Source organism: Sandaracinaceae bacterium (assembly GCA_016706685.1).
Taxonomy (GTDB): Bacteria; Myxococcota_A; Polyangia; order Polyangiales; family Houyiibacteriaceae; genus JADJJE01.
In genome coordinates this window covers 57082-113120 of sequence record JADJJE010000027.1, presented here as the reverse complement: position 1 = coordinate 113120, position 56039 = coordinate 57082, and the positions used below count along the sequence as shown (strand labels likewise).

The window sequence follows — 56039 nt, the reverse complement described above, 5'->3', positions numbered from 1 at the left end:
AGCTTGTTCCAGATGGCCACGCTCAGCGTGGGGTAGCTGCCGATGTGCGAGCCCACCAGCTTCGCGTTGTGCGCGTGGTGGTAGTTGTGCGTGTCGCGCCACACCTTGGGCGGCGTCAGCACCAGCAGCCCGAAGGCGTCGTACACCGGCTTGGCCCAGGCCTGCCCGCGCAAGATCGCGCCGTGCTCGTAGTCGTGGAACAGCACGAAGCCGCGCACCAGCGTCAGCCCCAGCACCAAGCCGCTCAGCGGCTTCACCCAGATGGGCACCAGCGCGTGCACCACCCACAGCGCCGCGATGATGGCCAGCGTGGTGATCGTGACCCGCGTGCTCTCGCGCACATCCTCTTCAGCAAACGCACGACTCGCGCGAACCAGCGCGTTCCCACTGCGCTCGCCGGGGGCATCGGTGGCTTCCATGTCCATGCGCCGAGTCTGGGGTCGAGCACGCCCAAAGGCGATGATCTCGATCAACCCATCTGCGCGAAGCAACCTCCACGTCAACGTGGGCGTGGGCGTTGTCGGCGACGGCGACGGCGACGGCGACGGTCCTCCTCCCCGGCAGCGCCCGGCCCCCTCGCCTGCGCAGCCCCTGCGCCACCCCCCCACCGCAACGTCGCAACTTGCGCGGCCTCTCCCAGCACCACGCCCACATCAAGCGCAAATGCCCATGGCACGCCGCGTGCAAACGCCACCTCAAACTGAAACACGTTCTAGTTTCAGAGGAGACCGCCCCGATGAGTGCATCACGCTTCCCGTTCACGTCCAGTCCCAAAGGTTGGTTCGCCGTGGCCCTCAGCCGAGAGCTGGGCCCCGGGCAAGTGCTGCCGGTGAAGGCGTTCGAGAAGGACCTGGTCCTGTTCCGCGGTGAGGACGGGCAGCCCAAGCTGCTGGGCGCGTTCTGCCCGCACATGGGCGCGCACCTCGGCCATGGCGGCAAGGTGGTGGAGAACACCATCAAGTGCCCCTTCCACGCCTGGCAGTTCGATGGCGCCGGCCAGTGCACCAAGATCCCGTACGCCGAGCGCATCCCGCCCAAGGCCAAGGTGCGCCCGTGGACCGTCATGGAGCGCAACGGCATGGTCCTGGCCTGGAACGACATCGAGGGCGGCGCGCCCGAGTGGGAGGTGCCGGTCATCCCCGAGATCGGCTCCGACGAGTGGACCGACTTCGAGGTGCGCGAGTGGGACATCAAGACGCACAGCCTGGACATGGCCGAGAACCAGGTGGACGTGGCGCACTTCCAGTACCTGCACGGCACGCTCGACTACCCGGCGAGTGAGGCGAGCGTGGACGGACACATCATGCGCGTGGCCAGCAAGGCCGGCATGGGCACCACGCGCGGCGCGGTGGCGGGCAGCATCGAGTCCACGTCCTATGGCTTCGGCTTCAACACCATTCGCTTCAAGGGCGTGGTGGACACGCTGCTGGTCACGTCGGTCACCCCGAAGGACAAGGACTACGTGCACGTGCGCTTCTGCTTCATGGTCAAGAAGACCGGCGGCGCAGCGCTCGACCGCGGCGTGGGCAAGGCCTTCATCGCCGAGGTGTCGCGCCAGCTCGAGCAAGACATCCCCGTCTGGGAGAACAAGGTCTTCGTGCACCCGCCCATGCTGTGCGAGGGCGACGGTCCCATCCCGCTCTTCCGCAAGTGGCTGCGCCAGTTCTTCCCCGCCGGCACGTTCGACGGAATGAACCTGCCCGCCGAGCTCTACAACGCCTGAACGGAGGACGTCGCCATGGACACGATCATTCCCCCGGGCAACAACGCAGAGGCACGCCAGAAGGCGTTCAAGGGCTACCCACGCGGGTGGTTCGTGGTCTCGTTCTCCGACGAGCTGAAGGTGGGCGACGTCCACACGCTGAACTACTTCGGCAAGAAGTACGCGCTCTACCGCGGCGACGACGGCGTGCCCCGCATCATGGACGCGTACTGCCCGCACCTGGGCGGCAGCCTCGCGCGCGGCAAGGTCAACGGCGACTCGCTGGTGTGCCCGTTCCACGCCTGGCGCTTCGGGCCGGACGGCAAGTGCAACCACATCCCCTACAGCGCGCGCATCCCGGGCAAGGCCGTGGTGGACACCACCCCCTGCAAGGAGGTGAACAACATCATCTTCATGTGGCACGACCCGGCCGGCGGCGCGCCGCAGTTCGACGTGCCCGTGCTGCCCGAGTGCGACGACGCCGACTGGATGCCGTGGGTGCACGCCAAGCTGCGCGTGCACACGCACCCGCACGAGCTGGTGGAGAACGTGGTGGACGTGGGCCACTTCAGCCCCGTGCACCGCACGCAGGTGGAGAAGTTCGAGAACGAGTTCACGGGCCACATCGCGAAGCAGATCAATTCGGGCGTGGCCTACCCCATCGGCGGCGGCGTGGACCGCTACCACATCGAGGCCACGTACTACGGGCCCGGCTTCCAGATCTCGCGCTGGGACGGCTTCATGGAGGCGCGCCTGATCAACGCCAACACCATGGTGGACACAACAGCATGGACCTGCGCTTCGCCGTGATGCTGAAGAAGGGCAAGGACGCGCGCCAGACCGAGCACTTCCAGCGCGGCTACGTGGAGAACATGAGCAAGGGCTTCCAGGAGGACATCGACATCTGGATGGAGAAGCGCTTCGTCGAGAACCCCGTGCTGTGCGAGGGCGACGGCCCCTTCCACAAGCTGCGCAAGTGGTACCAGCAGTTCTACGTCTGACCCCGCGACCGACCAGGAGACGAACATGAGCCCCACTCACAGCCACAGCCCAGCCTTGCCCGACGAGGCGCTGCGCAAGGAGCTGGTCGCGCGCGCCGAGGCGTTGGTGCCTGCCTTGCTCGAGCGTGTGCCCCGGGCCCGCGCCGGGCGGCAGGTCCCGGCCGAGACCATCGCGGACATGCAGGCCGCCGGCTTCTTCCGCGCGCTCCAGCCCAAGCGCTGGGGCGGCGCCGAGGCGCACCCGCAGATCTTCTTCGACGTGGCGCGCATCGTGGCCAGCGCGTGCCCGGCTTCGGCGTGGGTGCTGGGCGTGGTGTCGGTGCACAGCTGGCAGCTCGGCTCTTCCCGGACCAGGCGCAGCAAGAGGTGTGGGGCTCGGACTCGAGCACGCTCATCTCCAGCTCCTACATGCCCGTGGGCACGGTGCAGCGCACCGAGGGCGGCTACACGCTGAGCGGCGAGTGGGGCTTCAGCAGCGGCGTGGACCACTGCGACTGGGCCATGCTGGGTGCCTTCGCGCCCAACGACGACGGCAGCCCCAACACGCAGGACCTGCGCACCTTCCTGGTGCCCAAGCGCGACTTCGAGGTGAAGGACGACTGGCACGTGTCGGGCTTGCAGGGCACGGGCAGCAAGAGCGTGGTGGTGCGCGAGCAGTTCGTGCCCGAGCACCGCACGCACAAGTTCGGAGACGGCTTCCGGCAGAAGAGCCCCGGGCACGCGGAGAACACGGCGCCGCTCTTCCGCATCCCCTTCGGGCAGATGTTCGTGCGGGCCGTGGCCTCGGGCGGCATCGGCATGCTGGACGGCGCGCTGCGCGAGTTCGTGGCGCTGCAGAAGAGCCGCGTGGCACGCAGCACGGGCTCGCGCGTGGCGGAGAACCCGGCGGCGCAGCTGGCCGTGGCCGAGGCGGCCGCCACCCTCAAGGAGCTGCGGCTGGTGTTCTACGACCAGCTGCAAGACATGATGGACTACGCCGTGAGCGGCGAGAAGATCCCGCTCGAGAAGCGCGTGCAGTGGCGCTACGAGACGTCGCGCGTGGGCCCCAAGTGCGTCACCGCCATCGACAACCTGTTCAAGGCGGCGGGCGGCAGCGCCATCTACGAGACCAACCCGCTGCTGCGCTACTTCAACGACATGCACGCCGCCGAGGCGCACTACGTGAACAACCCGCACAAGCCCGCGCAGAACTTCGGCGCGGTCATGCTGGGCGCCTCCAACACGGACTTCTTCATCTGATGGGCGGCATCACGCAGCTGGGCTACGTGGGCTTCGCCGTGACCGACCCTGCGCGCTGGGAGCAGTACGCCACCCAGGTGCTGGGCCTGAGCGTGTCCAGGCGCTTCGCCGACGGTGGCTTCTCGCTGCGCCACGACGACCAGGAGCAGCGCCTGTTCATCCGGCCGGGGACCGCCGATGATCTCGACGTACTGGGCTTCGAGGCCGCCGACCTGGACGCGTTCGTGGAGCTCGCCGAGCACCTAGCCGTGGCCGATGCGCGCGTGGAGTTCGGCAGTGAAGCCGAGGCGCAGCAACGTGGGGTGGAGCGCCTGCTGCGCTTCGAGGAGCCCGGCGGCCTGACGTGCGAGCTGTACGTGGGGCCGGTGAAGGCCTCGACGCCCTTCGCCTCCGAGGTCGTGCGCGGCGGCTTCGTGGCCGGCGCTCAGGGCTTTGGCCACCTGGCCCTGCGAGCGCGCGACATGGCCACCTCCACGCGCTTCTTCTGCGACGTGCTGGGCGCGCGGCTGAGCGACCGCATCATCACGCGCATCGGCGACATGGACGTGCGCATCACCTTCCTGCACTGGAACGAGCGGCACCACTCGCTGGCGCTCGGCGAGGGCCTGCCCAAGCACATCCACCACTTCATGCTGCAGCTGCGTGACCTGCGCGACGTGGGCCTGGCGCTCGACCGCATGGTGGACCACGGCGTGCGCGTGGTGCAGACGCTGGGGCAGCACCCCAACGACAAGATGATCTCGTTCTACTCCGAGACGCCCTCGGGCTTCGAGGTGGAGCTGGGCTGGGGCGGCCGCACCATCACCGAGGGCTGGCAGCCCGAGACGCACGGCATCTGGACCGAGTGGGGCCACCGGCCGCCGGCCATGCTGGCCCGCGCAGGGCGGCCTCGGGAAGCGCGCTGACGCAGGGGCGCGCGTGCTCCCTCAGGGCAGCACGCGGGCGTGGCGGCCGTCGGCCTCGGCGCGGATCACCACGTCGCCGTCCCACCCGGTGGCGTACAGCGCGGCGTCCATCTCCACGCTCTCGAAGGCGTGCTGCCCCGTGGCCACCAGCACGCTCCGCCGCTCGGCGCGCCCGCTCAGGCTGGCCGCCAGCAGCGCCACCACTTGTGCGCGCGGGTGCCCGTAGTGCCACGCGCTATACGAAGCCTCGCGCGTGGGCGAGCCCATGGAGATGACCGCCGTGGCAGGGCTCAGCGCCGCCAGCAGCGCCGCCGTGGTGGCGTTGTGCGAGCCGTGGTGGCCCACGTGATAGAGGTCCACGTCCAGCGCCTCGGGGGCCGACTGCGCGAGCAGATCCTGGATGCCCTGCGTCTCGAGGTCGCCCGTGAAGAGCGCGCTGAAGCGCCCCAGCTGCACGCGCAGCACCACGCTGTGCTCGTTCTCGTTGTGCAGGTCCGTCGCGCTCCAGCCCGGGTGGGCCACGCCCGCGTCCACCCGCCCGAACAGCACGCGCAGCTCCGGGTCGAGGTCGCCGCACGCCACGGGGTCGAGCCACTCGTCGGTGAGCCCGAGCGGCGCACCCGGGTTCGGCACGTGCACCACGCGGGTGTCGGGGCTGGCCGCCGCCAGCTGCTCGGCCTCGCGCTGCTCGCACGCCCCCGAGCCGCCGTCCTGCCCGTTGGTCACCAGCACCCCCACGCGAAACGCCCGCATGACCGCCGGCGCTCCGCGCGTGTGGTCCACGTGCGGGTGCGTCAGGTAGAGCGCGTCGAGGCGTCCTCCCAGATCGGGCCGCCGGGCAAAGAACGCGTGCAGGTACGCCAGCAGCTGCGCGCTGCCGTCATACGTTGCCGGCGGAACGTGGTCCGCGCGTGGGCAGCCCGAGCCACGGTGGTCGGACGGCTGGCGCTCGCCGCCCGTGTCGATGAGCACGGCCCCGCACGAGAACTCCAGCAGCGTGGCCGCGCCCTGCCCCACGTCGATGAAGTGCAGCTGCATGAACGGCAGCGCCTCGGCGGTGGGCTCCTCGGCCAGCGGCACCGCAGGGCGCTCGTGCAGCGTGCTCGTCGAGCCCGCGCCCGCAGCTGGGGACGAACACGCCCCAAGGCCTGCGCTGGTCAGCGACGAGGCACACGACGAAGTCCACGGACAGCGGGTACCGCATGCGGGGACAGTCTCACGTTGTGCCCTGTCTGTAGGCGTTTTCACCCAAGGGGCGCGTTCGCGATCCGCGCGCGCTTGGTTCTTGACGAGGGCCGACTGGCTCGCGTAGCTCACTGACAGAGAGCCACGCGATGAAGCACCCGCCGGGTCAGGCGAGGGACGAGAGAAGATGCTGACGAGAGGACGCGACTACAGCTTCGGCCCCTGGCCACAACCCGCGCCCGACTTCTTCGAGGACGGCGCCCCGGCGGTCTTGCACGTGCCCGACGACGTTCAGAAGGACTGGGACCGCCACGTGGGGCGGCGCTACATCAAGCAGGTGCTCTTCGACACACTGCCGAGCTGGCTCTGGGCACGGCAGAACCCGGGGCTGCGCACGGTGTCGGACCAGCGCTTCTGCGACATCCTGTGCGACGGCATCTTCTCCAAGTTCCTCACGCCCGAGGCGCTCTTCGACGCGCCGGACCTGGCACGGTTCGCGGCCTATCTGAACGGCAGCAAGGGCCCGGGCTTGGGCGCAGGCGAGGGCTGGTACAAGAGCGACTTCTCGCCCATGCGGCTGGTGCCCAGCGACGCCGACAGCAGCACCGTGCCCTCGGTGGTGCTCTTCAAGCGGCGCGCCGATCAGACCTACGAGCTGGTGGCCATCGCGCTCGACGACAACGTCTTCGACCCGAGCCACGCGGGCGGCTGGACCACCGCCAAGTACTTCGCGCTGCAGGGCGCGGGCGTCATCACCACGCTCTTGATGCACCCCAAGCTGCACTTCCCCAGCAACTCGGTGGACGCCATCACGCGCACGCGCCTCGAGCCCGGCAGCACGCTCAAGCAGCTGCTCCTGCCGCACTTCAAGCTGGCGCTGGCGGTGAACTACGCGGTGCTCTACGGCGACCAAACGGTGCTGAAGCCGGGTCTGATCTACGCGCCGTATCCGGGCACGCTCGAGCAGCACGCCGAGATCGTGGCCACCCTGTGGCGCGGCTTGGACCACGCGGACGGAACGCCGAACCGGGCCTACCCGCGCTACCGCTTCCCGCTGGACGCGCCGGTCATCCACTCGCCGTACGGCACGTTCCTGGGGCGCTATCACCAGACGCTGCTCGAGTTCGGGCGCAAGGTCACGGCCTCCATCGTGGCCCAGCGCCCGCCCGACGTGGTGGAGTGGGCCGACCACTGCGCGGAGTGGGTGCCGGGCTTCCCCAGCGGGGCCACCATCTTCGACGACGACGTGCTGGCGCGCGTGTTCGCGAGCATCGCGCTCGACGTGGCCATCTCGCACTCGGCCGACCACTTCATCTACGGGCAGGTGGACCCGCGCGAGGTGCCCTTCCGCCTGCACACGCGGGTGCCCACGCTCGAGCAGCGCGACGCGCCGGACCCGCGCACGCTGGTGACGGTGCGCGACAACCTCAACTACAAGATGTGCTCGCTGATGTTCTTCGCGCCCTACGTGGTGGAGCGCCTGGCCGACATCGAGTACGGTTTCAGCGAGCCGGGGCTGCGCCAGGCCAACGCCGAATTCCTGTCGGCGCTCGCTGCCACGGAGACGTCACTCGTGAACTCCGGCATCCCGCTGTACGTACCGCTCCGCGAGATGGCTTCCAGCGTCCAATTCTAGCCGAACGATAGACCCGCATGCCCCCTCCACCGCCCCCGCCTCCTGCCCCCACCGCCAACGGCCGCGCCAAGGGTCTGATCTTCAACCACCTGCGCGAGTGGGTAGTGGACAACCACGGCGAAGAGGCTTGGAAGAAGGCGCTGGCGCGTGCCCTGCCCGGTGAGCGTGAGCTCTACGACGGCATCCTGCTCGCCTCCAGCTGGCAACCGGTGTCGGCCTGGAACGGCCTGTGCTCGGCGTTCTTCAGCCAGCAGTACGCAGACCCCAACGTGGGCATGCGCGCGTTCTGCGGCTTCCTCGGCGAGCGCGAGCTGACCACGCTGGTGAAGATGGTGCTCAAGCTGGGATCGCCCGAGTTCATGCTCAAGCGCACGGGCTTCCTGTGGGGACGCTACTTCGACACGGGCACGTTCACCGCCGAGGAGATGGGCCCCGGCCACTGGCGGCTCTCGCTGCAAGGGCCCAGCGACGAGCAGACCACGGCGGGTGCGCTCACCTGCGCCAACGGCCCCGGGCCATGGCTCGAGCGCGGCCTCGCGCTGTCGGGGAACCCCGGCACCGTGCGCCACGTTCGCTGCCGCTATCAGGGCTTGGACCGCTGCGAGTTCGACGCTCGCTGGACCAAATGACCCCAAAGGGGTGATACGCTCGGGGAGATGACCGCGAACGGGCCTGGAACGACCGTCGACGAGTTAGCGCAGCGGGAGCTATTGCTCGCCGAGGCGGAGCGCATCGTTCACTTGGGCAGCTGGATGTGGAACACGCAGACCAACGACATTCGCTGGTCTGACGAGATGTTCCGCATCCTGGGCTTCGCACCCCGGTCCATCGAGCCCACGGTGGAGCTCTTCTTCGGCGCCATCCACCCCGAAGACCTCGCGCGCGTGCAGGATGTGGCGGCGCGCGGCGTGGCCACAGAGGCCCCGGAGCCGGTGGACTTCCGTATGCTCCGCGCCGACGGCTGCGTGCGTCACGTGCACATGGAGGCCGCCGTGGTGCGGCAGCCCGGGCCCCTCCGCATCGTGGGCTCCGTGCTGGACGTGAGCGAGCGGCTCGAGCTCGAGGCGCAGGTCCGCCACGCGCAGAAGATGGAGGCGGTGGGCACGCTGGCCGGCGGCGTGGCCCACGACTTCAATAACTACTTACAGGTCATCTTCGGGCACATGCGCATCGCCAGCGCCTGCACCGGCATGGACGCACGAGCGCGTGCCTCGCTCGAGCAGATTGGCGCGGCGGCGCAGCGCTGTCAGCGGCTCACCCAAGAGCTGCTCTCGTTCGCCAAGCGCACCACCCTGAAGCGCGAGCGCATGGACCTGGTGCAGCTGGTGGACCACGCCATGCCCATGCTGCAGGCGCTGGTGGGGCACGGCATCGTGGTGGAGTTCAGCACCACACAGGCGCCCCTCGAGGTGGAAGGCGACGCGGCGTCCATCGAGCAAGCGCTCATGAACCTGGCCACCAACGCGCGCGACGCCATGCCGAACGGAGGGACGCTCACGCTGGCCACCAGCCTCGAGAGCCACGCCGACAGCGGCGACGCGCGCGCCCCCGCGCGCTGGGTGCGCATGGACGTGCGGGACCACGGCGTGGGGATGAGCCCCGCCATCTCGCAGCGCGTCTTCGAGCCGTTCTTCTCCACCAAGCCCAGCGGGCACGGCACGGGGCTCGGGCTCGCGTCCGTGTGGAGCATCGTCGAGCAGTCGGGCGGCACCGTGGAGGTGGAGAGCGCGCTGGGCGAGGGCACCACGTTTCGCATCCGTCTGCCGCTCGCGGAGCCACGCCCCGCTGCCGATCAACCCCTCGCACAGAAGCCACGCGGGCGAGTGCTGGTGGTGGAGGACCAGGACCCCATCCGCGGCTTGGTGCGCGACGCGCTCGAAGCCGCGGGGTACTCGGTCATCGAGGCGCGCGACGGGCTCGACGCGCTCGACCAGCTGGCCCATGGCCACGGACGTGGAGCTGGTCCTCTCCGACGTCTCCATGCCGCGCATGACGGGGCTCGAGCTCCTCGCGGCGGTCCACGCGGGGGACTGCGCCCTGCCCTTCCTGCTGATGTCGGGCGTGGCCGACGCCGCGCTCGACGGGCTGGCCACCCCGCTGCTGCGCAAGCCCTTTGCCGAAGAAGAACTGCTGAGCGCGGTGGCCCTCACGCTGGCCGAGCGCGCCACTCCACGGGGCGGGCTGGTCTAGGCGCCACCCGCGTGGCACGAGTCCGTGGTGCAGCTCTACGTCTTCCCCATCAGTCACTTCAGCGAGAAGGCTCGCTGGGCCTGCGACCACCACGGCGTCGCCTACGAGCTCGTGCGGTGCGTCCCCGGGCCGCACGTGGCCACCATGAAGCGCCTGGGCGTGAAGCGCACCACCGTGCCGGTGCTCACCCGTGCCGATGGGCCACCCATCCAGGGGTCGGGGCGCATCATCGCACACCTCGACGCGCTGCAGCCCGCGCGCTCGCTCACCCCTGCGGACAACGGCTGGCAGGCTCTCGAAGAGCGCGCCGACCGAGACCTGGGCGAGGCGCTGCGCCGCATCTTCTACTCGGAGATGATGACGCGCGAGGCCGTGATCCCGCTCTGGTCACAAGACGGCCCGTGGTGGAGTGGTCCACTTCTGCACGCGATGTTCCCCGTGATGAAGGCGCAGGTCACCAAGGGCTACAAGCTGTACCCCGCGGACGTGGCCGCCGCCGAGCAAGCCTTCGAGGCTGCGTGGACCGAGCTCGAGGCGCGCCTCGGGAGCAGCCCCTACCTGCTCGAGGGCCGCCTCACCCGCGCGGACATCAGCGTGGCCAGCTTGCTCGGCCCGCTGGTCATGCCGGCCGAGCACCCGTTCCCCTTCAGCAAGCACACGCTGCCCGCTGCGCTCGAGCCTTTCGTGGCTCGCTATCGCGGGCGTCCGCTGTGGCGCTACGTGGAGCGGCTCTATCGCGAAGACCGGCTTCAGTAGCCCGTCAGGCGCCGGTTGCGGTCGCCGTTCTCGTCGTAGCACTGCCGGCTGCTGCTCTCCTGGCACGTGCTGCCCACCACGCCACTGATGGCGCACTCGGAGCCGGTGGCTTCCTCGCACACGCTCTCGGCGCGACGGCGCGCCGCGTTGTCGGAGCCCGGGACACAGACCACGGCGTTCTTCTCACGAAAGCCGAAGCAGTCCGCAGAGGCCGTGGTCGTGAGGCCGAGCAGGGAGATGACGGTGGCAAGCAGAGCGAAGGAAGTGCGCATGTGTCGGGTGACTCCTGAAACGAAGCGCGGCGCCTTGCAGCGCCGCTGGGTTCGTCTCCATTCTACCGAGCCGGGTGGCCCGACCCTCCCCCGGCGCGTGTAGAGCTTTTGCTACAGCGCCTCCTCGCCCTTGGTCGTCAGCGGGGCTGCACAGCCGCTGGCATCACCCAGCTGGACGCACCCATCGCCGGGTCGTCCCAGTCCACGCCGATCATGCCGTTCTGCACCGACGCGACGCGACCGGGATACCACTGCTGGTTGGAGGGGTGCTGCGCCATGACGGCGGCGCCCACGGCCACGGCACCACCGGGGGCCACGCCCTTGGCAGCGTACGGGTCCACACCGCCCTTGGCGGCGTACGGGTCGTGCTTCGCGGCTTGCTGCGCGTAGGGGTCCACGGCCTTCTGCACGGGGGCGGGCTGCGCGGCGTAGGCTGCCACCGGCGCGGCCGCGTGCTGCTGCGGATGAATCTGCAGCTGCTGCGGATACACAGGGCTGGTCTGACCCAGGTGCGCCTCTTCCCAGTCCACGTAATAGACGCCGTTCTGCGCGAACTGGATGCGCGCAGGGTGGTACTGGCCATCGGTCCAGATGGCCATCACGCGCGTGCCGATGGCCAGCTGCTGCGGTGCCATACCGGGCGCCATGCCCTGACCCATCCCGGGCGCCATGCCCTGCGCCATCCCGGGCGCCATGCCCTGAGCCATGCCCGCCATGCCCGCGACTCCCGCGACCATGCCAGCCACACCCGCCATGCCCGGCATCATCTGCCCAGGCATGCCCTGACCGGGCATCTGGCCCGGCATCATCTGCCCCGGCATGCCCTGTCCAGGCATCATCTGCCCCGGCATCATCTGCCCCGGCATGCCCTGTCCGGGCATCATCTGCCCCGGCATCATCTGCCCCGGCATCCCCTGTCCAGGCATCATCTGCCCCGGCATCCCCTGCGCCACCGCGGGCCCGGTGCCCATCACCTGAATCTCCTGCGACGCACCCGGATCAGGCTCGTTGTCGATGTCTGCAGAAGCGCGCAAGTGGTACGTGACCACGCCCTGCGTGGTGCTCGGCAACCCACCGGGGATGGTCATCTGAAACGGGAAGGTGGAGGGCTGCCCGGGCGTGCTCGTGAACGTCTGCGTCACCACGATGCGCGGCACGATGTCGCGCGAGTCGGTGCGCTGCTGCGGCCCCTGCGGCGTCATCTGCATGCTGCGCTGGTCCATGCTCATCCGAATCGCGATGTTGGTGACGTTCTGAGCGCGCTTGCCCCCCGTGAACACCAAGTTGCCCGTCAGCGTCCCGCCCGAGGTCGCTTGCCCCATGACCTGGATCTGCAGCGCCCCACCGCCCGCACCAAACATATCGAATAGACCCATGACACCTCCTGAAAGTTGAGAGTGACGCAACGACAGAGGAGCATACGACACCTTGGACGGAAGTTTCCCAGGGAATCGTGTCCGTCGTTGCGCGTAGGATCTCCGCGGTGGTAGCTTCTCACCGCCGCGACACACACGCGTGCAACAACACCCAACAGTGGGGGTGAAAGGGATGTACAGAATGATGTTCACTCGCAAGAGCCGAGTCCGGGACACGTGGATGACCGCCACCGCCATCGCAGCACTGGCTGGCTGCGGCAACGGTTCGCCATCGGCTCCCACCCCCCCCGCTGCCCCCATCGTCCCTGGCATCGCCTATCGCGTGGAGCCGGGCCTGCCCGAGTGGAGCGCCAGCTACCGCGCCACGGGCATGACCGACGCCAACCCCACCACGCAGTGGTACACGCCCATGTCGCCCACCTTCCCGGTGATGGCCACGCTCACGCCGCTGGCGCCCTCCCCCGTGGGCGGCATCGACATCGACACCACGCTCGGCGGGTACAACACCTCGGGTGCGCGTGAGGTGCAGATCGACATCATGACGGCCGACGGCCAGCCGCCGCGCAGCATGGCGTTCACGCTCAACCAGGGCGCGGTCAACTCCATCGCGGTGACGCCGCCGGTGGTCCCCAGCCAGATTCGCCTGACCATGCGCTCCAACCACGGCGGCGCCTACTTGGGCATTGCCGACTTCACGCTGCGTCCGGCTCCGGGCACGGGCCAAGCCCCCGCGCCGGCGGCTGTGGCCGGTGGCCTGGTGATGCCGCCCCCCATGCCGCCCCCCATGCCGCCTCCCGTCGCGGGCGCCGGCCTGCCCTACACCGTGGCTCCCGGGCTGCCGGAGTGGAGCGCGAGCTACCGCGCCGCCAACCTGAACGACGGCAACGCGGCCACGCAGTGGTACACGCCCATGAGCCCCACCTACCCGGTGCAGATGACGCTCATGCTGGCGCAGCCCACGCTCATCGGTGGCCTGAGCTTCGACACACACCTCGGCAGCTACGCCACCAGCGGCGCGCGTGACGTGCTCATCGAGCTGCTGGGGCCCACGGGGGCACCGGCTGGCGGCGGCGTGGGGTCGCTGGCGCAGGAGAGCATCACCAACGTGCCCATCACGTCCAACGGCCCGGTCTCGACCGTGCGCGTGACCATCAGCGCCAACCATGGTGGTGCATACCTCGCCATCTCCGAGCTGCGCCTCCTGCCCATGGGCATGTAGTCCACCGACCGTCAGGCGGGGCGCGAGTCCCGGCAAGAGAGCCCGTCGATTCGCTCGGCGGGCTCTCTGCGTTTATGCTCTCGCGCTCCCATGCCGCGCATCCCCAAGGTCATCGCCACCCGAGGTCGCGCCGCACTCGGCCGCGCCGTCGTGGACGCCCTGCACGCAGTCCCCAAGCTGACGCGCAACATGCCGCACGCGCGCCGCAGGCGTGAGGGGCTCACCATCTGGGAAGACGTGGACTACGTGGGGACCGGACTGCCCGCGCACCGGCTGGACGTCTTTCGCCTCTCGGACGCTCCACCCGAGCAGCGCGCGCTGATCTACGTGCACGGGGGCGGCTTCTCGGCCTGCTCGAAAGACACGCACATCGGGCTGGCGGTCGCGTTCGCGCGGCGTGGCTTCACGGTGTTCAACATCAACTACCGCCTCGCGCCGCGGAACCCCTATCCGGCGGCGTGCGAGGACGTGGCCGCCGCGCTGCTGTACGTGCGACGCCGGGCCAGCGAGTACGGCGCCAGCGGGGAGCAGGTCACGCTGGCAGGCGAGTCGGCCGGCGCCAACCTGATCACGTCCACGGCCCTCGCGCACGGCTACGAGCTGGACCTGCCTTGGGCGCAGGACATCCGCCGCGATGGGCCGGCCATCAACGCGGTGCTGGCGGGCTGCGGCGTCTACCAAGTGAGCGACATGGCGCGCTTCTTTCGGGACGGTGGCCAGCCTCCCGGCCGCTTCGTGCCGGGTATCGCAAAGGCCATGGAGCTGGCGTACCTGGGCACCGTGGGGCTCTCGGCGGGCGAGCGTGTGCTGGCCGACCCGGTGGTGCTGGTGGAGCGGCATGCGCCCACGCGGCCCCTGCCGCCCTTCTTCATCTTCTGTGGCACGGGTGACCTCTTGCTGGACGACAGCGTGCGGCTGAAGGCGGCCCTCGACCAGCGCAGCGTGGCGGCCGAGCTGCGCACCTATGAAGGCGAGCCGCACGCGTTCCATGCGCTCCGCTCGCGCCCCGCGGCGGTCGCGTGTTGGAAGGACCACGACCGCTTCCTCGAGCAGCACCTCGGGCAGGCTGGCGCTGCGCCTCGCTGAGGGAGGGGCCTTGAACCGCGAGGGCACACCGGCCTACGCTCGGCGCATGAAGCGGCCCGACGACACCCTGTTGACCAAGACCGCCGATGGGCTCACGCGCTGCCCCAGCTGCCGGCGACACGTGGTGGCGGGGAACACGCCGCGCGACCGCCGCTGCCCGTTCTGCACCACGGGTGCGGCCCCGCGCTTCGGAATCCGCGGCGGGATGGTGGCCGCTTCGCTCATGGGGCTGGGGGCCTGTGGCCCTTCGGCCGCGGAGGAGCAGGCGCGCGTGCAGGCCGAGCAGCAAGCGGCGGCACAGCAGGAGGAGAGCCGGCGCCTCGCCGCCGAAGCCGAAGCGCGCGCTGCCGAAGAGGCGCTCGTGCGCGCCCGCGCCATCGAAGAGGCCGCCGCCCAAGCCGCTGCCGCAGAAGCCGCAGCGGCCGCCGAAGCGCAGGCCAGAGAGGCTGCCGCGGCCGCCGCAGCCGCCGCCGAAGAGGCGCAGCCACGGGCTCGGCGCCGGCGCGCTCCCGGGGACGCCGAGTACACGCCGATGGGGCCGGATCGTGCTCCTGCGGTCACCTACGGGCTCGACTTCTGAGCCGCCGCCCGCCGAGCACCACGCGCCACCTCCGGGACGACGACCTCGCCGCGCCGCACCCGGTCTATGCGGTGTGGGAGCTCACGCTCGCGTGCGACCTCAGCTGCCGGCACTGCGGGAGCCGCGCTGGCGCCGCGCGCAGCGGCGAGCTCAGCGCCGAGCAGGCCCTCGACGTGGTGCAGCAGCTGGCGGATGCGCAGGTGCGCGAGGTCACGCTCATCGGCGGCGAGGCCTACCTGCGGCCCGACTGGCTGGTGATCGCGCGCGCCCTCGTTGCGCACGGCATGGTGGTGGGCGTCACCACGGGGGGCTTCGGTCTCGACGACCAGGTGGTGAGCGCCGCGGAGGACGCCGGCATCCGCGCCATGAGCATCTCCATCGATGGCCTCGGCCAGACCCACGACGCGCAGCGCGGACGCCGTGGGGCCTTCGACGCCGCGGTGGCCGCCGCGCGCCGCGTCGCGGCCTCTCGCATCCACCTCTCGGTCAACACGCAGGTCAACCGGCTCTCCCTGCCCGAGCTACCCGCGCTCGCGCGCTTGGTGGCGGAGCTGGGCGCCACCGACTGGCGCGTGCAGCTCACCGTGCCGCTGGGCAACGCCGCCGACCGCGCGGACCTCATGTTGCAGCCGCTGGACCTGCTGGACCTCTTCCCGCTGCTCGCGTGGATCCAGGAGACCGTGCTCGAGCCGCGTGGTGTGCGCCTGCGGCCGGGCAACAACGTGGGCTACTTCGGCCCGTACGAAGAGTGGATCCGCTCGCGCGGCGCCGAGGGCGCCCACTTCACGCGCTGCGGCGCCGGCGAGTACACGCTGGGCATCGAGGCCGACGGCACGCTCAAGGGCTGCCCGTCACTCCCCACGGACGCCTATGCGGGCGGCGACCTGCGCGTCACGCCGCTGCGCGAGATCCTCACGCGCGAGCCCCTGCGGCGCCTGGCCGACCGAGGCGTCGAGGCCCTCTCGGGCTTCTGCCGCACCTGCTACTACGCCGAGCCCTGCCGCGGCGGCTGCAGCTACACGGCGCACGCGTGGCTGGGCCAGCCCGGCGACAACCCGCTGTGCATCCACCGCGCGCTCACCTTCGAGGCCGAGGGCAAGCACGAGCGCCTGGTGCGCGTGGAAGCCGCCACGGGGAAGCCCTTCGACCACGGCCGCTTCGAGATCCGCGTGGAGGACATCCCTCCGCGCGACGCGCCCACCCTGGCCGGCATTTCGCTCGAGACCGCCGCCATGGCGCGCCCGGAGGACGGTGGCCTGCACGCCACCAGCACGCTCCGGCGCCGCCTGCAGGTGCTGTGACCCCCGAAAAGGAAAACCCTGCGCAGCGTGAGCTGAGCAGGGCTTCGGTGTCCCCAGCGGGGTTTGAACCCGCGTTACAGGCGTGAAAAGCCAGTGTCCTGGGCCACTAGACGATGGGGACTGAGGTTTTCTGCCCCAGAGGAGGGAAAACCGGTGGGTCGTGCGGGGGTTGAACCCGCGACCGTCGGATTAAAAGTCCGCTGCTCTACCGACTGAGCTAACGACCCCTTCTCGAGGCGACGGGTTCCTAACAGCCGTCACCGGGGTCGTCAAGGGTTGGCCCGCGCGCTCGTCGGCACCATCCTCCCGCGAATGCCTATCGTCGAGCTCCCGTGCGTCTTCGCCCTGCTCTTCCTGTGGTGCTGGACGTGCGTGGAAGTGGCCGTCCGCGCGGGGCGCGGTCCGTACTGGGGCGCGCTCGGGCTGTTCTGCAATCCGCTCATCGTGCTGGTCTTCGCGCTGCCTGCGCCGGAGGGAGACCCGGCCCTTCCACCGCAGGCCAACCGGCTGCGCGCGGCATTCGTGCTCAGCCTGATCCAGCTGGTGCTGCTGACCGGGATCGCCGCGTGGGTTTTCGCGCGCTCATGAATCCGCTCCCGCGGGCTGCGTCTGCGAGTATCGTGTCTCCATCCGTGGCTCTCCCCCCGAGGTACTCCTGATGCGCTCTCGTTCCTGGTGCTCCCCCGTTGCTCGCTGGTCGCTGCTGTTCGCGCTGCTCTTTCCCAGCGTGGCCACGATCTCCTCCCCCGCGTCCGCGCTCATGGCCATCGAGGAGACCCCGCCCGCGCCAGACGTGGCCGCGCTGACCCGCACGCTCGGCAACCGGCGCGCCACCAGCGCAGAGCGAGTCGCTGCGGCGCAAGCGCTCGGCCAAGCGAACGACGCCCGCGCGCGCCGCGCCCTCGAGCGCGCGCTGCGCGACCGCGACCCGGAGATCCGCGCGGCGGCTGCAAGGTCCCTCGGCACCGTGGGTGACGCCCGCACCCTGGCCGCGCTGCGGCGCCTGCGCCCCGACGCGGTGGCCTACGTGCGCGCTCAGGTGGGCCACGCCATCGCCCGCCTGTCGGGAGACTCCACCCCGCGCGCGCGCGTCCGTGTGGGAGGCATCAGCGTGGCCGACGGCGTGGTCCAGCCGCGCGAGACCACCGAGTTCGTGCGCGCCGAGTCCGCCCGCATGCTCACGTCGCTCTCCCGCACCGAGGTCCACACGGCGGTGCCTCCGCGCCCCGACGACCACTCGCCCGACGCCGTGCTGCGGGCCCCGGACGGCGTGGTCTTCCTGCGCCTCGAGGTGGCGGTGACAACGCTCACCTACACGGTGGAGAACAACGTCGCCACGGTGCGCGCCGAGGTGCAGCTGGCCATCACCAACGACCCGGGTCTCATGATCCGCGCGGTGGACACCAGCAACGCAAGCGTGCGCGCCAACGTGAACGTCCACAACACCGAGCGGCAGCGCCAACAGATGCTGGAGGCCGCCCTGCGCGCCGCCATCACCGGAGCCGCACGCAACCTGGATGGTGGCATCGAAGACGTGCACGCCGCAGAGGCCGCGCCCGCCCGGCGCTAGCGCTGGCCCGCGGCTACCGCGGAGCTATGCGTTGTCGGCCGCGCCCTCGGCCGGAGGGGGCGCTGCCGGGGCCGCGCGCTCCCACCAACGCTGGTCGGCGTCCGGCGGGGTGAGGATGCCGTGGCGCTTGCTCAGCAAGAGCACCAGGCCACAGGTCAGGAAGATGGGCAGGCTCAGCCACTGCCCCGTGGTGATGTACGCGGACATGGGGTCCGGGGTCTGGTGCTCCTTCCAGAACTCCACGATGAAGCGCAGCACGAAGTAGAGCCCCAGCAGCGTGAAGAACAGCGCGCCTGGCCGGAGGCGGTGCGCGTGCTTCCGGTTGAGCCACACCGCGATGCCGATGAGCACGAACCCGAGCGTGGCCTCGTAGAGCTGGGTGGGGTGGCGCGGCGTCTGGTCGATCTGGTCGAACACCACGGCCCACGGCACGGTGGCGGGCATGCCCAGGATCTCGCTGTTCACGAAGTTGCCGATGCGCACCCACGGGAACACCCACACGGCCGCCAGCATGGTCGCGTCCACCAGCTCGAAGAAGCTCAGCTTCTTGCTGCGTGCGTAGGCCCACACCGCGAAGATGCAGCCGAGGCCCCCGCCGTGGCTGGCCAGACCAGAACGCACGTCGAGGATGGGCCGAAAGTGGTCCCAGTCGGGCGTGCGCCAGAAGCGGGTCAGCACCTCCGTGTCGTAGAAGATGATGTGGACCGCGTGGGCCCCGATGATCATGCAGAGGGGAATCCAGATGGACAGCGAGTTGGCGTGGTCCTCGCTGAAGCCGCGCTGCTGGTAGTAGCGCGGCAGCATCGTGGCACCCCACAGGATCCCAATGGCGAAGCAGACGCCGTACCAGCGGAGCTCGATGCTGCCGAGCTCGGCGATGATGGGATCCGGGTTCCAGTGAAACGGCATGCGCCCTGATAGCGCATGAGTCCCTCATCTCCAAGCGACGGTGTGGCAACTGGAGTAGCCACTACTGGCCACTCCCGCTTTGCGCCCGCAGCGGACGAACTCCGGGTGCGGGATCACACTTGACGCAGCGCGTTGTCCGCTACGCACTGCGTCATGGATGACGCGCCATTCCGTCACCCGGGTTGCCCAAGGTGGACACTTGGACACGGTTCTGAAGGACTGTGTGAAACGTTTGCAATCCAGAAACGTCATCACGGCTAGCAACTCCGGCGAGCATACGCCGAAAACCCAAATCATTCTCAGGACACCGCCCTCAAACACGGACACCACCGGATCATTGGCACAGCGATTGCTTAGCTCTTCGTGTGCCGACGCAGATTAGGAGACGCGTCATGAACTCCACCCTCTACAACCTTGCCATGGTGATCGCCGAGCGCGGAAGCGACTGGGAGAGCTGGGTCGACCAGTTCCGCCAGGACGCTGACGACGTGTGCCTGATCATCCAGCAGCCGGGTGAGACCGTGTCGGAGCTCGCCACTCGCGTGCGTAAGCGTGTGGACGCCATCCAGCCCTACGAGACCCTGGCCCAGGCCGTGGTCGTCAGTGGGGGCCGCGTGGACCAAGAGGCCGTCTCGGCCCGCTCTGTCGCCATCCGCGCCGTGGTGGCCCCCATGGTGCGCGCCGGCCACGGCAACGTGGTGCTGGCCAGCAGCACGAAGGACCGCATCAGCATGATGGGCCTGGCGTCCACGGTCGCCTCCATGATCCGCGGCACCGGCGTCCAGATCGTTCCGGCGGCTCAGACCGCCCTCGCGCGCGTCGCCTGACGAGGGGCGCCCGGGCGCCGCTCAGACGCGGGGCGCGTACGCTTCGCGGACGATCGCGGTGGTGAAGGTGCGGCGCAGGTAGAAGCCCCGCGGGGATGCCCAGGAGAGGGTGCCGTCTTCGCTGGCGAGGACTCGGCGGACGGTGGAGTTGGCTGCCTTGGGGCGAACCTGGAGGGCCTCGCCCAGGCGGGCGTCGAGCGAGTCGATCTCGCCCGCGGCGACCAGCTGTGCGACGGCCTCCCAGTCGGCGCGCAGCTGGGCCAGCTGGGCGGCGGACGGCGACCACAAGAAGGCGCTGCCCACGCGGCGCGCTCCGAAGGCGACGCCGGGCTCGGTCTCGATGGGCACGAAGAGCACCCGGGCCAGGCGCATCGCCAGCACGCTGTCCTCGAAGTCCGTGCGCTCCAGATCGCCGAGGGGCACCGTGCACACGAAGGTGGTCTCGCGTGGCACCCCGTCGCGCCCGAGCGGCAGCGTCTTGATCTCCACGCCCAGCGTGGGCAGGTCGGGGCCGCGCGATGAGCCCGACGCGGCACCGAGCGCTTGCTCCACCAGCTGCCCCACGCGGCCCTTGCGGCGCGTGCCACCGAGCTCGAGGTCGTCCCACGCAGGCCAGCCCAGCTGTGCTGCGAGCTCGGCCAGGGTCAGCCCCGCGATCGCGCTCGCCCGCGCGATCAGTTCCGCTTCGCTGGTGGGTTCGCCCAACGCAGCTCACACGCCTTTCTGCCGAAGAGCCGCTCGAGGCTCGCCAGCAGGCCGTCCGTGGGCTCCACGTGCAGCCCCGTCTCGAGCAGGTCCACGCTCCACACCTGCGGGTTGGACAGCGTGAGGGCCACCGGACACGGCCCCGGGTGCGCCTCGAGCGTGGTGCGCAGCGCCTGGAGCTTCTGCCGCGACACCTCGCCGACCGACAGCTGCACCACCACCGACGTGGTCTTCTGAGCGAGCGCGCTGGCCAGCAGCTGCACGTCGTTGAGCACCAGCTTTGGTTGCTCCGGCGCATCGTCGTCGGCCATGCGGTCGCGCTCGAACTGCACGCGCCCCGTGAGCAGCACGGGCTCGCCGGACTTGAGCCGGTCGCGGTTGTCGCCCTGCTCCAGGATCTTGGGCCGGACGATGACCTCCACGCGGCCCACGGCGTCTTCCAGCTCGAAGAAGGCGATGCTGTCACCGCGCTTGGTGCGCCGCTCGCGGTAGGCCTCCACCGAGCCGCCGAGCACGATGGTGGTGTTCACGTCGATGGACGCCAGCGTCTCGGTGTCGGCGTTGCAGAAGCGCCGCAGCTCGGCGGCGTAGCGGTCGAGCGGGTGTCCGCTCACGTAGAAGCCGAGCGAGGCCTTCTCGCGCTGGAGCTGGTCGCGCGAGTCCCAGTCCTCGGCGGGCGGGAACGTGCCACCGCTGCGTGAGTACGACTTGGCCGTGTCCGACTCGCCCAGCAGCCCGAAGAGGCTGGTCTGCCCGCTGGCTTGTTCGGCGGCGAGACGCTTGCCCCGCTCGATGGCCTGCTCGAGGGCCGCGAACGCACGGGCCCGGGACACGTCCTTCGGGGCGTGCACGCCGTCGAAGGCGCCACACTGGATGAGCGCCTCCACCACGGCCTTGTTCACACGGCGAAGGTCCACGCGGGCGCAGAAGTCGAACAGGTCGATGAACGGGTCCTGCTTGTGGGCGTCGTCCTGGCGCGACTCGAAGACCGTGTCGAGGGCGGCGCTGCCCACGCCCTTGATGGCACCGAGGCCGAAGCGAATGCGCGGCACCTGCGGGTCCTGCACCACGCCCTTCTGGCACACGGGCTTGTCCTTGGGGCGGCGGATGTCGCGGCCCTCCTCCGGCGAGTACACCACCGAGAAGTCGATCTCCGACTCGTTCACGTCGGGCGGCAGCACCGTGATGCCCATGCTGCGGGCCTCGGCCACGGTGCGCACCACCTTGTCGCTCTTCTCCTTGTCGGCGCTGAGCGTGGCGCAGGTGAACTCCACGGGGAAGTGCGCTTTGAGATAGGCCGTTTGATAGGTGATGAGCGCGTACGCCGCCGAGTGCGACTTGTTGAAGCCATAGCCGGCGAAGAACGCCATCAGATCGAAGATGTCTTCGGCGGTCTTCTTGTCCACGCCGTTCTTGTCGGCGCCGTCCACGAAGGTGGCCTTGTGCTTGGCCATCTCCGACTCTTTTTTCTTGCCCATGGCGCGCCGCAAGAGGTCGGCGCCGCCCAGCGAGTAGCCGCCCATCACCTGGGCGATCTGCATGACCTGCTCCTGGTACACGATGACGCCGCGCGTGTCCCGCAGGATGGGCTCCACGCTGGGATGCGGGTACTCCACGCGCTGCCGGCCGTGCTTGCGCTCGACGAAGTCGTTGTGCATGCCGGCGCCCATGGGACCGGGGCGATACAACGCCACGGCGGCCACGATGTCCTCGAAGCAGTCCGGCTTCAGCTTCTTGAACAGGTCCTGCATGCCCGTGGACTCGAGCTGGAAGACGTTGGTGGTCTCTCCCGAGCAGAGCAGCGCATACGTGCCGCGGTCGTCGAGCGGCAGCGCGCTCAGATCGAACTCGCCTTGCCGGTCCGGGCGGCGGTTGATCAAACGAACCGCTTTGTCCAGCACCGTGAGCGTGCGCAGCCCCAGGAAGTCGAACTTCACCAGGCCCGCCGCCTCGACGTCGTCCTTGTGGTACTGCGTGACGTACACGCCTTCGTCGGGGCAGAAGACGGGCACGTGGTCCCAGATGGGCCCCTCGGACATGACCACGCCCGCGGCGTGCATGCCCGCGTGGCGCGTGAGGTTCTCGAGCCCCTGGGCGATGTCCAGCACGTCGCGCGCAGCGGGGTCCGTGTCGTAGAGCGTCTTGAGCGCCTCCACCTCTTCGAGCGCCTTGTAGATGGGCGTGCTCTTGCCCGCGATGGGGTCCGGGATGAGCGCGGCGATGCGCGCGGCGTCGCCTGGCGAGAGCCCCTTCACGCGGCCCACGTCCTTCACCACGCTCTTGCTCTTGAGCTGGTGGAACGTGGCGATCTGCCCGACCGACTGCTTGCCGTAGGTGTCGCGCACGTAGTCGATGACCAGCTCGCGCTTGTCCATGCAGAAGTCGATGTCGAAGTCCGGCATGGACACGCGCTCGGGGTTCAGGAAGCGCTCGAACAGCAGGCCGTAGGGCAGCGGGTCGAGGTCCGTGATGCGCAGGCTGTAGGCCACCAGCGAGCCCGCTCCGGAGCCGCGACCCGGGCCCACCGGCACGTCGTTGTCCTTGGCCCAGTTGATGAAGTCCTGGACGATCAGGAAGTACCCCGGGAACCCCATCTGGTTGATGATCTGGGTCTCCACCTCGAGGCGGTCCTCGTAGACCTTCCGCTCGAAGGGGATGTTGCGGCGGTCCATGTCGGCCAGGCGCACCTCGAGCCCACGGCGCGCTTGGTCGGCGAGGTACGCCTCCTCGGTGTCTCCCCCCGGCACCTTGAAGCGCGGCAGCTTGGGGTCGCTCAGGGGGCTGACCTGCCCCGCGCACATCTCGGCGATCTGCAGTGTGTTGCGAGCCGCGCCGGGCACGTCGCGGAAGAGCTCCACCATCTGCTCCGGCGACTTCACGTACATCTCGGAGCTGTTGTGGTGCATGGCCTCCATCTCACGGAGGCTGCGCCCGGCGCCGATGCACTGCAGCACGAGCTGCCCCGGGGCCTCGCCGCGCTCGTGGTAGTGGCAGTCGTTGGTGGCCACCAGCGGCAGCCCCAGATCGCGCGCCAGCTCACCCAGCACGTTGTTCAGCGGGCGGTTCTCGGGAAGCCGTGGTCCTGCAGCTCCACGTAGAAGCGACCCTCGGGGAAGCAGTCGCGCAGCTTGGCCATGGCGTCGCGGCCCGCAGCCGGCCCGTTCATGAGCACGGCCTGGGCCAGGTAGCCCCCCATGCAGCCCGAGAGCCCCACCAGCCCGGCGCTGTACTTGGCCAGCAGCTCGAAGTCGATGCGGGGCTGCCCGAGCGGGGTGAGCCCCTCCACCCAGCCGAGGCTCACCAGGCGCACGAGGTTCTCGTAGCCCTTCTGGTTCTCCGCCAGCAGCACCAGGTGGTGCAGCCGCGCGTCGTTCGGATCGCCGCGGTGCCCGGGGGTGATGTTCACCTCGCAGCCCACGATGGGCTTCACCTTCTTGCCCTCGCAGAGCTTGTGCATCTGCACGGTGCCGAACATGTTGCCGTGGTCGGTGAGCGCGATGGCGCCCATGCCCAGCTTGGCGGTCTGGTCCACCAGCTGGTTGAGCCGCACGGCGCCGTCCAGCATGGAGAACTCCGAGTGGACGTGAAGGTGGACGAACTCGCCGGGCATGGGCCGGACCATACGCGCTCGGGCGCTCTGGATCCACGTGAGTCCGGCGCGATTTGCACCCCCAGGAGTCCGCGTGCTACATCCCGCGCCCCGCGAGCGCCTCGTGGCTTTACCCGTGCGCGCCTCGACGAGCCACTTCACTCAGCCTGCAGAGTCTGCTCCGCCGGCGCCAAACAGAGACCCGGAATCATCATGAACAAGTCGCCGCTCGCCATCGTCAAGGAGCGCTTCGGAGACAAGCAGAAGCTCGTCGACGCCCTCAAGAAGCTCGCCACGGACGACGTCTTCATCGACCGCGCCAACGCCGAAAAGGGCTTGGATCACGTGTCGAACCGCAAGCTCATCCACCTTCACGACGTGCTCACGCAGGTCAAGAAGGACCACGGCACGCGCGCAGGGCTCATCAGCGCCGTGGCCAAGGCCGAGGGTCGTGGCGAAGACGCCGCCTTCGTGACCAGCCTCGAGCGCTTCCCCTCGCCGCGCCTGCTGGATCGCCTGCGGTCCGCTCAGAAGCGCGCCGGCTGAGTCCCCTCGGGGAGCTCGGAAACTAGAGCGCACCTCGTGGCCCATGGTCATGAGATGCGCTCTCGTCGTTCCCAACGAACTTTTTCGGCGCTACGCTGTCATAGCTCTCGTGACGCACGCTCCCCACATGACTCAGCTGCCCAGCCCCGAGCTGGGTGGCCTCGCCCCCGGGCGGGACGAGACCGACCCCGAGCTGTTGGCGCTGCCCGCGCCGCCTCGGGGTCTGCGCGTTGCCACGCTGACCATGATGGCGGCGGTGGTGGCGGCTGCGTTGTCCCTGGCCATCAGCCTGCGCGCTGATTTGTCTTACTTTTTCGGGCAATCCGACGTGGTGGTGCTGGGCAGCGCCACCAGCCTGGACCCCGCTCGGCTGGTGCCCAACTCGCACGTCCAGATCGAGGGCAGCCCCATGCTGTCCACGGCCGTGCGCTATCGGCGCATGCTGGGCAGCGACCACTACACGCTCTATCCGCTGGCTGGCCAGCGCAACGTGTACGTCCAGGTGGCCTACGAGGACGAGGACCAAGAGCGGCTGGCCACCCGGCGCGAGTTCACCGGGCGCCTGGTGACCTTCGGGCAGCTGGGGGCGCGCTTCTCTTCGGTGCGCACGTACCTCGAGACCCGCATGGACCAGCCGGTGTCGGCGGACTCGCTGGTGCTGCTCGCGGACGAGCCGCCGTCCAGCTACGCGTGGTCGCTGGGCGTGGTGCTGCTGGCGGTGCTCATCGCGCTGCTGGATTCATGGCTGATCCTGCGCTGGTTCCGGCCACTGCCGCAGGACGAATAGCCCGAGCGAATAAGGGCCGAGTGGGGAAGGCAGCGCTTGACAGTGCTGGCCTTGCACAGCTACCTTCGCGCCCTCCCTTTGCAGCAGAGCAGCGATGTCAGACGACCCTAATAAGCCACGTAAAGTCAAGGACTTGAAGGCCCGTCTGGGCCGGACTATCGCCCCCAGCACCGTGCAGGCGGGCAGTGGCGACATCGCCCCGCCCCCGAACCTCGGTGGGGTGGTGCCACCTCCGTCCACCGTCGGCGGCATGCCGGGCCCCATGCTGGGCACCGCCAAGCCCAAAGTCGAAGCCCCTCCCATGGTCCAGGCGCAGCAAGCTGCGGCCGCCGAGGAGGAGGAGCGTCGCAAGAAGAAGAAGGCCGATCCGTTCGCCGCCGGCGAGGCCGCCGCAGGGCCGCAGCAGGTGCGCATCGTCATCGACGGTGAGCCCGTGGCCGACAGCGAGGTGGGTCGCAAGCAGGCCGGAAAGATCGCGGCGTTCGGCGTGGTGTTCGCCATCGTGGGCGCGATCATCGGCATCACCGTCGCGGGTGCGCGCGAGGACAACGCCGTCCGCGAGGCGGCCATCCGCGACGCGCGCTCCATCCTCGAGAAGGCGCAAGAGGCTTCCGCCGCGGTGGTGCAGGCCCAGCAGCTGGTGGACCGCGCCATCAACGCGTCCAACCCACAGCGCACCGGCGGCGCCCAGGTGGACTTCCAGGCCATCCAAGACCTGCGCGCCATCGCGCGGCCCGAGTACAACGTGGCCACCTTCGCGTCCACGCAGTTCAACCAGTTCTCGGCGGCGGCGCAGCCCATCATCCAGTACCACATGCTGCTGGAGCAGCTCTTCACCACCATCGAGCGTGTTGCCACGTTCACGCTGAACGCCCGCAACCGCGCCGCGCTCACAGAGGCGGCTGCTGCCCTCACCGGCGTGGCCACGGACTCGCTGGCGCGCCCCACCACGGGCTGCGTGCCCAGCATCACGGGCGGGCAGCTGGTGTGCAACCTGCACTTCATCGACTGGCCGGCCACCCCGCCCACCACGCCCATGACCACCGTGCCGGCGCGCCCCACCCGGCGCGACCGCCCCACGGACAAGACCATCTACACCAACCAACCGCTCACCACGACGCCCGAGCAGTACATCATCATCACCAACCCGGTCACGTCGCGTGACGTGCTGGGCGCCCAGGGTTCGGAGTTCGAGGACTTCCGCCGCGACCTGCTGGAGCTGCGCACGCTGGTGAACCAGACCATCGAGGTGCAGGGTCAGCTCGAGCAAGCGCTCGGGCAGATCGTGTCCCACGAGGGCTGAGTCCCGCCCCCCACGCGGCGTCGCCGCAACCACTCGAACGGGTCGCCTCTGCGGCCCGTTTCGTTTTGGTGAGACCCCGCGCTCATTTTCCTTCCTCGCGACCCTCCGTGTTATCGTTCCCGCCCGTGCGCCGCTATCGACTCCGCTACCAATCCACGGACCTCGAGATGCCCATCGGGGAGTTCCTGATCGGTCGCAGCTCGGAGTGCCATCTGGCGGTGGACGACTCGCTGGTGTCGCGGCGCCACGCCGCCCTGGACGTCCGCGCAGACGGGGTCCGCATCCGCGACCTGGGGAGCCGCAACGGGGTGTCCGTCAACGGCACGCTCATCTCCGGCAGCCACGAGCTCACGCACATGGACCGCATCACCATCGGCGCGCAGCAGATGGTGTTCGTGGAGTTCCAGCAGTCGGCACCGGCCACGCGCCCCACCACGGACATGGTGCGCTGCATGGCTTGCGGCGCGTTCGAGGAGGCCAAGGCCCGCGTCTGCTCCAAGTGCGGCATGGTGCTGAGCATGTCCCACGCCACCGTGGAGATTCAGCTCGATCCCAACGCCACGCTCACCACGGAGGGGCGCTCCATCTCGGCGTTCGCGCTCATCAGCAACCTGGCGCAGAAGTCGCTGCAGCTCCAGAAGTTCGGGGACGCTCAGCAGATGCTGCGCCCGCACCTGGACGCGTTCCTGACCAAGCTCCGCCAGGACGCCGGGGGCGACCACGCCAACACCGACGTGGGCACCCTCTCCACCGCCAGCCGCTTCGCGCTCCAGCTGTGCGACGGCTTGGACGCGCCCGAGTGGCTGGACTGGGTCATCGAGGCGCACCTCGCGGCTTCGGTGCTGGTCAGCTCGGAAGACATCGAGCAGATGCACGTGCTGGTCCGCAAGGTCCGCTACAAGAACCTCAAGGCGCTGCGGGCCTACATGGAGGCCATGCGCAGCCGGGCCCACGCGTTCTCCGCGGCGGAGCGTTTCCGGCTCAAGCGCCTCGAGGGGCTCGAGCGGGTCATCGCGGCATGATTGGGGATCGTTTTGCGCTCACTTCACCTGACCGAGTTCAGCTGGTTGTGATATTTTCCAGCGCGGAGACAGCCGGTGGCGCGATTTAGACTGAAATTCCTACTTCAAGAGTTCGACTTGGTCGGCCCTGAAGTGCTGATGGGACGCAGCCCCGAGTGCCATGTCACGCTCGAAGACCCGCTGGTGTCACGTCAGCATGCGCGCGTGTTGATTGGCGGCGACACCGCTCAGATCATGGACCTGGGCAGCCGCAACGGCACGCGCGTCAACGGCCAGCTCATCGAGGGCGCCGCGCTCCTGCACGACGGAGACCGCGTGCGGCTGGGCACGCAAGAGCTGCTCTTCTACATGGTGGACCGCGCTCCGCGTGAGGCGAAGACCACCGGCTTCATGACCATGTGTCGGGCGTGCAAGACGCCCTTCCCCGACACGGCCAAGGAGTGCCCGCACTGCGGCACGCCCGCCATCGCCGAGGACGAGACGTTCAGCGGGTTTGCCGTGGAGCCGAGCCGCAGCTGGACGTACCAGCTCTTGGGCGAGGTGGTGGAGCGCGCGCTCGACGCTGGACGCACAGAAGAGGCGGCTCGCATGTTCCGCCGCGTGGCCCGCGAGATCGAGCTGCGCATCGAGCAAGGCGACCTGCTGGAGGCGCGCCAGATCGAGACGGTGGCCACCTATGCGGCGGCCCTCGCCAACAGTGACACGGCCACCGACTGGGTCGCGTGGCTCCTGGACCTGCACGTGCACCACAACGCCGTCATCAGCATCGGGCTGGTGGACCAGCTGCAGCGCACCGTCATCCTGCGCGGCCACGAGCACGCGCGCCGCTACCTCGAGTGGGCGCGCCAGACGGGGCATCGAGACGACGCCCTCGACCGCCTGGACACCCTCGTCTCGCACTGAGAACGCGCGGCTCGCCGGAGCTCAGGGCGCCGTGGGCATGGCGCGGAAGTCGAACGTGACGGGCGCCGCCGTGGCGACCTTCTCGCCGAGCGCGGCCAGCGTGCGCTGAGCCAGCGTGCCGAACGCGCTACGCGGCCGAACGTCGTACTCTTCGAGGCCCACGGACACGGGCTCGAGCGAGCGGACGCGCACGCCCGTGGCGGTGTCGCCCTCGAACGTGAAGGTGAGCTCCACCCGTGCGCTCTTGGGGACGGTGTGCCCGTGGATGCGCAGCTGGCCGTGCAGCGTGGCCTGCACCACCCGCTCAGCGCCGGTCATGGCCGTGACGTCGGCCGCGCTGAGGTTGTCGATGCGCTCCACGCGAAACTCCACCCAGCGATTGGCTTCGCGCACGTCCTCGGGCGCGTCGGGCGAGATCTCGAACCAGGTGCGAACGTGCTCGTTCTGGGTGTCGCTGCGCACCTCTTCGCCAAAGGCCTGATCGGCGGTCTCTCGCTTCTGCTGGAGCACCTCGAGCTGGAGCAGGTCGATGCGCACGAGCGCGCTGCTTCGGCCGAGCTCGTCGAGGTCGAGGTTGAGCTCCCCCTGCACGGAACCGGGCGCGCGACCGTGGATGTTCTCGAGCGGTGCCGCCATGAGGAAGTCCACCGCCGAGCCGTCGGTGGCCACCTGCCACACGCTGCCTGTCGCTGGCGCCGTGGGGGCCTCGAGCGGCGCAGAGGGGGCCTCGGCCGGGGTGGACTCGCCGCAGCCCACCAGAGCGGGCGCGAGCGCCATGCTGGCGGCGAAGACGGTGAGCGAGGTGGTCCGGCGCGCGGACCGACGGATGCGAGAAGAAACGGACATGGGGAGCTCCTTGGGTGCCACGAGTCGCGAAGGACTCCTCCGCGTAACGGCCAGCCCTCGAAATGTTACGCGGCTTCCGCAGGCGGGCGTCTGGTCGGGGCGCCCGTCCTGCAGTACACCTCGCGCGATGGTCACCTCCTATCGTGCGGGCTTCAGCCGGCGTGAGATCACGGCGTACGAGCCGGGCATGGCCATGCTCGGCTGGGAGCACCCGGGCCACAAGGTGCGCGGTGTGGCGACGCCGCTCTTCGCGCGCGCGTTGTTCCTCGAGGACACCGCGACCGGCGGTCAGGTGGTGCTGGTGGTAGCCGAGCTGGGCTTCCTGACGTGCGCGGTGCGCCTGGCGGTCTTGGCCGCCCTCGCCGAGCGCGCGCGCCACGAGCCCGCGCTGGCCGGCCTCGGCGCACACAACGTCGCGCTCGGCGCTACGCACACCCACTCGGGGCCCAGCGGGCTGTCGCAGTTCCCCATGTACAACACCACCAACCGTGGCTTCTCGTCCGTGGTCTTCGGCGCAGTGGTGGCCGGCATCGTGGACTGCATTGCGAGCGCGGTTCACGCGGCCGAACCCGCCACCCTGCAGTACGCCAGCGCGCGCATCCCGTATACCGTGCCGGTCGCGTTCAACCGCTCGCTGCGGGCCTACAACGACAACCGCGACACGCGAACCGTGGCCCCCGGTCGGCCGGAGCTGGCCACCACGCGGGACACACAGACGCTGCGCGTGAGTGACGCCGCGGGGCGTGGCCTAGGCCTCGTGAACTGGTTCGGGGTGCACGGCACCAGCCTCCATCCGCACCTCGACCAGCTGCACTCGGACAACAAGGGTATCGCTGCGGCCGCGCTCGAGCAGCGTGCAGGTGCGAGCAGCGAGCACCGCCCGGGCTTCGTGGCCATCTTCGCGCAGGGCGCCGCAGGCGACGTGTCCCCCAACCGCCGCTGGGACGCCGAGCGCGGCGAGGCCATCGGAGAGCACGACGACGACCACGCCAGCGCAGACCTCAACGGTATGCTGCAGGCCGACTGGGCCTGGCGGGCGTTCGAGCGGGCGGGGCGGACGCCCGCGCTGAGCGGCCCCGTGGAGGGCAGGACCGTGCACCTGGACATGGCCAACGCGCCGGTAGCGCCACGCTTCGCGACCCACAGACGCCGTGGCCAGGAGCTGCGATCGGGTGGCCTGCGCACTCGCAGCGCGCGTCTGGGCCTGAGCATGAGCCTGGGCACGCTCGAAGGCCCCGGCCCGCTACACGGTCTGCGGCCGGTGTTCGATGCCCTCGCCACGCTGCGGCGTCGCACGGCCAAGGACGACCCGCAGGTGCCGCTCTTCGAGGTGGGCAAGGGCGTGCACGGGTTGGCCTTTGGGCTGGTCCCGTACACCCGGCTGGCTGGGCTCGGCCGCTTCGACTACTCCATGGCGTACATGAGCGCGGCGTATGCCGGCGGAGTGCTGGACGAGCCGTGGGCGCCGCGCTTCCTGCCGCTGCAGCTCCTGTCGTTGGCCGGTGTGCCGCTGGCGCTGCTGCCCGGCGAGCCCACCACGGTGGCCGGCCGCCGCGTGCGGGCCCTGTTGCGTGAGCACTGGCCCAGCGCCCCGGACGCTGTGGTAGCAGGGCACTCCAACGGCTACGCGGGCTACATCACCACGCCCGAGGAGTACGCCCACCAGCGCTACGAGGGGGCCTCCACGCTCTTCGGACCGCACACGCTGGGCGCCTACTTGAGCGCCCTCGATGACCTGGCCCGTGGCCCGGCGCCCGTGAGCAGCACGGCGGCGGCCTTTGGGCCCGAGCTCGCGCCCTTCGAGCCCGAGCGGCTGATCGCGCGCCGCGAGATCGCGCGGGCGCGGCTCCCCATGAGCCAGCGTGGCTGAGGCCTAGGCGGAGGTTGCCTCCGGGCGCACCACGTCCAGGATCTGCTGGCGGCGGGCGGCGGAGAGCAGCTGGAAGGCTTTGGACTCCAGGAGCTTGTCGAGCTCCCGGTCGCGGTCGAGCATATGCAGGCACTCGATGGCCGCTTCGACCACTTCGGGGTTGGTCTCGGCGCGCTGCAGGTACGCCAGCGCCTCGCTGTGGCGGCCGAGGCGCGCGGTGCTGACGCCCAGCATCGCGAAGAGCCGCCGAACCGTCTTCTCCGGCAGGTTGCTCTCGTCGCGCAGGCGGTGCCCGCGCAGCAGCACCTCGGCGTCGTCCCCCGCGTCGTAGGCGGCCTGCACGTCCGCCAACATGGCCTTCACGCGCGGGTTCTTGTGCCGGACCACGTCCCCCTGGGCTTCGCCCAGCAGCACCCGCAGGTTCTGGTGCATGAAATACAGCGCGATGAAGCCCAGGAACACCATGCCGCCCGTGAAGCCATAGATGGCGCCGCCCGCCAAGAGCGCCATGGAGGTCCCGTGCGTGAGGCGCTCGGCCCACAACGGCCGCATCACCTGCAGCAGGCCGAGGCGGAAGAGGCGTCCCCCGTCGAGCGGCCACATGGGCAGCAGGTTCACGATGGACCAGACGATGTTGATGTAGAGCAGGAACGAGATGGCGGCCTCGGCGTCGGGGCTGACCGTGACGCCGCCAGCGAGGAGCCCAAAGCGCGCCGCCAGCACCAAGACCCCGAGCAGCAGCCCCGCAAGCGGACCGGCCACCAAGATCAGCGCATCGTGGCGGTCTCGGTCGGCGCGCTCATGGGCACAGAGCCCACCCAGGCCGTGCAGCAGGATCTGCGGCGACAGCCGGTAGCGAGCGGCCACGAGCGCGTGGCCCAGCTCGTGGACGAGGATGCTCACGCTCACGCAGAGCGTGAAGACCAGCCCCTCTCTCCAGCCCAGTTGGTGCACGTAGAGCGCACCGAGCAGGAAGAACCAGGGGCTGATCCACACTGGGATGCCCGCGATGGAGAAAATGCGAAGACCGGTCACCCGCGCAAGGTCGTATGCGCGGGGTGACCGGTCAAGGCAGGTGCGGCAGCTCGGGTTCAGTCGTGGTGAATGACGAACTCGACGCGGCGGTTCTGGGCGTGCTCTTCCTCGGTGGTGGCGTTCTCGATGACCGGGCGAGTGGAGCCGTAGCCCTCGGAGCTGAGCCGCGAGGCGTCCACGCCACCCGTGGTCATGAGGTGGTTCATGACCGAGCGGGCGCGACGCTGCGAGAGCGTGAGGTTGTTGCGGGCACGGCCACGGCTGTCCGTGTGACCCTCGATGCTGATGCGGGTGATCTCGGGGTGCGAGTTCAACACGTTCGCGATCTGCGCGAGCAGCGGGAACGAGCGGTCCTCGATGACGTCGCGGTTGGTGCGGAAGTAGATGATCTGCGTGATGACCAGGCGGTCCTCTTGGATCTCCACGAACTGCTCCTCGAGACAGCCGTGGTTCTCACGCGGGCCAGCCTCTTCCGGGCAGTTGTCCATGCGGTCCACCACGCCGTCACCGTCGCGGTCGGGCTCCGGGCAGCCGCGGGCGATACCCACGCCGACCTCGTTCGGGCACGCGTCGTCGACGTCGGCCACGCCGTCGCCGTCGTTGTCGCGCTCGGGGCAGCCGTCGTCGTCCTCGTAGCCGTCCATGTCCTCGGCTTCGCGCGGGCAGGCGTCTGCCCCGTCGACGATCCCGTCGCTGTCGTTGTCGAGCTCGGGGCAGCCGTCTTCGTCTTCGTAGCCGTCCACGTCCTCCGCCTCGTCCTCGCAGGCGTCGTTGTGGTTGAGGATGCGGTCGCCATCGCGGTCGTCATCTTCGGGCTCGGGCTCGGGCGGCGGGGGCGGAGGCCCACCCACGGAGCCGATCGCCAGGTCGAGGCCCACGGTGGCCGAAAGGCCGAGCGAGAAGTCCGGCAGAAGTGTGTAGACGCCGGGCTGGACGAAGATGCCCACGTTCGGGGTGAAGCGGTAGCCCAGGTTCATGCCGAGATCGATGCCAATGGGCCCAGTGGTGGCCCAGATGCGATCCGCGTCCACCTGCTTGGGACGGACCTGGATCTGTCCGTAGGCGGCGCCCAGGAAGAGCGAGATGTGAAGCCCATCGGGCTTGGGCACGACCACGCGGAAGTGGAAGCGGGCGCCGAGCTGGATGAAGCTGAGCGAGCCACCGCCGTGGCCGATGCCGATGCGCGCGCGCAGCGAGACGCCGAGGCGCTCGGTGAACCAGAGGCCGAGGCCGACGTGGATGCCGGGCGCGAAGACGAAGAGGCCCGAGGTGACACGGACGCAGTAGTTGTCGGTCGTGGCCTCATCGGTGGGTACGGGGGCGTTGCAGCCGTTCTGTCCACCCACGTAGTAGCTGTCGTTGGACCGATCGTCGTCCATCTGCGGGTCGAACCGCTCGACACCCGTGGGAACGGTCCCGTTGAACGTCAGCACGGGTGCGTCGGCCGGCGTCATCTGGTCGCTGGCCGTGGCGGCCGCCATGTTGAAGCCCACCTCGAGGAAGAACCGTTGCCACGGCTCCTCCACCTCGGGGCGCTCACCGCTGACGCAGATGTTGCCTTCGCAGATGAGCCCGGCCGAGCACTGCTCGTCCTGATGACACGTGCCTCCCTCGTGCAGGCGCGGCGTATCGTCGCCATGGCGCGCAGCCACTTCCTCCGGCGAGAGCGTGCCGTCGATGGCGACGTCTTCGCGGGCGTCCACCAAGATCGCCTGCAGGTCTGGCGTGGCCAGCTCGGGGTCCAGCTCGACGGCGTTGTCCGTATGGACAGCCTGCCGGAACATGGCTCGCGCGCGGTCGCGGTCCTGGGTGGCGGCGTACTCGACCATGCCCTGGAGCACGTAGTAGCGGGCCATGTCCGGGGCGGGGCAGCCACCGCGCTCGCACGTGTCGACCGCAGCCCGCGCTTGTTCCTGGGCCTGATCGAGGTCCAGCGAGTGATACGCGTCACGCGCGGCTTGCGCCTGGGCCTGCGCGTCGTCGACTGGAGACTGCGCAAGTGAGCCCGCCGGACAGGCGAGCGCCGCGAAGACCAAGAGGAGAGGGAGTCGTTTGTTTCTTGGGTGTGACATGGCGGGCTCTCAGGGAGTGAACGATACATCAAACGTTCTTCGGGTTGTTTGACGAAGTTGTGCGCTGCGCAATTTCGTCACGCCCCTGAGCAGCTGTTGGTGGAGGCTCCAACGGCCCAATTGAAAAAGGGCCCCCTGCTGGGAGCCCTCTTCATTGGGTCAGGTGGACCGAGGTCTCACCAACGACCGCCGCCGCCGCCGCCGCCATCGCGACCGCCACGACCGCCGCCGCCGCCGTCACGACCACCGCGACCGCCGCCTCCGCCGCCATCGCGGTCACGACCGCCACCGCCGCCGCCGCCGCCGTAGCCGCCGCGACCACCGCCGCCGCCGCCGCCACCGCCGCCGCCGTCACGACGATCCTGGGCCTCGTTCACGTTCAGGGTGCGGCCGTCGAGGGTCGCGCCGTGCATCTGCTCCACTGCCTGGTCGGCAGCGCCATCATCGGCAAACGTCACGAACCCGAACCCGCGGCTGCGCCCCGAGTCACGGTCAGTGATGACCTTCGCGTCAGTCACGTCACCAAAGCGCTCGAACGCCGTGCGCAGCCCTTGATCATCCGTACCCCAGCTCAGGCTGCCCACAAATAGCTTCTTCGACATCACATTTCTCTCTTCTAGCCTCTCGTCCTGACCCGCCCCAAGCGAGCTCAATGGAGCCCGCGAAAGACGCCGCAGCAGTCAACATGACTGCTTGGTTCGATCACGCAAGAACCTTGTGTTGTGCGTCCCGAAACCGCTGCGAGAGTACCTTACGTGCGTTCATGCGCCCGGAAAGGCCCGTAAGCAAGCCGAATCGTGCATTTCTGCCGGCTGGGCGAGCCGGACGACGGGACGCCGGTTTGCGGCGTCCGGTCTGGAACGATACATCTCTCCGCCCTGGAACCCTGACGAGATGCCCACCACCTCTACCGCAGCGCCCACCTCCGAGGGTCACCGTACCCCGCCCCGCCCCGTCCCGCTGGCCGCCCGCGACATCGACCACGCGGGGTTCGCGCGGGACCTGGACGCGCTGAAGCGCGAGCTTCGCGCGCAGGCAGGCCAGCCCGACCTGGACCACCTGGCGAAGATCGAGCGCTGGGGCCGGCTGTGCACGGCGGCCGGATATGCGACGGCATGGCTCGCCCCCAACCCGCTCTCCGCGCTGCTGCTGAGCCAGGGGCGCCTGACCCGCTGGGCGATGGTGGCCCACCACGTGTCCCACCGCGGCTACGACCACGTGCCGGGCGTGCCCGAGGAGCGGACCAGCCGGACGTTCGCCGCGGGGAGCCGTCGCTTCCGAGACTGGTTCGACTGGATCGACCCACAGGCGTGGAACGTGGAGCACAACCGGCTGCACCACTACCGGCTGGGGGAGCTGGCCGACCCGGACCTGGTGGAGGCCAACCTCGACTGGCTGCGGGCGTCGGACCTGCCGCGGCCGGTGCGCATGGCGGTCATCGCGTTCTTCGCGAGCACGTGGAAGTGGACCTACTACGCCCCCAACACCCTGCGCGTGCTGCTGAACGACGGCGCTCAGCGCGAGGGCGGCGCACCCCGCACGCTGGCCTCCATGTGGGGAGAGCGTGCGCTCTGGGAGCGCTGCCTGGTGCCCTATGCCACCGCCCACTTCGTCCTCGCCCCCCTGCTCTTCCTGCCGCTGGGCCCGATAGCGGCCACGAACGTGCTGGTGAACAGCATGCTGGCGGAGTGGTTCACCAACCTGCACTCGTTCCTGGTCATCACCACCAACCACGCGGGCGAGGACATGTACGCCTTCGACGAGCCGGTCAGCGAAGGCAAGGGTGAGTTCTACTTCCGCCAGGTGGTGGGCTCCACCAACTTCCGCACGGGCAGTGACTTCAACGACTTTCTGCACGGTTTCCTGAACTACCAGATCGAGCACCACGTGTTCCCGGACATGAGCATGCTGCAGTACCAGCGCATGCAGCCGGCCGTGAGGGCGCTGTGCGAGCGCTACGGCGTGCCCTATGTGCAGGAGCCCGTGCTCACGCGGCTGCAGAAGACGCTGGCGGTGATGCTGGGCGACGCGAACATGCTGCGCGCGGCACCGCGCGAGGCCGCGCCCGCCTGAGCTGCTGGGCGCTCAGCGCTGGGCGACCCGGACGTTGGGCGCCGTGGGCGGGATGCTGCTGAGGCGGCGGACCAGATCCCTGTCCTGCACGCGCTTGGTGACGTGTGCTGCCAGGATGAAGAGCAACGGCGCGGTGAAGTAGAAGTCGCCCAGGCGGTCGCAGAGCATGATCAGCACGGACACCGCGCCCCAGGTGAGGTGGAGGATGAGGCCGTGCACGAACGCGAGCGGCACGCCGGTTCCGTAGATCAGGCGCAGGACGAGGCCGGTCTGCGCGACACCCACCGTGAGACAGAGAAGGACGCGTGAGAGGGAGGAGAGGCTGCCGCCGAGCAGCGCATCGACGCCATAGGCAGCCGGGCCGAGGGTCAAGCCAGTGAGGAACAACGTGGCCGCAGCCGCGCGCAGCGGACGCTTGGAAGCGACCTCGAGGACGTTGCGCGTGAGCCAATCCGTGACGACGACCTGGGTGGCGAAGAGGATGACGAGGAGGAGGACGTTGGTGAGGGTGCTGGACATGAGGAAGCTCCGGGTTGGGCCCCCGCGCGTGCGGCTGGGGCAGATGCCCGGTCTTCGTCCCTCGAGGCCGCCACTTGCTCGTGTCCTTCGATCTTTTTTCCGCGCGGCGCGCGTGGCCCGGTTGGCTCAGCCGGGTGGGAGCTCCGACCGCACGCCCTGGTACCACGCTCGGGCCACGCTGCCGGCCGCCGCCAGGTCCGTGTCCACGCGCTCGTGGTGGACGTCGAAGGTGAAGCGCGTCCCGAGACGCGAGCTGAAGGACTGGAGCGCGCGCAGGGCGGCGTCGTCGACGCGCGACCAAGGCGACCCGTCGTGGTGGCTCAGCCCCGGGGTGCCGTCGAGCAGGGTGAAGTCGCGCAGGTCGTAGACGTTGCTGGCGCTGTCGTCGAGGAGCGCGACCAGCTCGGGCACCGCTGGCCGGTAGTCGAGCCACGCGAGCGCGGTGGCAGCGGCAGAGCGCGGATAGGCATGGGCATCGCGGAGCAACGGGAGGATGGCCTGCGCCACGGCGTCACGGTCCGCATCCTGGGGCCCCACGATGGTGGAGAGCGCCGTGGCGGCACGGCCGCGGACACCGGGATCAACGTGCGCCAACAGCTCCCGGAGACGAGCGCGCAGAGTGCCCTGGTCCGGCCAACCTGCGCCGAAGGCCCCCAGGCGAAAGAGGGACCCCGAGACCAGCCAAGGCTCGGGCGCATCCAGCGCTGCCACGAAGGGCGCGATGTGCGACGGCGTCTCCACGATGACGCTCGAGTGCCAGAGCGCCTCGAGCGCTTCGAGGCGCCCGGCCGCCGAGGGGTGACGGGTGGCCAGCTCACTCAGCCGCGCTGCCACACCCGTGTGGGGCGATTCGCCCAGCAGGCACTTGATGGATGCCTTGATGGCCGCGGCCTGCACTCCGGGGTGATCGTCGCCCATGCGGCGCAGCACGATGGTGGCGTACTCCGGGCTGACCAGGGCCATGCGCTCGGCGTAGCGCGGGGAGTGGGTCCAGGTGGTCAGCAGCCCGCGCAGGGCCGCCGTCGTCACGCTGGGGTCGGTGCTCGTCTCGGCCAGCCACAGCAGCACGCGCGCGTTGTCGTGGATGACCACGCTGCGGGAGAAGCTGCCGTTGCGCAGCTCGGCCAACACTTCGGGCACACGGGCCCGTTCGGCATCACTCAGCACGACCAGCGCGCTCGGGGCCGGCAGGCCCGAGACAGCGGGGGCGGCAGAGGGGACGGCGGGGGTGTCGCCGCCACAGGCCCCGAGGAGCACGCCCAGGGCGGCCAGCGTGAAGAACGAAGCTGGGGGAAGCAGAAGGGCACGGGGCATGGCGGCATTCTGTCACTGCCACGCCGTGCACGCGCAAGTGGCCAGCGGGGGTGCGTGGTACGCTGGCGGCGTGAGCCTGCCCCGCCTCCCACTCTTGTTGGCGCTTCTGTGCGTAGGCCTCGCCGCCTGCCAGACCAGCAGCGAGCGCCGGCTGTTCGAGTCGTGCGAGGCCACCCCCGAGTGCAGCGTCGGGCTCGACTGCGTGGTGCTCCGGTCGGAGCCGGGCGCCACCACCGCAGGCGCTGGGTTCTGCACGTTTCGGTGCGCTCCGCGCTTTCCTTGCTCGGACGTGCTGGCCTGCACGGACGTGGACAGCGAGGGAATCGTGGTGGCCACGGGCGCGGCCGAGGCCCGCAACGCGTTCTGCCTACGGCCGTGCGGGGCAGACCGCGACTGCGCAGCCGGCCTGAGCTGCGAGGCCACCGCCGCCGGTCGTGTCTGCCTTTGAGACGAGGTTGCGGGTGGCGTTGGCCGCTCCGTTTGGAACCCACGGTCATTTGCTGACCGGCGGTCATTTCACGGTTGCCGCGTTGGGGTGATGGCGCTAGGTCTGCCGCACGGTCACTCCGTCGGCAGCCTCCGTCATGTCGTCGTCATCCCCACCATGTCGCCTCCGCTCCCGTCGTGAGCGTGAACGCGAAGCCCGCCGCGAGGCCATCGTGGCGGCAGCAGAGGAGTTCGTCGTGGAGACGGGCTACTGGGAGATGTCCATGGACGCAGTGGCGAAGCGCGCGGAGCTCTCGAAGGGCGCGCTCTACCTCTACTTCCAAAACAAGGACGCGCTGTGCGCCGAGATCGCGGTGCGGTCGATGCGCGACTTCATCCCGGCCCTCCGCGCCGCGGCCGATGCCGAGCCGATCGGCATCGGCAAGATCCGCCGGATGCTGGAGGTCTATGCGGGGTGGTTCGACAGCCACCCGCACATGTTCCGCTTTGCCATCCACTGGGCGGTGCCGGGCCAGCACCTGGACCCGGACAGCGAGTCCTTCGCCGAGTACCGCCGCTGCGTGGGCGTCATCACCCAGCTGGGGATTGACGCGACACGCCTCGGTCAGCAGGACGGCAGCATCCGCGCCGAGGTGGACCCGTTCCTGCTGAACATGCAGCTGTGGACCAGCTTCCTGGGGGTGTTCATGGCGCACCTGGGTGGCGACAACTTCCGCAAACGCGTGCCCTTCCCCATCGACATGGACGCCATCGTCCCCTTCCACATCCAACAGAGCCTGCGCGCCATCGCGGGGCCCAACGCCGAGCTTCCGAATGACTAACTCCAGCCTCGTGCTGTTGAGCACCCTCGCCCTCGGCGTGGGTGCCAGCGGCTGCATGTACCAGCGGCTGCGAGACCCGCAGCCGGCGAGTGAGCTGCCCGGCGCGTATTCGTCCACGTCGGCGGCTGGCGCGGGGAGCCCCGCGGGAGAGGGCGGCGAGGCCGGGATCCCGACGCCCCCCGCGGCCTACGAAGCCAGCGAGCTGACCGCGCCGTGGTGGGACCAGCTCGGCGACCCCGCGCTGGACGCCATCATCCGGCGGGCGTTGGCGGTGAACCTCTCGCTGAACGCCACGCGGGCGCGCGTGCGGCAGGCCGAGGCGCTGGCCGAGATCGCGCGCTCCTCGCGCTTCCCGCAGATCAGCTTCGAGGCGCGCTTCAACGTGGGCACCCAGCGCAGCGCGTTCCAAGGCAACACCCGCGCCATCCAGGTGAGCGCGTCGCTCCCGGTGAGCTACGAGGTGGACCTGTGGGCGCGGCGCAGCCGTGAGGCCGAAGCCAGCCGCCTGGACGTGGAGGCCATGCGCCTCGACGCACAGGCCGCGTACATCACGCTGGTGGCGTCCACCACGGAGGCCTGGTTCGACCTGCGCGCCGTGCGCGCGCAGCGCGACCTGATGGTGTCGCAGCAAGCCAACAACCAGACCTACCTCGAGCTGGTGGAGCTGCGCTTCCAACAGGGCCTGGCGAGCGCCGTGGACGTTCACCAGCAGCGCGTGCAGGTGGCCGACGCCGACGCCCAGCTGGCCCTGCTGGCGGGCACCGAGGAGGTGCTGCGGCAGCGCCTGTCCATCTTGATCGGGGAGCCGCCGAGCGCGCCCTTCCCCGAAGCAGAGGCCACCCTGCCCGAGCTGCCCGCTCCACCGGACGCGCAGTTCCCGGCGTCTCTGCTGATGAACCGCCCCGACGTCCGCGCCGCCGCTCGTCGTATCGAGGCCTCGGACCGGCGTGTGAGCGCCGCCATCGCGCAGCGCCTGCCCACCATCGTGCTGCACTTCACGCCCACCTACGGCTGGTCCACCTCCGAGATCATCGAGCCCGGGGAGAACGCCATCCCAGGCGTGGACCCGAACCGCTTCACGGGCGCCGTGAGCGGCTTCACCTACCAGGCTGGGGCGCAGCTCACCGTGCCGCTGTTCGACGGGTTCCGCGGGCGAGCCATGGTGGAGCTCGAGCGCGCGCGGGTGGCCGAGTCCGTGGAGACCTTCCACGACGTCATCCTGCACGCGCTGGTGGAGGTGGAAGCGGCGCTGGTCCAAGAGCGCCAAGAGCGCGTGCGGCTGCTGCACCTCGAGCGACGCATCGAGCTCACGGCGGCCACGCTGGATGCGGCCCAAGCGCGTTACCGCCAGGGCCTCAGCGACTTCCTGCCGGTGCTCAGCGCGATCGCCATGCACCAGGGCGCCGAGGCAGCGCTGCTCGACGCGCGCCGTCAGCTCATCTCACACCGGATTCAGCTTCATCGCGCGCTCGGCGGCACGTGGCCCGACGCGCTCATCTCGGAAGCGGAAGGCAACGACGAATGACCCAGCTTCGGACACGCAGCGAGCGAGGGCGCGCGCTGGTCTCGCTGCTCCTGATCCTGGGGGTGCTCGGCGCGGCGGCCGCCTTCTTCATGTACATGAAGAGCACCAAGCCGGAAGCCGAGCGGGTGGTCCGCGAGGACCTGGGCATCCTGGTGGAGGTCACCACCGTGGCGCGCGCCGACCACGAGGTGCAGATCCGTGCGCAGGGCACCGTGCGCCCCGCGCGTCAGATCGTGGTCATCCCCGAGGTGGGGGGGCGCATCCGCGCTCACCACCCGGCGCTGGTGGCAGGCGGTCGCGTGGAGGCGGGCGAGGTGCTGGTGCGCATCGACGCGCGGGACTACCAGCTGGCCGTGGAGGCCACGAGCGCCGAGGTGAACCGCGCCGAGCTGGAGCTGCAGATGGAGCGCGGCCGCCAGGCGGTGGCGCAGCAGGAGTGGTCCAGCTTCGGCAACCCCGAGGCCAGCGAGAGCGGCCGAGCGCTCGCCACGCGCGACCCGCAGCTGCGCACGGCGCAGGTGGGTGTGGTGGCGGCCAGCAGCTCGGTGGAGCGGGCGCGCCTGAACCTGTCGCGCACCGTCATTCGCGCGCCCTTCAACGCCATGGTCACCGTGGAGGCCGTGGAGGTGGGGCAGGTGGTCGGGCCCGCGGCGCAGCTAGCCACGCTGGTGGGCACGGATGAATTCTGGGTGCAGGTCTCCATCCCGGTGGCCTCGCTGCGCAGCCTGGTCATCTCCGAGACCGACGGGTCCCTCGCGACCGTCGTCCAGAACGTGGGCGGCGAGCGCATCGAGCGCGCGGGCCGCGTGGTGCGCCTGCTGCCGGACCTGGACCCGTCGGGTGCGATGGCGCGCGTGATCGTGTCCATCCCGAACCCGATGGACGGGGTCGGGAGCGCCGCGGTGCCCCTGCTGCTCGGGTCGTTCGTGGACGTGGAGATCGCCGCCCCCCCGCTCGAGGACGTCATCGAGGTGCCGCGCGCGGCGGTGCACGAGGGGAACATCGTCTACATCATGAACGGCGAGAGCCAGCTGGAGACGCGCCGGGTGACCGTGGTGTGGGGCCTGCGTGAGTCCGTCATGGTGTCGACGGGGCTCGAGGCCGGCGACCGGGTCATCCGCAGCCAGGTGGGCACCGCCCTCCCCGGCATGCGGTTGCGCACCGCGACAGCGGCCGCGAGCACCACTGCCCAGGCCAGCCCCCGTGCGCCCGAGGGCACCGCCGCGGAGCCCGCGCCGTGAGTGAGCCTCACAACGCGGGCGAGCCCGGCGCCGAGCTGCCGCCGATCGACCCGTCCATCCCGCTCGACGAGCGCAAGGACGGACATGCCGCGGACATCAAGGGCCCGGTGGCCTGGATGGCGCGCAACGGGGTCGCGGCCAACACCCTCATGTTCATGCTGGTCATTGGAGGCGTCCTCGCGCTCTCCAACGTGCGGCAAGAGGTGTTCCCCGAGGTGGAGCTCGACACCATCTCGGTGTCCGTGGCCTACCCCGGCGCGAGCCCGTCGGAGATCGAGCAGTCCATCATCCTTGCCGTGGAGGAGGCGGTGCAGGGACTCGACGGCGTGAAGGAGGTGCGCTCCGCCTCGTACGAAGGCAATGGGCTGGTGCTCGTGGAGCTCATGCTGGGCGCGGACCAGGACCGCGCGCTGAATGACGCGAAGAGCGCCATCGACCGCATCACGTCGTTCCCGCAGGACGCCGAGCGCCCGGTGGTGAGCCTGATCTCGAACCGCACGCAGGCCATCAGCCTGGTGCTGTACGGCGACATCGAGGAGGCCACGCTGCGCTCCCTGGCGGAGGACACGCGGCGCGACCTGCTGGCCGACCCGCGCGTGACGTATGTGGAGATCGGCGGCACGCGCGAGCTCGAGATCAGCATCGAGGTCCCCGAGGCGCAGCTGCGCCAATATGGCCTCACCATCGACGACATCGCCAACCGCGTGAGAGCGGCCTCCGTGGAGCTGCCGGCCGGGACCGTGCGAACCACGGCGGGCGAGATCCTGCTGCGCACCACCGAGCGACGCGACCGCGGCGCCGAGTTCGGGGACATCGCCGTGATGGCGCGCCCCGACGGAACGCAGGTGCTGCTGCGGGACATCGCCACCATCCGGGACGGGTTCTCGGAGGACGAGCGCGAGGTGCGCTTCAACGGGCAGCGGGCCGTGATGGTGAGCGCCTTCCGCGTGGGCAACGAGACCCCGCTCGACGTGGCCGCGGCTGTGAAGGAGTACGCGGCACGCGCGGCAGGGGAGCTGCCCGCCGGGGTGAGCGTCACCACGTGGGCCGACTTGAGCGAGATGTACGCGGACCGCATCAACCTCCTGCGCGAGAACGCGCTGCAGGGCCTGGTGCTGGTGCTGTTGATCCTGGGGCTGCTGCTCGAGGCGCGCCTCGCGTTCTGGGTGGCGCTGGGCATCCCCACGTCGTTCGCGGGCTCGCTCATCTTCTTCGACGTGACCGACGTGTCCATCAACATGATCTCGCTGTTCGCGTTCATCGTGACGCTGGGCATGGTTGTGGACGACGCCATCGTGGTGGGCGAGTCGGTCTACGACCTACGAGAGAAGGGCTACTCACGCGCGGACTCGGCCATCAAGGGGGTGAGCACCGTGGGCTTGCCCGTCTTGCTCTCCATCTTGACGACCTGCGTGGCGTTCCTCCCCATGCTGTTCGTGCCGGGGGTCATGGGGAAGTTCTTCCGCGTGCTGCCCATCGTGGTGATCCTGGTGCTCGTCGTCTCGTTGGTGGAGTCGCTCTACGTCCTGCCGGCGCACCTCTCGCACAAGATGCCGTGGTTGCTGGAAAAGCTGCTCTGGCCCATCTTGTTCCCGCTGCAGCTGCTGCCCACCAAGACCGTCTCGCGTGGCCTGGTGGTCGTGACGCAGCGCTTCTACTTGCCCACGCTCAAGGTGGCGCTGCGCTGGCGCTATGTGACGCTCATGACCGGCTTGGCCATGATGGTGGCCTCTGTGGGACTGATAGCCGGCGGGAGGGTGGGCTTTTCCTTCCTCCCCAAGACCGCCGGTGACGTCATCACGGTCATGCTGAAAATGCCCGTGGGGACGCCCATCGCCGACACGCGCCGCGCGCTCGAGCAGATCTCGGGCGCCGCTGAGCGCCTCATCGCCGAGCACCCCACCATCGCGGGCGGCAGCATCTCGCGTGGCATCTACCTGGACGTCGGCTCCAACACCTCACTCGAGCCCGACATCACGGGCGGCGCGGGCGTCTTCGGCAGCAACCTCGGCACCGTCATGTTCTACATGGTGGCGCAGGAGGAGCGCGAGGTGACCACCTCGGAGATCGTGCGCTTGTGGCGCGCGCAGGTGGCCGACATCCCGGGCGTGGACTCGCTGGTGTTCAACTACGACGTAGGCGCGCAGCCCGGCTCGCCGGTGGCCATCGAGCTGGTGCACGAAGACAGCGAGGTGCTGGAGGCGGCCGCGCGACGGCTGGCGGAGGAGATTCGCTCCTACTCGAGCCTGCGGGACATCGAGAGCGGCGTGGCGGTGGGCAAGGAGCAGCTGGACTTCACGCTGACCGCCGAGGGCCGCGCGCTGGGGCTCACCGAGGTGGACCTCGCGCGCCAGGTGCGCGCCGCGTACTACGGCACCGAGGCCGTGCGCCAGCAGCGTGGACGCGACGAGGTGCGCGTGTTCGTGCGGCGCCCGCGCGAGGACCGCAGCTCCCTGCACGAGGTGGAGCAGATGATGGTGCGGGCGCCCTCGGGCGTGGAGATCCCGCTGGCGCAAGCGGCGCACGTGTCGCGCGGCCGGGCCTACACCGTGATCCGCCGCACCGAGGGGCGACAGACCATCACCGTCACCGCCGACGTGGAGGACGGCGACACGAACGCCGGCGAGATCGTGGAGCGCATCGTGGCCAACGAGGTGGCGCAGCTCGAGCGTGACATCCCGGGGCTGACCCACAGCCTGGGCGGCGAGCAGGAGCGCCAGGCCGAGACCATGAACTCGCTGAAGCTCGGCTTCACGTTCGCGCTGTTCGCGATGTACGCGCTGCTGGCCGTGGGCTTCAAGAGCTACGCGCAGCCCATCCTGGTGCTGCTCGCCATCCCCTTCGGCTTCATCGGCGCCGTGTGGGGCCACGTGCTCATGGGCTACGACCTCAGCATCATGAGCCAGATGGGCATCGTGGCGCTGGCGGGCGTGGTGGTGAACGACTCGCTCATCTTGGTGGAGGCCACCAACGAGTTCCGGGCCGAGGGGCACGACATCTGGCGAGCGTGCTTGATGGGAGGCGCGCGGCGCATCCGGCCCATCTTGCTCACCTCGCTGACCACGTTCTTCGGGCTCGCGCCCATCATCCTCGAGACCAGCGTGCAGGCGCGCTTCCTGATCCCCATGGCCATCAGCCTGGGCTTCGGAGTGCTCTTCGCCACGTTCATCACGCTGCTGCTGGTGCCGGCGGCGTACATGGCGCTCGAAGACGCCACGCGCGGCATGGGCAACTTCATGCGCTGGTTGAGCGGTGACGAGCCCGTCGACGAGCCCGAGGAGCCCGAGGGCCCCGCGGACACGCTGATCTCCGACCCGGGCCTGGGCAGCCAGCCGGCGGAGTAGCCCGCGAGAGGGCTACGCCGGGCCCGGGGAGGCTACGCCAGCAGCGGCTTCCCCAGGATGAGGTCACACGTGCGCTCGGCCACGGCCACCGTGGGAGCGTGCGTGTTGCCCGAGGGCAGCAACGGGAACACCGAGGCATCCACCACGCGCAGGCCCTCGATGCCGTGCACCCGGCAGGCGCTGTCCACCACGGCGAGCGGATCGTCGGCGGCGCCCATCTTGGTGGAGCCCACGGGGTGGTAGACGCTCATGCCGTCGGTGCGCCAGTACTCGAGGATCTGCTCGTCGGTCGCGACCTGGTCGCCGGGGACCAGCTCGTGCGTGGCGTGCGGCGCGAAGCTCTCCGACCGGTAGATGGCGCGCAGCAGCTTGTAGGCCTCCACCGAGAGCCGCTGGTCGTGCTCCGTGGCCAGGTAGTTGTGCACGATGTTCGGAAAGGCCTTCGGGTCCTGGCTGCTGGCATGCACGCTGCCGCGCGAGGTAGGCCGCACGATGGTGATGGTGGCGTTCACCCCCGGCTCCTTGCTGGCGACCATGTTGCCGTCGGAGTCCTGGCTGCCGGCACCGGGCGTGAAGTGGATCTGGAAGATGGGCCGCTCGGCGCCCTTGTTGGGCACGAAGGCGCCCACGTTGGCCGCCGGGAACGTGAGCGGCCCCTTCTTGGTGAAGAGGTACTTGAAGGTGTTGAACACCACGTGCGGGAACTTGCCGTCTTCCGACAAGACCTTCTTGGTCTTCACGCCCATCTGACACCAGGCCTGGTAGTGGTCCTAGAGGTTCTCGCCCACGCCAGCCAGCTCGTGCAGCAGCTCGACGCCGAGGCCCTTCAGCACGTCCTTCCGACCGATGCCCGACAGCTCGAGGATGGGCGACGAGTTGTAGGCGCCGGCCGAGAGGATGACCTCCTTGGTGACCTCCGCACGATGCACAGTGCCCTTCTTGTCCTGGTAGTCCACGCCGATGGCGCGCTTACCGTCGAGCACGACGCGCTTCACGTAGGAGTTCAGCGTGATGACCAGGTTGGGGCGCGCCTTCACTTCCTTGTCGAGGAACGCATCGGCCGAGCTCCAGCGCTGACGGTCCTTCTGGTTGACCTGCATCATGCCGATGCCCTCTTGGTTCTCACCATTGAGGTCGTCGTTGCGCGGGATGCCGAGGCTGTTGGCGGAGGCCAAGTAAGCCTCGGTGATGTCGTAGTTGAAGGACGGATACGTGACGTTCAGCTCGCCGCCCTGCCCGTGGTAGTCGCTGGCCGGACCCGGCTCGAAGTGCTCGGACTTGCGGAAGTACGGCAGCAGCTCGTCGTAGCTCCAGCCCTCGCAGCCGGGCAGCGCGGCCCAGTCGTCGTAGTCCTGGCGCTGGCCGCGCATGTAGATTTGTCCATTGATGGAGCTGCTGCCGCCCAGCACGCGCCCGCGCACGATGTGCACCCTGCGGTTGCCGAGGTGCGGCTCCGGCTGCGTCTCGTACACGTTGCTGACGGACTTGTCGTACATCAGCCGGCTGAAGCCGATGCCCATCTTGATGAGCGGGTTGTTGTCCTTGCCGCCGGCCTCGATGAGGAGCACGCGGGTCTTGCCGTCGGCGGAGAGGCGGTTGGCGATGCAGCAGCCGGCCGAGCCCGCCCCGACCACGATGTAGTCATACTTGGTGTTGGACATTTTGTTTTCTGTCAGCTGGTGTAGCCGCTGTCGAAGAAGATCAGCACGGCGATGACGTTGCGCAGCAGGGTGAAGCTGCCGCAGCAGCTCTCGGCCTGGCCCCAGCGCGAGCCATCCTTGTAGATGTCGCCGTCGCTCTCGATTTGACCCATGCGGCTGCCGTTCATGTAGACGTCGCCGTCGCTCTCCACCTGGCCGATGCGACTCCCGTTGCGGTAGATGTCGCCGTCGTCTTCGACCTGGCCCACGCGGCTGCCGTTGACGTACACGTCGCCATCGCTCTCGACCTGGCCCACGCGGCTGCCGTTGATGTAGACGTCGCCATCGTCTTCCAGCACGGCCCAGCGCGAGCCCCCGCGGTAGATGTTGACGTCAGCCGACGCGGTGGCGGCGCCGCTCGCCATGAAGGTGAGAGCGGCGGTGAGCGTGCAGAGGAAGCAAGCGGCTCGGGTCATGCCGCTCAGCGTACCAAAACGAGAGCGAGAATGTGCCGCAGCGTCAGATGTTTCAGGGCTTTGCAGTGCGCACCACAGCCTGAAACGGCTGGCCGCCGTCAGGCGTCGACACCCACGGCGTCGGCCACCCGCTCGAACCCGTCACGACGGGCCAGGCGCTCGAGCCCGCGGGCCAGGCGCTTGGGCAGCATGGGCCCGTGGTAGATGAGCCCGGTGTAGACCTGAATGAGCGTGGCCCCAGCCCGGATGCGGGCGTAGGCGTGCTCCGGCGTCTCCACTCCGTCCATTGTGACCAGCGTCATGTCCGGGCCGACACGGGCTCGCAGCCGCTTGAGCACGGCCAGCGAGCGAACTTCGAGTGGCGCACCGCTCAGCCCGCCGGCGCCGCAGGCCTCCACCCGGGCCGGGTGCGAGCGCAGGCCCACCCGGGAGATGGTGGTGTTGGTGGCGATGATGCCGTCCAGCCCGAGCTGCACGGCCAGGTCCGCCACCTGGTCCACGTCTTCGTCGGCGAGGTCGGGCGCGATCTTCACCAGCAGGGGCACGCGCCGTGTGGGCGAGGAGACGCGGTCGATGGCCTCGCGCACCGCCACCAGCAGCGGCTGCAGCTTCTCCACGGCCTGCAGGTTGCGCAGCCCGGGTGTGTTCGGGGAGCTCACGTTGACCACCACGTAGTCGGCCAGCGGGGCGAGGCGCTCGGCGCTCAGCACGTAGTCGGACGGCGCGTCTTCCTCGGCCACCACCTTGCTCTTGCCCAGGTTGACGCCCACGCGGGTGTCACGCGGCACGGCGAGGCGCTCGGCGGCGGCGGCGCTGCCCCCGTTGTTGAAGCCCATGCGGTTCACCAGCGCGCGGTCTGCCGGAAGACGGAAGAGGCGCGGCTTGGGGTTGCCCGGCTGGGCCTGGCCCGTGAGCGTGCCCACCTCCACGAAGCCGAAGCCCAGCGCCCCCAGCGCCTCGAAGCCCTGCGCGTCCTTGTCGAAGCCCGCCGCGAGCCCGACGGGGTTGGGCAGGCGCATGCCGAGCGCGCGCGTCTCGAGGGCCGGGCTGGTGGCCGAGAAGAGCGCACGCAACAGGGCCCGGAACGGCCGCACGCGCGCGAACGCCCGCAGCATGGCGAACGTGATGTGGTGCGCCGTCTCTGCGGGGAGCAGGTACAGCAGCGGTCGCAGCAGGAATCGATACAGCATCGCGGCGGGCAGCCTAGCAGGCTGGCTCGCACGCGCTTGCTCGCGTGGGCGTTCCGCTTCGTCCCTGCTAGGGTCCGCCGATGCGCATCGCAGACCGCCTGAAGCACAAGCGCCCCGTGTTCAGCTTCGAGTTCTTCCCGCCCAAGACCGAGGCGGGCGAGGTCGTCTTGTGGAAGAGCCTCGAGCAGCTCGCGAAGCTGCGCCCCGACTACGTGTCGGTCACCTACGGCGCTGGCGGCAGCACGCGCGCGCGCACCATCGAGCTGGTGGGTCGCATCAAGCGCGAGCTGGGCATCGAGGCCATGGCGCACCTCACCTGCGTGGGCTCCACGCGCGACGAGATCGCCGAGATCCTGGACCGCTTGGGCGAGCTGGGCATCGAGAACGTGCTCGCTCTGCGCGGGGATCCGCCGAAGGGCAGCGAGCGCTTCGAGGCCGTGGCCGGGGGCTTCACGCATGGCACCGAGCTGGTGTCGTTCATCCGTGAGCGCTACGGCGATGCGTTCTGCGTGGGCGCGGCCTGCTACCCGGAGGTGCACCCCGAGGCCACGGACGCCGACGCGGACTTGCGCCACCTGGTGGAGAAGGTGAACGCCGGCGTGGACTTCCTGGTGTCGCAGCTGTTCTTCGAGAACGCCGCGTTCCTGAGCTTCTGCGATCGCGCGCAGAAGGCGGGCGTCGCGGTGCCCATCGTGGCGGGCATCATGCCGGTGACCAACGTGAAGCAGATCGAGCGCTTCACGGCCATGTGCGGAGCGAGCTTTCCGCAGCCCTTCGCCGAGCACCTGCGCACCATCGAGGACGACCCGCAGGAGGTCTTCTGGGCCGGCGTGCAGTACGCGTCGCACCAGTGCCGCCAGCTGCTCGAGCCGCAGCGCGAAGACTTCTTCGGGCCCGCGCCGCTGGGCGTGCCGGGCATCCACTTCTACACGCTGAACAAGTCGCCCGCGTCGCGCGCCATCTTCGAGATCCTACAGCTGACCCGCGCCGCCTTCTGAGTCCTGCGCGTCGCGCGTGACGGCGCTGTCGGTGGGGGCACGGGGCCCGCGTCGTCCGGCCCTGCTGTGCCATCGCGCGCGGGCTGCGGCACGCCCGCGTCGACGGCGGGGAACCAGCGCAGCAGGCCGTCGCCGTCCGCGTCCACGAAGATGGGGTTGGTGAAGGCCATGGGGATGACCGCTCGGCGGCCCAGGAAGTCGTCCATGGGCATGTCGGAGCGCACGCGCACGACCAGCGGCGCGTCGCGGTCCACGGGCACCCGCAGCTGGCCCTGGTAGCGCACGATGGGCGGCGCTTCGTCGGCAGCGACCGTCCCCGGCTGCAACACGGGAGCCGCGTGCCGGATGGGGAGCGTGGTGACCAGCGTGCGCCCCACGAAGACCTGCAGCTCCGCCACGTCGATGTAGGCCGGGGCGCGCACCACCACGTCCACCAGCACCTCGCCGCCCTGCGCGACCACGCGGTCACCCGGCAGGCTCCCCGCGATGCTCACCTCGAGGAACGGTCCGCTGGTCACGAAGACGCGCCCGGCCCGCAGCGCCGTGAGGATGGTGGCGGGGTCGCGCGCGCCGTCGGGCGCATAGACGTAGGTGCGCGGGTAGCCGGCCCAGTAGTAACGCACCAGATGCGAGTCGCTGTTGCCTGTGCCCACCACACGGAAGCCCGTCTCCAGCAGCGCCAGCCACTCTTGAAAGACGCGCTCCACGAAGGTGGGGCGCGAGAGGTCGTAGCCGTTCCACACCTCGAGCAAGTCATAGCCGGCGTCATAGGCGCCCCCGGGGCCACCGGCAGCCTGCCCCGTGGCGGAGTCGAGGCCCGTGAGATCCCAGTATCCGATGTTGGGCTCGAGCCGCGGGTGGTTGACCTGCACCAGCACGTCGGGCCCGAGCGCGTGCAGCTCCGCGAAGAGCTCCGCGGGCGTGCGCTGCCGGAAGACTGGCGCGCCGTTGCGGGGCAGCGCCTCGTCCAGTGGAAAGGGAAAGGCGTTGAAGTGCCCGAAGTTCGGATCCCAGGTGGTGACCTCCACACCGATGACGGTGCCGAAGTCCGTGAGGCCGTGCGCCACGATGGCGGGGGCATAGTCCGTGACGTGGTTGTGGTCCGTCGGCACCGCGAACCCGATGCCCTCCGCAGCGAGCGTGGCCACGCGGTCCTCGATGGGCACCTCGCTGTCGTCGCTGGGCGACTGGTGCACGTGGAAGTCGCACGCCACCCAACCGCGCGGTGGCACCACGTGCTCGATGCGCGCGTCGATCTCGGGGCGGGTGCCCTCGGTGACGACCACATCGGAGACCGCCACGGACCACTCTGGGCCGTGGCTGACGATGATGCGGTAGGCGCCCGGCGGGAGCGGGATGACCGCCTCACCGGTGGCAGTGACCACGGCCTCCCCTGCGCCGCTGGCGAAGTGGTCGGGGCCGAGGGCTGGCGTGGCGGTGCCCTCACGCCCGAGGATGCGGATGCGCGCCGGCATGGGGCTGCCACTCAGGTCCCCGAGGCGCACCCAGACTTGCCCGCCCTTCGGGATGATCAGCCGCACGCGCTCCCCCGCCACCACCTCGCGCGACTCGCTCGGGAGGTAGCCGTAGGCCTCGGCGCGCACCACGAACGAGTCGCCCACCGCGAGGTCCCCCAGCAACGGCAGCGTGGCTACGCCGCGCGCGTCCACATAGGCATCCAGCAAGATGGGGCCGCTGCGCCGCTCGAGCCGCACGTGCGTACCCGTGGGCGCGCCCGGCACCACCACGGACGCCTCGGGGAAGTGGCGCCCCTCGAGCCAACCGACGCGGCGCACGGCGTCGGAGAAGCCGTAGGACGAGAGCGCGAGCCCAAAGCCCTGGCGCTGCGGCGCGTCTGGAACCAAGGCACGTGGGGCCACCGACACGAGCGTCTGGTCGAGCTCCACCGAGTCGCCGTGCTGCTCGGTCTCCACTTGGATGACCACGTTCTGGCCTTGGGCGAACACGGCTGCCCCGGTGATGCCGTCGGCCGCGCGCATGTCCGCTCCGATGACCGGCGCGGTGGTCACGAGCGAGCTCACCACCAGGCCGTGGCCCGGGACGAAGGGTGTGTGGCCACCCCAGCGGACCACCAGCCCCGCGGCCAGCTGCACTTCGTCGTCGCTCACCAGCTGGGTGGCGATCATGAGCGCGTGCCGGTCGTCGCTGAGGCGGTACTCGAGGAACACGCGCACCTCCGTGCGGCCCACGGTGGCCTTGCCTTCCAGCCGCATGGCCAGGCGCCGGCCCTCTGGCCCGCGCTCCACCAGCCGGAAGGACTCGAACTCCACGGGGTAGTCGGTGGTGCCATCGGTGACCACCGGGGTGAGCGTGGCGCCGCGCGTGAGGCCCTCGCCGTTGGCCAGCGACGCCTCCAGCACGGCCCCTAGCGGCGCGTCTTCACGTTCGCCCCCGGCGATGACCACGCGGAGCGTCTCGCTGACCAGCACCACGTCCCCACGCGCGGCGACCACGCCCAGGCGGCGCGGTGCGCGCTCCTCGTTCTCCACCACGTAGACCTGGACGCCGGCCGCCTCCAGGCTCGCCGGCCCGCGGTGGTAGCGCTGGACCAGCGCACAGGTGGCCAGGCCCGCGATGCCCACACCCAGCGTGAGCGCGAGGATCACGCGCGTGGTGCGGCGGTGGCGCTGCACGAACGAGGGCCGCCCCTCGAAGTCTTCGGGCTTCAACGGCAGAGCGCCGACCAGACGTCGTCGTCCGCCAGCCTCGCTGTGATGGACACCGAGAAGGCCGCCTCGATGGGCTGCAGCAGCTCGGGCGCGCTCTGGTGCACGGTGCGCAGCGCGGCACGGCACTGGGCCACGGCGGCGCGGCTCATGGAACCGAGGGGTGCGCGCAGGCCGTGCGAGAGCATGCCCAGCCCCGCCATCATGGTCTTCACGGGGCTCGGGTTGCGGAACTTGTCGGTGGTGACCACCTCGCGGCCGCCAGCCAGAGTGCGCTTGGCCGGCACGGCGCAGCCCACCAGCCCGAAGAGCGGCTTGAGCTGGGCCTCGAGGGCGCGCGCCCGCTCATCCTCTGCAGCGGCCTGGGCGCGCACCAGCTGCGACACGGCGCCTGGGACGATGTTGCTCATGACGCTGATGACGCCCGACGCCGAGATGCGCGTGTCCCGCATCATGGCCAGCGTGAGGTCGTCATCGCCGGAGAGGATGGCCAGCGAGCTGCCCGCCAGCATGCGGTCCTCGGCCATGCGGTCGAGATCGCCGGTGGCCTGCTTCACGGCGGGCACCATGTCCGGCGCGTTCTGGTGCAGCAGCGCGAGGTCCGCCGCCGAGAGCGCGCAGCCGCTGCGAGCCGGGATGATGTACGGGACGATGGGGAACCCCGGCACCGCCGCGAGCACGCGCTCGTAGTACTCCTCGCGGAGCTCGAGCGAGCTGGGCCCGTTGTAGTAGCAGTCCACCAGCAGGCCGGCGCTGGCCCCGAGGTCACGCGCGTGCTTGCTGCTCCAGATGGCCTCGTCGGTGCTGTTGCTGCCGGTGCCGGCCAGCACGCTGACGCGCGCGCCCGCGACCTCCACGCACAGCTGGATGACGCGGTTGTGCTCCTCCCAGGTGAGCGTGGGCGACTCACCCGTGGTGCCGCAGGGGACCAGGCCGGTGATGCCGTTCTCGACCTGGAACTCGACGTTGGCCCGGAAGGCCGCGTCGTCGCACTTGGCTCCGTCGCCGCTTCCCGTGAAAGGCGTGACGAGGGCGGTGAAGGCGCCGTGCGGATCGAAGGGCTTGCTCATGACCGCCCGAAGATAGCAGCACCACGCCCGTGTGCATCAGCTCGCAGTGAGCAGGGCGCAGACCGCCTGGTGCTCGGGGCGGACCAACAGGCCGTCGTAGTCCGGCCGGCCACGCTCGCCGATCATCCATGGGAGCATGCCCAGGCCGAGAGAACGGGCCGCGTGCAGCCAGCCGCGCATGACCTGCAGGCGCTCTTCCTGGAGCGTGTGGTGGCCGGTCTTCCAGCCCAGCTCCTCCACCAGCAGCGGGACACCGTGCGCGTGGGCCAGGGCGGCGCGATCGCGCAGCAGCTCCGCGCCCACCCGGACGGCCTCGGTGGCGCGCGCGTGCCAGGGCTGGACCCGCAGCAGCCAGGGGTGGGTGGCGAAGGGGTAGAGGTGCAGCGTGGCGAAGTGCACCGCGCCCGAGGCCAGCACGGCGTCCATGTCTTCGCCGTGGTCGCCGCGGTGGCCAGACCCGCCCCAGCCCACCCGCTGTTGGGTGCCTGCTGCGTCGAAGGCCGCGCGCATGGCGAGGGCCCAGCGGGCCAACGTGCGCCCGGGGTCGCGCTTCACCCGGAAGCCGGGCCAAGCGCCGCGGCGCTCGAGGCGCGCCTCGTTGCAGAGCTCCCAGGCGAACACCGCGGGGTCGTCGCCGTAGCGCACCCCGGTGCGGTGGTTCACCCGGGTGACCAGGTGGCGGATGAACTCGGACTGCGCGCGGATGCAGCGCGGGTCGTCGAAGAAGGCGTCCTTGTCCTTGCGGTCGGGGGCCGCCATGCGCACCACGGCGGGGGCGCCGCCGTAGTCGGCCCAGTTGTTGGCCACCGGCAGCAGCAGCGAGATGCCCCGCTCGGCCGCCAGCGCCAGCACCGTGTCGAGCGCGCGGAAGCCCGGCTCGTGGAAGGTTCCATCGGCGCTGCGCAGGCGCCCGGGGCTGTCGCCGCTTTCGAAGAACGCGTGGGTGCGGATGAGCGGGCGCCCGAGGGCGAGCGCCTGGTCGAAGATGTCGTGCACGTGGGAGAGGCGCCCACGCGCCACGTGGTCCAGCAACGGATAGCTGCCCACGCCGCGCGGCACGAAGGGCGTGGCCGCAGGACCCGGCTGGCAGAACGCGCCACCGGCCACCGTGACGAACCGCGAGCCCTCGCCCGGCCGAGGGGCTGGGCTCACGCGCGCGTCATCACTTCCCGCGCGATGACGTGGCGCTGGATTTCGCTTGTGCCCTCGTAAATGCGCGTGACGCGCACGTCTCGCTGGCTGCGCTCCACGGTGGCCCGCCCGGGGTGGGAGGCCGGCACGAGCTCGGCCGCCGCGTCGCACACGCGCTGCGCGCTCTCGGTGGCGAACAGCTTGGCCATGGAGGCCTCGCGCGTGAAGGGCACGCCACGCTGCTTGAGACCGGCGGCGGACTCCACCAGGAGCCGTGCCGCGTCGAGCCGGGTGCGGGCGTCGGCCACGGCGAAGTCCGCCAGCTGGCCCGGCCGCGCGCTGCGCACGTGATCCGACAGCACCGCGAGCGCCCCCTCGGCGATACCGATGGCCTGGGACGCGATGCCGATGCGGCCTCCGTCGAGCGCCATCATGGCCACGCGAAAGCCGCGGCCGTCTTCGCCCATGAGCGCGGTGGCGGGCACGCGCACGTCTTCGAGGGCCAGCGCGCAGGTGGCCGAGGCACGCAGCCCCAGCTTGTCTTCCTTGCGCACCACGCCGATGCCGGGCGTCTCTCCCGGGACCGCGAAGCACGAGATGCCGCGCTCGGTCTTGGCCCACACCACCAGCACACGGGCGCGGTCACCGTGGCTGATCCACTGCTTGTCACCGTCCAGCCGGTAGCCACCGTCCACGGGGTGGCGCGCGTGCGCATGCCGGCGGGGTCGCTGCCCGCGTTGGTCTCGCTCAGCCCGAACGCGCCGAGGCCGCCCGCCGCCAGCCGCGGGCACTCGCGCGCGCTCACCTCGGGGTGCGCGAACGCAGCCAGAACCTCGCCCACCATGTTGGTGACGGCCATGGTCACGGCCGTGGAAGCGCAGCCCGCGCCGATGGCCATCATGGCGTGGGCGTAGTCCATGACCGGCCGCCCGGCGCCACCGAGCTCGGGGCGCAGGTGCACCGCCATCAGGCCGTCGGCCGCGAGCGCCTGGTACACCTCGGAGGGCACGTGCTCGCCGCGCTCGTGCTCCGCCGCGAGGCCACGCAGCCGCAGCCCGTGCTCATGGGCGGCGGCCCGCAGGCGCTGGCCCCCGGTCGTCCCCCACAGCGGTGGTGTTCAAGGAGCCTCGA

General features: G+C 70.0%; 50 protein-coding genes, 2 tRNA genes and 4 pseudogenes (2 of these 56 only partly in view). 32 read left to right on the top strand and 24 right to left on the bottom strand.

Going from position 1 to position 56039, the window contains the following annotated elements; all coding sequences use genetic code 11:
* Nucleotides 1–425 carry the 5' portion of a fatty acid desaturase gene (locus IPI43_26310; protein MBK7777591.1) on the bottom strand. Its footprint begins 631 nt before the window's first position, so the window shows 425 of its 1056 coding nt (coding positions 1–425); its start codon is at nucleotides 423–425; its stop codon lies off the left edge, out of view.
* 311 nt (nucleotides 426–736) lie between these two features.
* On the opposite strand from IPI43_26310, the gene IPI43_26305 reads away from it, so the two are divergent.
* The 5 genes and pseudogenes from IPI43_26305 to IPI43_26285 all read left to right on the top strand — a co-directional run bounded on the left by IPI43_26305 (nucleotide 737) and on the right by IPI43_26285 (nucleotide 4847).
* Nucleotides 737–1723: an aromatic ring-hydroxylating dioxygenase subunit alpha gene (locus IPI43_26305; protein ID MBK7777590.1), complete on the top strand. Its 987-nt coding sequence runs from the start codon at nucleotides 737–739 to the stop codon at nucleotides 1721–1723.
* 15 nt (nucleotides 1724–1738) lie between these two features.
* Nucleotides 1739–2512 (top strand): Rieske 2Fe-2S domain-containing protein, encoded by a 774-nt coding sequence (locus IPI43_26300; GenBank protein ID MBK7777589.1) that lies wholly within the window; start codon nucleotides 1739–1741, stop codon nucleotides 2510–2512.
* The gene (locus tag IPI43_26295; GenBank protein ID MBK7777588.1) at nucleotides 2491–2703 is read left to right on the top strand and encodes a hypothetical protein; all 213 of its coding nucleotides are present in this window, start codon (nucleotides 2491–2493) and stop codon (nucleotides 2701–2703) included. The genes IPI43_26300 and IPI43_26295 overlap by 22 nt, the downstream gene beginning before the upstream one ends.
* Nucleotides 2704–2728: 25 nt before the next feature.
* Nucleotides 2729–3942, top strand: a pseudogene (locus IPI43_26290) (acyl-CoA dehydrogenase family protein).
* On the top strand, nucleotides 3942–4847 hold the full coding sequence (locus IPI43_26285) for a VOC family protein (GenBank protein ID MBK7777587.1): 906 nt from the start codon (nucleotides 3942–3944) through the stop codon (nucleotides 4845–4847). The pseudogene IPI43_26290 and the gene IPI43_26285 overlap by 1 nt, the downstream one beginning before the upstream one ends.
* 21 nt (nucleotides 4848–4868) lie before the next feature.
* On the opposite strand, the gene IPI43_26280 is transcribed toward IPI43_26285, so the two are convergent.
* A complete protein-coding gene (locus IPI43_26280) occupies nucleotides 4869–5927 on the bottom strand; it encodes an MBL fold metallo-hydrolase (GenBank protein ID MBK7777586.1) in 1059 nt (352 codons plus the stop codon).
* 292 nt (nucleotides 5928–6219) lie between these two features.
* Here IPI43_26280 and IPI43_26275 point away from each other — a divergent pair, with 292 nt between their 5' ends.
* The 6 genes and pseudogenes from IPI43_26275 (at nucleotide 6220) to IPI43_26250 (ending at nucleotide 10614) form a co-directional block, all read left to right on the top strand.
* Entirely contained in the window at nucleotides 6220–7668 is a 1449-nt protein-coding gene (locus tag IPI43_26275; protein MBK7777585.1) for a hypothetical protein, read from the top strand.
* Between the two features lie 17 nt (nucleotides 7669–7685).
* A complete protein-coding gene (locus tag IPI43_26270; GenBank protein MBK7777584.1) occupies nucleotides 7686–8297 on the top strand; it encodes a hypothetical protein in 612 nt (203 codons plus the stop codon).
* Between the two features lie 27 nt (nucleotides 8298–8324).
* Nucleotides 8325–8738 (top strand): annotated as a pseudogene (locus IPI43_26265) (PAS domain-containing protein).
* Nucleotides 8739–8756: 18 nt separating this feature from the next.
* Nucleotides 8757–9440 (top strand): annotated as a pseudogene (locus IPI43_26260) (hybrid sensor histidine kinase/response regulator).
* 169 nt (nucleotides 9441–9609) lie between these two features.
* Nucleotides 9610–9858 carry a response regulator gene (locus IPI43_26255; protein MBK7777583.1) on the top strand — a complete coding sequence of 83 codons (249 nt, stop codon included), beginning with the start codon at nucleotides 9610–9612 and terminating at the stop codon, nucleotides 9856–9858.
* A 27-nt stretch (nucleotides 9859–9885) separates the two neighbouring features.
* Nucleotides 9886–10614 (top strand): glutathione S-transferase, encoded by a 729-nt coding sequence (locus IPI43_26250; GenBank protein MBK7777582.1) that lies wholly within the window; start codon nucleotides 9886–9888, stop codon nucleotides 10612–10614.
* Here the strand turns inward: IPI43_26250 and IPI43_26245 are convergent.
* Both IPI43_26245 and IPI43_26240 read right to left on the bottom strand, forming a co-directional pair.
* Nucleotides 10608–10886, bottom strand: coding sequence for a hypothetical protein (locus tag IPI43_26245; protein MBK7777581.1), 279 nt, complete (start codon nucleotides 10884–10886; stop codon nucleotides 10608–10610). The genes IPI43_26250 and IPI43_26245 overlap by 7 nt on opposite strands.
* Nucleotides 10887–11023: 137 nt before the next feature.
* Nucleotides 11024–12262 (bottom strand): sporulation protein, encoded by a 1239-nt coding sequence (locus tag IPI43_26240; GenBank protein ID MBK7777580.1) that lies wholly within the window; start codon nucleotides 12260–12262, stop codon nucleotides 11024–11026.
* 184 nt (nucleotides 12263–12446) lie between these two features.
* Between IPI43_26240 and IPI43_26235 the strand changes: the two genes are divergently transcribed.
* The 4 genes from IPI43_26235 (at nucleotide 12447) to IPI43_26220 (ending at nucleotide 16448) form a co-directional block, all read left to right on the top strand.
* Nucleotides 12447–13481, top strand: a complete 1035-nt coding sequence (locus tag IPI43_26235; GenBank protein ID MBK7777579.1) for a hypothetical protein — start codon at nucleotides 12447–12449, stop codon at nucleotides 13479–13481.
* Between the two features lie 90 nt (nucleotides 13482–13571).
* Nucleotides 13572–14567 (top strand): alpha/beta hydrolase, encoded by a 996-nt coding sequence (locus tag IPI43_26230; GenBank protein MBK7777578.1) that lies wholly within the window; start codon nucleotides 13572–13574, stop codon nucleotides 14565–14567.
* 46 nt (nucleotides 14568–14613) lie between these two features.
* Nucleotides 14614–15147: a hypothetical protein gene (locus IPI43_26225; GenBank protein ID MBK7777577.1), complete on the top strand. Its 534-nt coding sequence runs from the start codon at nucleotides 14614–14616 to the stop codon at nucleotides 15145–15147.
* Entirely contained in the window at nucleotides 15144–16448 is a 1305-nt protein-coding gene (locus IPI43_26220; protein ID MBK7777576.1) for a radical SAM protein, read from the top strand. Before IPI43_26225 ends, IPI43_26220 begins: the two co-directional genes overlap by 4 nt.
* A gap of 48 nt (nucleotides 16449–16496) precedes the next feature.
* Here the strand turns inward: IPI43_26220 and IPI43_26215 are convergent.
* Nucleotides 16497–16569, bottom strand: a tRNA-Glu gene (locus tag IPI43_26215).
* Nucleotides 16570–16602: 33 nt separating this feature from the next.
* Nucleotides 16603–16675: transfer RNA gene (locus tag IPI43_26210), tRNA-Lys, on the bottom strand.
* Between the two features lie 85 nt (nucleotides 16676–16760).
* Here IPI43_26210 and IPI43_26205 point away from each other — a divergent pair.
* Together IPI43_26205 and IPI43_26200 are read left to right on the top strand one after the other, a co-directional pair.
* The gene (locus IPI43_26205; protein MBK7777575.1) at nucleotides 16761–17036 is read left to right on the top strand and encodes a hypothetical protein; all 276 of its coding nucleotides are present in this window, start codon (nucleotides 16761–16763) and stop codon (nucleotides 17034–17036) included.
* A 70-nt stretch (nucleotides 17037–17106) separates the two neighbouring features.
* Nucleotides 17107–18018 carry a HEAT repeat domain-containing protein gene (locus IPI43_26200; GenBank protein MBK7777574.1) on the top strand — a complete coding sequence of 304 codons (912 nt, stop codon included), beginning with the start codon at nucleotides 17107–17109 and terminating at the stop codon, nucleotides 18016–18018.
* Nucleotides 18019–18042: 24 nt separating this feature from the next.
* On the opposite strand, the gene lgt is transcribed toward IPI43_26200, so the two are convergent.
* Nucleotides 18043–18927: a prolipoprotein diacylglyceryl transferase gene (lgt, locus tag IPI43_26195; GenBank protein MBK7777573.1), complete on the bottom strand. Its 885-nt coding sequence runs from the start codon at nucleotides 18925–18927 to the stop codon at nucleotides 18043–18045.
* A gap of 392 nt (nucleotides 18928–19319) precedes the next feature.
* Here lgt and IPI43_26190 point away from each other — a divergent pair, with 392 nt between their 5' ends.
* Nucleotides 19320–19754 (top strand): hypothetical protein, encoded by a 435-nt coding sequence (locus IPI43_26190; protein MBK7777572.1) that lies wholly within the window; start codon nucleotides 19320–19322, stop codon nucleotides 19752–19754.
* Between the two features lie 21 nt (nucleotides 19755–19775).
* Here IPI43_26190 and IPI43_26185 read toward each other — a convergent pair whose 3' ends face one another.
* Both IPI43_26185 and dnaE read right to left on the bottom strand, forming a co-directional pair.
* Nucleotides 19776–20459 (bottom strand): DNA mismatch repair protein MutH, encoded by a 684-nt coding sequence (locus IPI43_26185; GenBank protein ID MBK7777571.1) that lies wholly within the window; start codon nucleotides 20457–20459, stop codon nucleotides 19776–19778.
* Nucleotides 20429–24069 (bottom strand): annotated as a pseudogene (gene dnaE / locus IPI43_26180) (DNA polymerase III subunit alpha). Before dnaE ends, IPI43_26185 begins: the two are co-directional and overlap by 31 nt.
* Before the next feature lie 189 nt (nucleotides 24070–24258).
* On the opposite strand from dnaE, the gene IPI43_26175 reads away from it, so the two are divergent.
* From IPI43_26175 to IPI43_26155, 5 genes are all read left to right on the top strand, one after another.
* Nucleotides 24259–24594: a hypothetical protein gene (locus tag IPI43_26175; protein ID MBK7777570.1), complete on the top strand. Its 336-nt coding sequence runs from the start codon at nucleotides 24259–24261 to the stop codon at nucleotides 24592–24594.
* 127 nt (nucleotides 24595–24721) lie between these two features.
* On the top strand, nucleotides 24722–25381 hold the full coding sequence (locus tag IPI43_26170; GenBank protein MBK7777569.1) for a hypothetical protein: 660 nt from the start codon (nucleotides 24722–24724) through the stop codon (nucleotides 25379–25381).
* A gap of 133 nt (nucleotides 25382–25514) precedes the next feature.
* Entirely contained in the window at nucleotides 25515–26684 is a 1170-nt protein-coding gene (locus tag IPI43_26165) for a hypothetical protein (GenBank protein ID MBK7777568.1), read from the top strand.
* Nucleotides 26685–26809: 125 nt separating this feature from the next.
* The gene (locus tag IPI43_26160) at nucleotides 26810–27706 is read left to right on the top strand and encodes an FHA domain-containing protein (GenBank protein MBK7777567.1); all 897 of its coding nucleotides are present in this window, start codon (nucleotides 26810–26812) and stop codon (nucleotides 27704–27706) included.
* 138 nt (nucleotides 27707–27844) lie between these two features.
* Nucleotides 27845–28609: an FHA domain-containing protein gene (locus IPI43_26155; GenBank protein MBK7777566.1), complete on the top strand. Its 765-nt coding sequence runs from the start codon at nucleotides 27845–27847 to the stop codon at nucleotides 28607–28609.
* A gap of 21 nt (nucleotides 28610–28630) precedes the next feature.
* Here IPI43_26155 and IPI43_26150 read toward each other — a convergent pair whose 3' ends face one another.
* A complete protein-coding gene (locus IPI43_26150) occupies nucleotides 28631–29455 on the bottom strand; it encodes a YceI family protein (protein MBK7777565.1) in 825 nt (274 codons plus the stop codon).
* A 127-nt stretch (nucleotides 29456–29582) separates the two neighbouring features.
* Between IPI43_26150 and IPI43_26145 the strand changes: the two genes are divergently transcribed.
* Entirely contained in the window at nucleotides 29583–31325 is a 1743-nt protein-coding gene (locus tag IPI43_26145) for a neutral/alkaline non-lysosomal ceramidase N-terminal domain-containing protein (protein MBK7777564.1), read from the top strand.
* Nucleotides 31326–31328: 3 nt separating this feature from the next.
* On the opposite strand, the gene IPI43_26140 is transcribed toward IPI43_26145, so the two are convergent.
* The 3 genes from IPI43_26140 to IPI43_26130 all read right to left on the bottom strand — a co-directional run bounded on the left by IPI43_26140 (nucleotide 31329) and on the right by IPI43_26130 (nucleotide 35034).
* A complete protein-coding gene (locus IPI43_26140) occupies nucleotides 31329–32360 on the bottom strand; it encodes a hypothetical protein (protein ID MBK7777563.1) in 1032 nt (343 codons plus the stop codon).
* Between the two features lie 56 nt (nucleotides 32361–32416).
* Entirely contained in the window at nucleotides 32417–34432 is a 2016-nt protein-coding gene (locus IPI43_26135) for an OmpA family protein (protein ID MBK7777562.1), read from the bottom strand.
* Between the two features lie 176 nt (nucleotides 34433–34608).
* Nucleotides 34609–35034, bottom strand: coding sequence for an RNA-binding protein (locus IPI43_26130; protein MBK7777561.1), 426 nt, complete (start codon nucleotides 35032–35034; stop codon nucleotides 34609–34611).
* Nucleotides 35035–35326: 292 nt separating this feature from the next.
* On the opposite strand from IPI43_26130, the gene IPI43_26125 reads away from it, so the two are divergent.
* Nucleotides 35327–36505, top strand: a complete 1179-nt coding sequence (locus IPI43_26125; protein MBK7777560.1) for a fatty acid desaturase — start codon at nucleotides 35327–35329, stop codon at nucleotides 36503–36505.
* Nucleotides 36506–36517: 12 nt separating this feature from the next.
* Here IPI43_26125 and IPI43_26120 read toward each other — a convergent pair whose 3' ends face one another.
* Both IPI43_26120 and IPI43_26115 read right to left on the bottom strand, forming a co-directional pair.
* A complete protein-coding gene (locus IPI43_26120; GenBank protein ID MBK7777559.1) occupies nucleotides 36518–37024 on the bottom strand; it encodes a hypothetical protein in 507 nt (168 codons plus the stop codon).
* Between the two features lie 126 nt (nucleotides 37025–37150).
* Complete coding sequence (locus IPI43_26115; GenBank protein ID MBK7777558.1) at nucleotides 37151–38338, bottom strand: HEAT repeat domain-containing protein; 1188 nt, start codon at nucleotides 38336–38338, stop codon at nucleotides 37151–37153.
* Nucleotides 38339–38408: 70 nt separating this feature from the next.
* Here IPI43_26115 and IPI43_26110 point away from each other — a divergent pair, with 70 nt between their 5' ends.
* The 5 genes from IPI43_26110 (at nucleotide 38409) to IPI43_26090 (ending at nucleotide 45716) form a co-directional block, all read left to right on the top strand.
* The gene (locus IPI43_26110) at nucleotides 38409–38786 is read left to right on the top strand and encodes a hypothetical protein (GenBank protein ID MBK7777557.1); all 378 of its coding nucleotides are present in this window, start codon (nucleotides 38409–38411) and stop codon (nucleotides 38784–38786) included.
* 211 nt (nucleotides 38787–38997) lie between these two features.
* Nucleotides 38998–39606 (top strand): TetR/AcrR family transcriptional regulator, encoded by a 609-nt coding sequence (locus IPI43_26105; protein MBK7777556.1) that lies wholly within the window; start codon nucleotides 38998–39000, stop codon nucleotides 39604–39606.
* Nucleotides 39599–41131, top strand: a complete 1533-nt coding sequence (locus IPI43_26100; protein MBK7777555.1) for a TolC family protein — start codon at nucleotides 39599–39601, stop codon at nucleotides 41129–41131. The genes IPI43_26105 and IPI43_26100 overlap by 8 nt, the downstream gene beginning before the upstream one ends.
* Nucleotides 41128–42372, top strand: coding sequence for an efflux RND transporter periplasmic adaptor subunit (locus IPI43_26095; protein ID MBK7777554.1), 1245 nt, complete (start codon nucleotides 41128–41130; stop codon nucleotides 42370–42372). Before IPI43_26100 ends, IPI43_26095 begins: the two co-directional genes overlap by 4 nt.
* Nucleotides 42369–45716, top strand: a complete 3348-nt coding sequence (locus IPI43_26090) for an efflux RND transporter permease subunit (GenBank protein ID MBK7777553.1) — start codon at nucleotides 42369–42371, stop codon at nucleotides 45714–45716. Before IPI43_26095 ends, IPI43_26090 begins: the two co-directional genes overlap by 4 nt.
* A 32-nt stretch (nucleotides 45717–45748) precedes the next feature.
* Here IPI43_26090 and IPI43_26085 read toward each other — a convergent pair whose 3' ends face one another.
* The 4 genes from IPI43_26085 to IPI43_26070 form a co-directional block, all read right to left on the bottom strand.
* On the bottom strand, nucleotides 45749–46456 hold the full coding sequence (locus tag IPI43_26085) for a hypothetical protein (GenBank protein ID MBK7777552.1): 708 nt from the start codon (nucleotides 46454–46456) through the stop codon (nucleotides 45749–45751).
* A gap of 30 nt (nucleotides 46457–46486) precedes the next feature.
* On the bottom strand, nucleotides 46487–47377 hold the full coding sequence (locus IPI43_26080) for a GMC family oxidoreductase N-terminal domain-containing protein (GenBank protein MBK7777551.1): 891 nt from the start codon (nucleotides 47375–47377) through the stop codon (nucleotides 46487–46489).
* An 11-nt stretch (nucleotides 47378–47388) separates the two neighbouring features.
* A complete protein-coding gene (locus IPI43_26075; protein ID MBK7777550.1) occupies nucleotides 47389–47832 on the bottom strand; it encodes a hypothetical protein in 444 nt (147 codons plus the stop codon).
* 98 nt (nucleotides 47833–47930) lie between these two features.
* The gene (locus tag IPI43_26070) at nucleotides 47931–49022 is read right to left on the bottom strand and encodes a quinone-dependent dihydroorotate dehydrogenase (protein ID MBK7777549.1); all 1092 of its coding nucleotides are present in this window, start codon (nucleotides 49020–49022) and stop codon (nucleotides 47931–47933) included.
* Nucleotides 49023–49102: 80 nt separating this feature from the next.
* Between IPI43_26070 and metF the strand changes: the two genes are divergently transcribed.
* A complete protein-coding gene (gene metF / locus IPI43_26065; protein ID MBK7777548.1) occupies nucleotides 49103–50020 on the top strand; it encodes a methylenetetrahydrofolate reductase [NAD(P)H] in 918 nt (305 codons plus the stop codon).
* On the opposite strand, the gene IPI43_26060 is transcribed toward metF, so the two are convergent.
* Genes IPI43_26060 through IPI43_26045 form a run of 4 tightly spaced genes read right to left on the bottom strand, consistent with a single transcriptional unit; the run spans nucleotide 49948 to nucleotide 55531 of the window.
* Nucleotides 49948–52710, bottom strand: coding sequence for a PHP domain-containing protein (locus IPI43_26060; GenBank protein ID MBK7777547.1), 2763 nt, complete (start codon nucleotides 52708–52710; stop codon nucleotides 49948–49950). The genes metF and IPI43_26060 overlap by 73 nt on opposite strands.
* Nucleotides 52707–53777 (bottom strand): dihydrodipicolinate synthase family protein, encoded by a 1071-nt coding sequence (locus tag IPI43_26055; GenBank protein ID MBK7777546.1) that lies wholly within the window; start codon nucleotides 53775–53777, stop codon nucleotides 52707–52709. Before IPI43_26055 ends, IPI43_26060 begins: the two co-directional genes overlap by 4 nt.
* Before the next feature lie 36 nt (nucleotides 53778–53813).
* Nucleotides 53814–54929 carry a cellulase family glycosylhydrolase gene (locus IPI43_26050; GenBank protein ID MBK7777545.1) on the bottom strand — a complete coding sequence of 372 codons (1116 nt, stop codon included), beginning with the start codon at nucleotides 54927–54929 and terminating at the stop codon, nucleotides 53814–53816.
* A complete protein-coding gene (locus tag IPI43_26045) occupies nucleotides 54926–55531 on the bottom strand; it encodes a hypothetical protein (protein ID MBK7777544.1) in 606 nt (201 codons plus the stop codon). Before IPI43_26045 ends, IPI43_26050 begins: the two co-directional genes overlap by 4 nt.
* 75 nt (nucleotides 55532–55606) lie before the next feature.
* On the opposite strand from IPI43_26045, the gene IPI43_26040 reads away from it, so the two are divergent.
* A complete protein-coding gene (locus tag IPI43_26040) occupies nucleotides 55607–55822 on the top strand; it encodes a hypothetical protein (protein MBK7777543.1) in 216 nt (71 codons plus the stop codon).
* A 203-nt stretch (nucleotides 55823–56025) separates the two neighbouring features.
* Here IPI43_26040 and IPI43_26035 read toward each other — a convergent pair whose 3' ends face one another.
* On the bottom strand, nucleotides 56026–56039 hold the final stretch of the coding sequence (locus IPI43_26035) for an AgmX/PglI C-terminal domain-containing protein (protein MBK7777542.1). The gene runs 805 nt beyond the window's last position; the window shows 14 of its 819 coding nt (coding positions 806–819); the start codon falls outside the window, past its right edge — the gene reads right to left on this strand; it ends in the stop codon at nucleotides 56026–56028.

What these genes read in the sequence shown, in the direction of transcription:
- IPI43_26305 (MBK7777590.1), top strand. Translation starts at nt 737, where the DNA reads ATGAGTGCATCACGCTTCCCGTTCACGTCCAGTCCCAAAGGTTGGTTC.
- IPI43_26300 (MBK7777589.1), top strand. Translation starts at nt 1,739, where the DNA reads ATGGACACGATCATTCCCCCGGGCAACAACGCAGAGGCACGCCAGAAG.
- IPI43_26295 (MBK7777588.1), top strand. Translation starts at nt 2,491, where the DNA reads ATGGACCTGCGCTTCGCCGTGATGCTGAAGAAGGGCAAGGACGCGCGC.
- IPI43_26285 (MBK7777587.1), top strand. Translation starts at nt 3,942, where the DNA reads ATGGGCGGCATCACGCAGCTGGGCTACGTGGGCTTCGCCGTGACCGAC.
- IPI43_26275 (MBK7777585.1), top strand. Translation starts at nt 6,220, where the DNA reads ATGCTGACGAGAGGACGCGACTACAGCTTCGGCCCCTGGCCACAACCC.
- IPI43_26270 (MBK7777584.1), top strand. Translation starts at nt 7,686, where the DNA reads ATGCCCCCTCCACCGCCCCCGCCTCCTGCCCCCACCGCCAACGGCCGC.
- IPI43_26255 (MBK7777583.1), top strand. Translation starts at nt 9,610, where the DNA reads ATGGCCACGGACGTGGAGCTGGTCCTCTCCGACGTCTCCATGCCGCGC.
- IPI43_26245 (MBK7777581.1), bottom strand. Translation starts at nt 10,886, where the DNA reads ATGCGCACTTCCTTCGCTCTGCTTGCCACCGTCATCTCCCTGCTCGGC.
- IPI43_26240 (MBK7777580.1), bottom strand. Translation starts at nt 12,262, where the DNA reads ATGGGTCTATTCGATATGTTTGGTGCGGGCGGTGGGGCGCTGCAGATC.
- IPI43_26235 (MBK7777579.1), top strand. Translation starts at nt 12,447, where the DNA reads ATGTTCACTCGCAAGAGCCGAGTCCGGGACACGTGGATGACCGCCACC.
- IPI43_26230 (MBK7777578.1), top strand. Translation starts at nt 13,572, where the DNA reads ATGCCGCGCATCCCCAAGGTCATCGCCACCCGAGGTCGCGCCGCACTC.
- IPI43_26225 (MBK7777577.1), top strand. Translation starts at nt 14,614, where the DNA reads ATGAAGCGGCCCGACGACACCCTGTTGACCAAGACCGCCGATGGGCTC.
- IPI43_26205 (MBK7777575.1), top strand. Translation starts at nt 16,761, where the DNA reads ATGCCTATCGTCGAGCTCCCGTGCGTCTTCGCCCTGCTCTTCCTGTGG.
- IPI43_26200 (MBK7777574.1), top strand. Translation starts at nt 17,107, where the DNA reads ATGCGCTCTCGTTCCTGGTGCTCCCCCGTTGCTCGCTGGTCGCTGCTG.
- lgt (MBK7777573.1), bottom strand. Translation starts at nt 18,927, where the DNA reads ATGCCGTTTCACTGGAACCCGGATCCCATCATCGCCGAGCTCGGCAGC.
- IPI43_26190 (MBK7777572.1), top strand. Translation starts at nt 19,320, where the DNA reads ATGAACTCCACCCTCTACAACCTTGCCATGGTGATCGCCGAGCGCGGA.
- IPI43_26170 (MBK7777569.1), top strand. Translation starts at nt 24,722, where the DNA reads ATGACTCAGCTGCCCAGCCCCGAGCTGGGTGGCCTCGCCCCCGGGCGG.
- IPI43_26155 (MBK7777566.1), top strand. Translation starts at nt 27,845, where the DNA reads ATGGGACGCAGCCCCGAGTGCCATGTCACGCTCGAAGACCCGCTGGTG.
- IPI43_26150 (MBK7777565.1), bottom strand. Translation starts at nt 29,455, where the DNA reads ATGTCCGTTTCTTCTCGCATCCGTCGGTCCGCGCGCCGGACCACCTCG.
- IPI43_26145 (MBK7777564.1), top strand. Translation starts at nt 29,583, where the DNA reads ATGGTCACCTCCTATCGTGCGGGCTTCAGCCGGCGTGAGATCACGGCG.
- IPI43_26135 (MBK7777562.1), bottom strand. Translation starts at nt 34,432, where the DNA reads ATGTCACACCCAAGAAACAAACGACTCCCTCTCCTCTTGGTCTTCGCG.
- IPI43_26130 (MBK7777561.1), bottom strand. Translation starts at nt 35,034, where the DNA reads ATGTCGAAGAAGCTATTTGTGGGCAGCCTGAGCTGGGGTACGGATGAT.
- IPI43_26125 (MBK7777560.1), top strand. Translation starts at nt 35,327, where the DNA reads ATGCCCACCACCTCTACCGCAGCGCCCACCTCCGAGGGTCACCGTACC.
- IPI43_26120 (MBK7777559.1), bottom strand. Translation starts at nt 37,024, where the DNA reads ATGTCCAGCACCCTCACCAACGTCCTCCTCCTCGTCATCCTCTTCGCC.
- IPI43_26115 (MBK7777558.1), bottom strand. Translation starts at nt 38,338, where the DNA reads ATGCCCCGTGCCCTTCTGCTTCCCCCAGCTTCGTTCTTCACGCTGGCC.
- IPI43_26100 (MBK7777555.1), top strand. Translation starts at nt 39,599, where the DNA reads ATGACTAACTCCAGCCTCGTGCTGTTGAGCACCCTCGCCCTCGGCGTG.
- IPI43_26095 (MBK7777554.1), top strand. Translation starts at nt 41,128, where the DNA reads ATGACCCAGCTTCGGACACGCAGCGAGCGAGGGCGCGCGCTGGTCTCG.
- IPI43_26080 (MBK7777551.1), bottom strand. Translation starts at nt 47,377, where the DNA reads ATGTCCAACACCAAGTATGACTACATCGTGGTCGGGGCGGGCTCGGCC.
- IPI43_26075 (MBK7777550.1), bottom strand. Translation starts at nt 47,832, where the DNA reads ATGACCCGAGCCGCTTGCTTCCTCTGCACGCTCACCGCCGCTCTCACC.
- IPI43_26070 (MBK7777549.1), bottom strand. Translation starts at nt 49,022, where the DNA reads ATGCTGTATCGATTCCTGCTGCGACCGCTGCTGTACCTGCTCCCCGCA.
- metF (MBK7777548.1), top strand. Translation starts at nt 49,103, where the DNA reads ATGCGCATCGCAGACCGCCTGAAGCACAAGCGCCCCGTGTTCAGCTTC.
- IPI43_26055 (MBK7777546.1), bottom strand. Translation starts at nt 53,777, where the DNA reads ATGAGCAAGCCCTTCGATCCGCACGGCGCCTTCACCGCCCTCGTCACG.